This window comes from Mammaliicoccus sp. L-M44, from assembly GCF_022386355.1.
GTDB lineage: Bacteria > Bacillota > Bacilli > Staphylococcales > Staphylococcaceae > Mammaliicoccus > Mammaliicoccus sciuri_A.
Window position 1 is genome coordinate 57,672 of sequence record NZ_JAJNIU010000003.1, and the last position, 57,671, is coordinate 115,342.

At 32.5% G+C, this 57,671-nt stretch carries 53 protein-coding genes, 1 other RNA gene and 3 other annotated features (2 of these 57 cut by a window edge); of the genes, 50 read left to right on the top strand and 4 right to left on the bottom strand.

Going from position 1 to position 57,671, the window contains the following annotated elements; genetic code table 11:
- From LQ611_RS02295 to LQ611_RS02320, 6 genes are all read left to right on the top strand, one after another.
- A protein-coding gene (locus LQ611_RS02295; protein ID WP_025904285.1) for a uroporphyrinogen-III synthase crosses the window boundary here: on the top strand, window positions 1-488 show its 3' portion. Its footprint begins 196 nt before the window's first position; the window shows 488 of its 684 coding nt (coding positions 197-684); its start codon lies beyond the left edge, outside the window; its stop codon occupies window positions 486-488.
- Window positions 485-1,468, top strand: a complete 984-nt coding sequence (hemB, locus tag LQ611_RS02300) for a porphobilinogen synthase (protein WP_025904284.1) — start codon at window positions 485-487, stop codon at window positions 1,466-1,468. The genes LQ611_RS02295 and hemB overlap by 4 nt, the downstream gene beginning before the upstream one ends.
- A gap of 1 nt (window position 1,469) precedes the next feature.
- The gene (hemL, locus tag LQ611_RS02305) at window positions 1,470-2,759 is read left to right on the top strand and encodes a glutamate-1-semialdehyde 2,1-aminomutase (RefSeq protein ID WP_025904283.1); all 1,290 of its coding nucleotides are present in this window, start codon (window positions 1,470-1,472) and stop codon (window positions 2,757-2,759) included.
- A gap of 55 nt (window positions 2,760-2,814) precedes the next feature.
- Entirely contained in the window at window positions 2,815-3,885 is a 1,071-nt protein-coding gene (locus LQ611_RS02310; protein WP_239709319.1) for an AbrB family transcriptional regulator, read from the top strand.
- A gap of 48 nt (window positions 3,886-3,933) precedes the next feature.
- Window positions 3,934-4,146, top strand: a binding site (T-box leader).
- Between the two features lie 40 nt (window positions 4,147-4,186).
- The gene (locus tag LQ611_RS02315) at window positions 4,187-6,817 is read left to right on the top strand and encodes a valine--tRNA ligase (RefSeq protein ID WP_103360776.1); all 2,631 of its coding nucleotides are present in this window, start codon (window positions 4,187-4,189) and stop codon (window positions 6,815-6,817) included.
- 8 nt (window positions 6,818-6,825) lie between these two features.
- Window positions 6,826-8,088 carry a bifunctional folylpolyglutamate synthase/dihydrofolate synthase gene (locus LQ611_RS02320; RefSeq protein WP_025904280.1) on the top strand — a complete coding sequence of 421 codons (1,263 nt, stop codon included), beginning with the start codon at window positions 6,826-6,828 and terminating at the stop codon, window positions 8,086-8,088.
- Between the two features lie 77 nt (window positions 8,089-8,165).
- On the opposite strand, the gene LQ611_RS14100 is transcribed toward LQ611_RS02320, so the two are convergent.
- Together LQ611_RS14100 and LQ611_RS14250 are read right to left on the bottom strand one after the other, a co-directional pair.
- Complete coding sequence (locus tag LQ611_RS14100; RefSeq protein ID WP_259341146.1) at window positions 8,166-8,354, bottom strand: hypothetical protein; 189 nt, start codon at window positions 8,352-8,354, stop codon at window positions 8,166-8,168.
- Between the two features lie 13 nt (window positions 8,355-8,367).
- Window positions 8,368-8,472 carry a DUF3969 family protein gene (locus tag LQ611_RS14250; protein WP_275590312.1) on the bottom strand — a complete coding sequence of 35 codons (105 nt, stop codon included), beginning with the start codon at window positions 8,470-8,472 and terminating at the stop codon, window positions 8,368-8,370.
- A 274-nt stretch (window positions 8,473-8,746) separates the two neighbouring features.
- On the opposite strand from LQ611_RS14250, the gene LQ611_RS02330 reads away from it, so the two are divergent.
- The 30 genes from LQ611_RS02330 to LQ611_RS02475 all read left to right on the top strand — a co-directional run bounded on the left by LQ611_RS02330 (window position 8,747) and on the right by LQ611_RS02475 (window position 39,610).
- Window positions 8,747-10,144 (top strand): YfcC family protein, encoded by a 1,398-nt coding sequence (locus LQ611_RS02330; protein WP_025904278.1) that lies wholly within the window; start codon window positions 8,747-8,749, stop codon window positions 10,142-10,144.
- 177 nt (window positions 10,145-10,321) lie between these two features.
- Window positions 10,322-11,047: a prepilin peptidase gene (locus tag LQ611_RS02335; protein WP_103360775.1), complete on the top strand. Its 726-nt coding sequence runs from the start codon at window positions 10,322-10,324 to the stop codon at window positions 11,045-11,047.
- Window positions 11,037-11,753 carry a RadC family protein gene (radC, locus tag LQ611_RS02340; RefSeq protein WP_103360774.1) on the top strand — a complete coding sequence of 239 codons (717 nt, stop codon included), beginning with the start codon at window positions 11,037-11,039 and terminating at the stop codon, window positions 11,751-11,753. The genes LQ611_RS02335 and radC overlap by 11 nt, the downstream gene beginning before the upstream one ends.
- A 44-nt stretch (window positions 11,754-11,797) precedes the next feature.
- Window positions 11,798-12,076: a hypothetical protein gene (locus LQ611_RS02345; protein ID WP_210142523.1), complete on the top strand. Its 279-nt coding sequence runs from the start codon at window positions 11,798-11,800 to the stop codon at window positions 12,074-12,076.
- Between the two features lie 273 nt (window positions 12,077-12,349).
- Window positions 12,350-14,089: an ABC transporter ATP-binding protein gene (locus LQ611_RS02350; protein WP_103360772.1), complete on the top strand. Its 1,740-nt coding sequence runs from the start codon at window positions 12,350-12,352 to the stop codon at window positions 14,087-14,089.
- Window positions 14,086-15,834, top strand: coding sequence for an ABC transporter ATP-binding protein (locus tag LQ611_RS02355; RefSeq protein ID WP_103360771.1), 1,749 nt, complete (start codon window positions 14,086-14,088; stop codon window positions 15,832-15,834). Before LQ611_RS02350 ends, LQ611_RS02355 begins: the two co-directional genes overlap by 4 nt.
- Window positions 15,835-16,204: 370 nt before the next feature.
- Window positions 16,205-16,648, top strand: coding sequence for a DUF4930 family protein (locus LQ611_RS02360; protein WP_025904271.1), 444 nt, complete (start codon window positions 16,205-16,207; stop codon window positions 16,646-16,648).
- A gap of 101 nt (window positions 16,649-16,749) precedes the next feature.
- Complete coding sequence (gene mreC / locus LQ611_RS02365) at window positions 16,750-17,607, top strand: rod shape-determining protein MreC (RefSeq protein ID WP_239709320.1); 858 nt, start codon at window positions 16,750-16,752, stop codon at window positions 17,605-17,607.
- Window positions 17,607-18,110 (top strand): rod shape-determining protein MreD, encoded by a 504-nt coding sequence (gene mreD, locus LQ611_RS02370; RefSeq protein ID WP_025904269.1) that lies wholly within the window; start codon window positions 17,607-17,609, stop codon window positions 18,108-18,110. The genes mreC and mreD overlap by 1 nt, the downstream gene beginning before the upstream one ends.
- Window positions 18,111-18,169: 59 nt before the next feature.
- Window positions 18,170-18,243 (top strand) — a sequence feature (ribosomal protein L21 leader region).
- A gap of 12 nt (window positions 18,244-18,255) precedes the next feature.
- Window positions 18,256-18,564, top strand: a complete 309-nt coding sequence (gene rplU / locus LQ611_RS02375) for a 50S ribosomal protein L21 (RefSeq protein ID WP_016911517.1) — start codon at window positions 18,256-18,258, stop codon at window positions 18,562-18,564.
- A 3-nt stretch (window positions 18,565-18,567) separates the two neighbouring features.
- On the top strand, window positions 18,568-18,888 hold the full coding sequence (locus LQ611_RS02380; RefSeq protein ID WP_037588433.1) for a ribosomal-processing cysteine protease Prp: 321 nt from the start codon (window positions 18,568-18,570) through the stop codon (window positions 18,886-18,888).
- 10 nt (window positions 18,889-18,898) lie between these two features.
- The gene (gene rpmA, locus LQ611_RS02385; protein WP_025904267.1) at window positions 18,899-19,183 is read left to right on the top strand and encodes a 50S ribosomal protein L27; all 285 of its coding nucleotides are present in this window, start codon (window positions 18,899-18,901) and stop codon (window positions 19,181-19,183) included.
- A gap of 193 nt (window positions 19,184-19,376) precedes the next feature.
- Window positions 19,377-19,907: a Spo0B domain-containing protein gene (locus LQ611_RS02390; RefSeq protein ID WP_025904266.1), complete on the top strand. Its 531-nt coding sequence runs from the start codon at window positions 19,377-19,379 to the stop codon at window positions 19,905-19,907.
- Between the two features lie 2 nt (window positions 19,908-19,909).
- Window positions 19,910-21,199, top strand: coding sequence for a GTPase ObgE (gene obgE, locus LQ611_RS02395; RefSeq protein ID WP_025904265.1), 1,290 nt, complete (start codon window positions 19,910-19,912; stop codon window positions 21,197-21,199).
- A 12-nt stretch (window positions 21,200-21,211) separates the two neighbouring features.
- Window positions 21,212-21,673 (top strand): ACT domain-containing protein, encoded by a 462-nt coding sequence (locus LQ611_RS02400; RefSeq protein WP_025904264.1) that lies wholly within the window; start codon window positions 21,212-21,214, stop codon window positions 21,671-21,673.
- A gap of 14 nt (window positions 21,674-21,687) precedes the next feature.
- Window positions 21,688-22,278 (top strand): Holliday junction branch migration protein RuvA, encoded by a 591-nt coding sequence (gene ruvA / locus LQ611_RS02405; RefSeq protein WP_239709321.1) that lies wholly within the window; start codon window positions 21,688-21,690, stop codon window positions 22,276-22,278.
- Window positions 22,279-22,306: 28 nt separating this feature from the next.
- The gene (gene ruvB / locus LQ611_RS02410; protein WP_373364821.1) at window positions 22,307-23,287 is read left to right on the top strand and encodes a Holliday junction branch migration DNA helicase RuvB; all 981 of its coding nucleotides are present in this window, start codon (window positions 22,307-22,309) and stop codon (window positions 23,285-23,287) included.
- A gap of 16 nt (window positions 23,288-23,303) precedes the next feature.
- Complete coding sequence (gene queA, locus LQ611_RS02415) at window positions 23,304-24,329, top strand: tRNA preQ1(34) S-adenosylmethionine ribosyltransferase-isomerase QueA (RefSeq protein ID WP_025904261.1); 1,026 nt, start codon at window positions 23,304-23,306, stop codon at window positions 24,327-24,329.
- 15 nt (window positions 24,330-24,344) lie between these two features.
- Window positions 24,345-25,484 carry a tRNA guanosine(34) transglycosylase Tgt gene (tgt, locus tag LQ611_RS02420; RefSeq protein ID WP_025904260.1) on the top strand — a complete coding sequence of 380 codons (1,140 nt, stop codon included), beginning with the start codon at window positions 24,345-24,347 and terminating at the stop codon, window positions 25,482-25,484.
- A 12-nt stretch (window positions 25,485-25,496) separates the two neighbouring features.
- Window positions 25,497-25,760 carry a preprotein translocase subunit YajC gene (gene yajC / locus LQ611_RS02425; protein WP_025904259.1) on the top strand — a complete coding sequence of 88 codons (264 nt, stop codon included), beginning with the start codon at window positions 25,497-25,499 and terminating at the stop codon, window positions 25,758-25,760.
- Window positions 25,761-25,929: 169 nt separating this feature from the next.
- Window positions 25,930-28,221 (top strand): protein translocase subunit SecDF, encoded by a 2,292-nt coding sequence (gene secDF, locus LQ611_RS02430; protein ID WP_107596613.1) that lies wholly within the window; start codon window positions 25,930-25,932, stop codon window positions 28,219-28,221.
- Between the two features lie 501 nt (window positions 28,222-28,722).
- The gene (gene recJ / locus LQ611_RS02435) at window positions 28,723-31,017 is read left to right on the top strand and encodes a single-stranded-DNA-specific exonuclease RecJ (RefSeq protein WP_025904257.1); all 2,295 of its coding nucleotides are present in this window, start codon (window positions 28,723-28,725) and stop codon (window positions 31,015-31,017) included.
- Window positions 31,017-31,535 (top strand): adenine phosphoribosyltransferase, encoded by a 519-nt coding sequence (locus tag LQ611_RS02440; RefSeq protein ID WP_025904256.1) that lies wholly within the window; start codon window positions 31,017-31,019, stop codon window positions 31,533-31,535. Before recJ ends, LQ611_RS02440 begins: the two co-directional genes overlap by 1 nt.
- A 119-nt stretch (window positions 31,536-31,654) precedes the next feature.
- Window positions 31,655-33,844 (top strand): RelA/SpoT family protein, encoded by a 2,190-nt coding sequence (locus LQ611_RS02445; RefSeq protein WP_025904255.1) that lies wholly within the window; start codon window positions 31,655-31,657, stop codon window positions 33,842-33,844.
- Between the two features lie 13 nt (window positions 33,845-33,857).
- Window positions 33,858-34,310 (top strand): D-aminoacyl-tRNA deacylase, encoded by a 453-nt coding sequence (dtd, locus tag LQ611_RS02450; protein ID WP_025904254.1) that lies wholly within the window; start codon window positions 33,858-33,860, stop codon window positions 34,308-34,310.
- Window positions 34,307-35,179: an N-acetylmuramoyl-L-alanine amidase family protein gene (locus tag LQ611_RS02455; protein WP_025904253.1), complete on the top strand. Its 873-nt coding sequence runs from the start codon at window positions 34,307-34,309 to the stop codon at window positions 35,177-35,179. The genes dtd and LQ611_RS02455 overlap by 4 nt, the downstream gene beginning before the upstream one ends.
- Window positions 35,180-35,501: 322 nt before the next feature.
- Window positions 35,502-36,767, top strand: a complete 1,266-nt coding sequence (hisS, locus tag LQ611_RS02460; protein WP_025904252.1) for a histidine--tRNA ligase — start codon at window positions 35,502-35,504, stop codon at window positions 36,765-36,767.
- Window positions 36,767-38,539, top strand: a complete 1,773-nt coding sequence (gene aspS / locus LQ611_RS02465; RefSeq protein WP_025904251.1) for an aspartate--tRNA ligase — start codon at window positions 36,767-36,769, stop codon at window positions 38,537-38,539. The genes hisS and aspS overlap by 1 nt, the downstream gene beginning before the upstream one ends.
- A 57-nt stretch (window positions 38,540-38,596) precedes the next feature.
- A non-coding RNA gene (ssrS, locus tag LQ611_RS02470) (6S RNA) lies at window positions 38,597-38,789 on the top strand.
- Between the two features lie 53 nt (window positions 38,790-38,842).
- Window positions 38,843-39,610 (top strand): tRNA threonylcarbamoyladenosine dehydratase, encoded by a 768-nt coding sequence (locus LQ611_RS02475; protein WP_025904250.1) that lies wholly within the window; start codon window positions 38,843-38,845, stop codon window positions 39,608-39,610.
- Between the two features lie 43 nt (window positions 39,611-39,653).
- Here the strand turns inward: LQ611_RS02475 and LQ611_RS02480 are convergent, their stop codons facing one another.
- Complete coding sequence (locus LQ611_RS02480) at window positions 39,654-40,916, bottom strand: replication-associated recombination protein A (protein WP_025904249.1); 1,263 nt, start codon at window positions 40,914-40,916, stop codon at window positions 39,654-39,656.
- Window positions 40,917-41,005: 89 nt separating this feature from the next.
- On the opposite strand from LQ611_RS02480, the gene cymR reads away from it, so the two are divergent.
- The gene (gene cymR / locus LQ611_RS02485) at window positions 41,006-41,425 is read left to right on the top strand and encodes a cysteine metabolism transcriptional regulator CymR (protein ID WP_025904248.1); all 420 of its coding nucleotides are present in this window, start codon (window positions 41,006-41,008) and stop codon (window positions 41,423-41,425) included.
- 215 nt (window positions 41,426-41,640) lie between these two features.
- Complete coding sequence (locus LQ611_RS02490) at window positions 41,641-42,375, top strand: trypsin-like serine peptidase (protein ID WP_107565631.1); 735 nt, start codon at window positions 41,641-41,643, stop codon at window positions 42,373-42,375.
- A gap of 45 nt (window positions 42,376-42,420) precedes the next feature.
- On the opposite strand, the gene LQ611_RS02495 is transcribed toward LQ611_RS02490, so the two are convergent.
- The gene (locus LQ611_RS02495; RefSeq protein ID WP_129407296.1) at window positions 42,421-43,431 is read right to left on the bottom strand and encodes an LLM class flavin-dependent oxidoreductase; all 1,011 of its coding nucleotides are present in this window, start codon (window positions 43,429-43,431) and stop codon (window positions 42,421-42,423) included.
- A gap of 316 nt (window positions 43,432-43,747) precedes the next feature.
- On the opposite strand from LQ611_RS02495, the gene sal(A) reads away from it, so the two are divergent.
- The 12 genes from sal(A) to LQ611_RS02555 all read left to right on the top strand — a co-directional run.
- Window positions 43,748-45,373, top strand: a complete 1,626-nt coding sequence (gene sal(A) / locus LQ611_RS02500) for an ABC-F type ribosomal protection protein Sal(A) (protein ID WP_103360768.1) — start codon at window positions 43,748-43,750, stop codon at window positions 45,371-45,373.
- A gap of 59 nt (window positions 45,374-45,432) precedes the next feature.
- Window positions 45,433-46,581 (top strand): cysteine desulfurase family protein, encoded by a 1,149-nt coding sequence (locus LQ611_RS02505; RefSeq protein WP_103360767.1) that lies wholly within the window; start codon window positions 45,433-45,435, stop codon window positions 46,579-46,581.
- A complete protein-coding gene (gene mnmA, locus LQ611_RS02510) occupies window positions 46,574-47,683 on the top strand; it encodes a tRNA 2-thiouridine(34) synthase MnmA (RefSeq protein WP_103360766.1) in 1,110 nt (369 codons plus the stop codon). The genes LQ611_RS02505 and mnmA overlap by 8 nt, the downstream gene beginning before the upstream one ends.
- Window positions 47,684-47,769: 86 nt before the next feature.
- On the top strand, window positions 47,770-48,438 hold the full coding sequence (locus LQ611_RS02515) for a tetratricopeptide repeat protein (RefSeq protein ID WP_103360765.1): 669 nt from the start codon (window positions 47,770-47,772) through the stop codon (window positions 48,436-48,438).
- A 2-nt stretch (window positions 48,439-48,440) separates the two neighbouring features.
- Window positions 48,441-50,831 carry an SF1B family DNA helicase RecD2 gene (recD2, locus tag LQ611_RS02520; RefSeq protein ID WP_025904241.1) on the top strand — a complete coding sequence of 797 codons (2,391 nt, stop codon included), beginning with the start codon at window positions 48,441-48,443 and terminating at the stop codon, window positions 50,829-50,831.
- Window positions 50,832-50,870: 39 nt separating this feature from the next.
- Window positions 50,871-51,036: a binding site (T-box leader), on the top strand.
- A gap of 45 nt (window positions 51,037-51,081) precedes the next feature.
- Window positions 51,082-53,712: an alanine--tRNA ligase gene (alaS, locus tag LQ611_RS02525; RefSeq protein ID WP_239709322.1), complete on the top strand. Its 2,631-nt coding sequence runs from the start codon at window positions 51,082-51,084 to the stop codon at window positions 53,710-53,712.
- Between the two features lie 67 nt (window positions 53,713-53,779).
- On the top strand, window positions 53,780-54,049 hold the full coding sequence (locus LQ611_RS02530) for an IreB family regulatory phosphoprotein (RefSeq protein ID WP_037588397.1): 270 nt from the start codon (window positions 53,780-53,782) through the stop codon (window positions 54,047-54,049).
- Window positions 54,042-54,470, top strand: coding sequence for a Holliday junction resolvase RuvX (ruvX, locus tag LQ611_RS02535; protein ID WP_025904238.1), 429 nt, complete (start codon window positions 54,042-54,044; stop codon window positions 54,468-54,470). The genes LQ611_RS02530 and ruvX overlap by 8 nt, the downstream gene beginning before the upstream one ends.
- A 19-nt stretch (window positions 54,471-54,489) precedes the next feature.
- On the top strand, window positions 54,490-54,795 hold the full coding sequence (locus LQ611_RS02540) for a DUF1292 domain-containing protein (RefSeq protein ID WP_025904237.1): 306 nt from the start codon (window positions 54,490-54,492) through the stop codon (window positions 54,793-54,795).
- Between the two features lie 79 nt (window positions 54,796-54,874).
- Entirely contained in the window at window positions 54,875-55,990 is a 1,116-nt protein-coding gene (gene mltG / locus LQ611_RS02545; RefSeq protein WP_103360763.1) for an endolytic transglycosylase MltG, read from the top strand.
- Between the two features lie 185 nt (window positions 55,991-56,175).
- Window positions 56,176-56,817 carry an O-methyltransferase gene (locus LQ611_RS02550; protein WP_103360762.1) on the top strand — a complete coding sequence of 214 codons (642 nt, stop codon included), beginning with the start codon at window positions 56,176-56,178 and terminating at the stop codon, window positions 56,815-56,817.
- Window positions 56,817-57,671, top strand: the 5' portion of a protein-coding gene (locus LQ611_RS02555) for a peptidase U32 family protein (RefSeq protein ID WP_048539665.1). The gene runs 69 nt beyond the window's last position; only the first 855 of its 924 coding nucleotides appear in the window; it begins with the start codon at window positions 56,817-56,819; the stop codon falls past the right edge of the window. The genes LQ611_RS02550 and LQ611_RS02555 overlap by 1 nt, the downstream gene beginning before the upstream one ends.

Genomic DNA, 57,671 nt, shown 5'->3' on the forward strand with positions numbered 1-57,671 from the left:
ATCGTATAGCAGTTATCGGTACAAAAACAAAAAAAGTAGCAGATCAGTACAACATCCCAGTGGATTTAATGCCAGATTCATTTACTCAAGAAGGTTTATTACATGAATTTAAAGATCAGTTCACAAATCAATCTATATTAATCCCGTGTAGTAAACAAGCTAGAGATAAACTGGCGAAAGAACTTATGAAATGGGATAATCAAGTACAAGTTCTGCATCTTTATGAGCCTGTTACAAATATAGAAAATGTTAGAAAAGTACATGAACTGATACAACAGCAAGAAATAACGCATGTTACTTTTTCAAGTTCATCAGCTGTTTCTAGTTATTTTGATAACTATAATCGAATTCCGGGCTCAGTTGAAGTTTATGTAATTGGTGCGATAACAGAGCGAAAGTTAAATACATATCATCAACCTTCTAAAGTAGCAGAAGAATACACATTAGAAGGCATGATAAATACAATTTTGAAAGAGGTAAAATCATGAAATTTGATAGACATAGAAGACTTAGATCATCTCAAGTAATGAGAAATATGGTGAAAGAAACGTATGTTCATAAATCAGATTTAATATATCCGATTTTTGTAATTGAAGAAGATAATATTAAAAACGAAATATCTTCAATGCCAGGTATTTATCAATTAAGTTTAAACTTATTAGAACAAGAGCTTAAAGAAGCTTATGATTTAGGCATTAGAGGTGTTATGTTCTTTGGTATACCAAATGAGAAAGATGCTTGTGGAACAGGTGCTTTTATTGATGATGGTATTATACAAAAAGCAACACGATTATCTAAAAGTAAATTCCCAGATATGTTAGTTGTTGCGGATACGTGTTTATGTGAATATACAGACCACGGACATTGCGGTGTAATAAACGAAGAAACAAAAGATGTAGATAACGATCAATCATTAGAATTACTTGTAAAAACAGCTGTATCACAAGCTAAAGCTGGGGCAGATATTATTGCGCCAAGTAATATGATGGACGGATTTGTCGCTGAAATTAGAGAGGGCTTAGATCAAGCCGGATTTATAAATATTCCTATTATGAGTTATGGTATTAAATACGCATCTAGTTTCTATGGTCCATTCAGAGAAGCAGCAGAAGGGGCACCTTCATTTGGTGATCGTAAGACTTATCAAATGGATCCAAGTAATCGATTAGAAGCATTCAGAGAATTAGAAAGTGATATTAAAGAAGGTTGCGACATGATGATTGTTAAACCAGCACTTAGCTATTTAGATATCATTAGAGATGTTCGTAATCGATCAGACTTACCAATTGTTGCATACAATGTAAGTGGAGAATACAGTATGACAAAAGCAGCTGCATTAAATGGCTGGATTGATGAAGAAAAAATCGTGATGGAACAAATGACGTCAATGAAACGTGCTGGAGCTGACATGATTATTACTTATTTTGCTAAAGATATTTGTAAATATTTAGACGGAGGAGACTACTAATATGAGATATGAACGTTCAATAAATGCCTATGGTGAAGCCGTAAATTTAATGCCAGGAGGCGTAAATAGTCCAGTACGTGCTTTTAAATCAGTAGATACACCACCGATTTTTATGGACCACGGACAAGGATCTAAAATTTATGATGTAGATGGTAATGAATACATTGATTATGTGTTAAGTTGGGGACCATTAATTCTAGGTCATACACATGAAAAAGTAAAAGCTGCATTACATGAAGCAGTTGATAAAGGAACTTCATTCGGTGCATCAACTGAACTTGAAAATAAAATGGCTAAACTTGTTATTGAACGTGTGCCATCTATTGAAATGGTAAGAATGGTTTCTTCAGGTACAGAAGCGACATTAGCTGCTTTACGTCTTGCTAGAGGATATACTGGCAGAAATAAGATATTGAAATTTGAAGGATGCTATCACGGTCATAGTGATTCATTATTGATTAAAGCAGGTTCTGGTGTTGCAACTTTAGGTTTACCAGATTCTCCTGGTGTACCAGAAGGCACAGCTAAAAATACTGTAACTGTACCATATAATGATATTGAAGCTGTAAAAGTTGCGTTTGAACACTTTGGTGAAGATATTGCAGGCGTTATAGTTGAACCAGTTGCTGGTAACATGGGCGTCGTGCCACCAGTTGAAGGCTTCTTAGAAGGTTTACGCGATATTACGAAAGAATATGGCTCATTACTTATTTTCGATGAAGTCATGACTGGATTTAGAGTTGGCTATAATTGTGCGCAAGGTTACTTTGGTGTAACACCTGATTTAACATGTTTAGGTAAAGTTATAGGTGGCGGACTACCAGTTGGAGCATTCGGTGGTAAGAGAGAAATTATGGAAGAAATAGCACCAGTCGGTAATGTATATCAAGCAGGTACACTTTCAGGTAACCCGTTAGCAATGACAAGTGGTTACGCAACACTAAGTGAATTAACTGAAGAAAGCTATCAATACTTTAATGAACTTGGAGATTTACTTGAAAAAGGTCTAAAAGAAGTGTTTGCGAAACATTCTGTTCCGATTACGGTTAATCGTGCAGGTTCAATGATCGGTTATTTCTTAAATGAAGGACCTGTAACTAACTTTGATGAAGCGAACTCATCAGATTTAGAACTATTCAGCAAAATGTATAGAGAAATGGCTCAAGAGGGCGTATTCTTACCACCTTCACAATTTGAAGGTACATTCCTATCTACTGCGCATACTAAAGAAGATATTGAAAAAACAATTCAAGCTTTTGATACAGCATTAGAAAGAATTACAAACGAATAAAACTTACCTCAAAATATAGAAACATAAATGATATAATCTTTTTGAGGTGTTAATCATGAATAGAAATAAATGGAACATTGTATTTGTATGCTTGTTAGCCATTATACTCGGTTTTGTGTTACAAAGTATTCACATGATATTACCTTGGATGTTTGGACCTATATTTGCGAGTTTAATATTGATTAAAGTATTAAAACGCACGATTAAATGGCCAGTATGGTTAGGTAATATCGGGTTATTGATATTAGGGATACAAATGGGCTCAACATTTACGCCTACTGTCCTTCATGATATTAAATATGAATGGCTACAAATTATATTAATGTCAGTATTTATCTTAATACTTGCGTTAATTGTATCAATAGCGTTTAGAAAAATTGCAAATGTGACTTTCGAAACGGCATTGTTAAGTGCAATTCCAGGTGCTTTAAGTCAGATGGTTATTATGGCTGAAGAAAATAAAAAAGCAGATTTGTTAATTGTTACACTGACACAAACATCTCGAATCATGTTTGTCGTAATATTAGTTCCAATTATTTCATCCATTTATGGTAATGATGGTACCGCGTCAGGACAAATTGAAAAGGCACCATCTATATTCACAGCGTTAGATTTCACAGGTCTATTTGTGCTACTAATCGGTATCATCGCTTTATATTTTATATTCTATAAATTGAAAGTGCCTGTGCCACAATTACTTGCACCGATATTTGTATTATTAGTATGGAATTTATATACGGGACAAATCTTTTCATTGGATTATCCAATCATTGTCGTTGCACAAGTATTATTTGGTATAAGAATTGGTGTTCAAATATCAGATTTAATCAATAATTTAACGAGAAAAACGATATTTGCTATCGCATTTCAAAATGTATCACTGATTATTGGTGCATTTGTACTAGTTTTTGTATTTGAGTTATTTATAGACGACAATATAAACGACTTATTCTTAAGTGCAGCACCTGGTGGTATGGCTCAAATTATCGTTGTAGCATTAGAAACTGGTGGAGATGTTGCGATGATATCAAGTTATCATATATTTAGGATATTCTTTATTCTGTTGATCGTTGCACCGTTAATTAAAATATTCTTAACAGCTCGAGCTAGAAAATATGGAAATTAAATTGAATCAATATTGACTTATATGGATTCTGCTTATATTATTAAAGTAATCGAATATTTATCAAGGAAGAGTAAATCATTGATTAATGATAGAGAGTGCATGGTTGGTGTAAATGCATATTAATGATGATTGAAGGTAGCCTTAAATTGAACGTTAATTGAAACTAAGTAGGTTAATGCGTGTGCGAGCGATAATCGTTAGAGTGCAATATAAGTGATTATATTGAATTTAGGTGGTACCACGGTTTAACCCGTCCTATTTATTAGGACGGGTTTTTTATATTATAAAGGGAGTGATTTTAATGGAAATGGAACCTAAGTATAACCCTAAAAAGGTTGAAGAAGGCCGTTATCAATTTTGGTTAGATCATAATTATTTCAAGCCAGGTGAAAATAAAGAAAAGGAAACATATACAATTGTTATTCCACCACCAAACGTAACAGGGAAGTTGCATTTAGGTCATGCATGGGATACGACTTTGCAAGATATTTTAACAAGAATGAAGAGAATGCAAGGCTATGACACATTGTATTTACCAGGTATGGACCATGCAGGTATTGCGACTCAAGCTAAAGTTGAAGGTAAGTTAAGAGAACAAGGTTTAACAAGACATGATTTAGGAAGAGAAAAATTCCTTGAGCATGCTTGGTCATGGAAAGAAGAATATGCTGACTTTATTAGAGCTCAATGGGCTAAATTAGGTTTAGGATTAGACTATAGCCGTGAACGTTTTACGTTAGATGAAGGCTTATCTCAAGCAGTTAAGAAAGTATTTGTTGATATGTATAACAAAGGTCTTATCTATCGTGGTGAAAGAATTATTAACTGGGATCCACAAACTAAAACAGCTATTTCTGATATTGAAGTTATTCACGAAGATATTACAGGTCATTTCTATCATATTAAATATCCTTTTAAAGACGGAGAAGGCGCAATTGAAATTGCAACGACACGTCCTGAAACGATGTTAGGTGATACAGCAATCGTTGTTAACCCAAATGATGATCGTTACAAACATTTAATTGGTAAATCCGTTATATTACCGATTATTGGCCGTGAATTACCGATTATTGGTGATGACTATGTTGATATTGAATTCGGTAGTGGTGCAATGAAAGTTACACCAGCTCATGACCCTAATGACTTCGAAATTGGTGAAAGACATCAACTTGAAAAAATCAATGTTATGAATGAAGACGGTACAATGAATGAGCTTGCTGGTAAATATAATGGTTTAGATCGTTTTGAATGCCGTAAACAATTAATCGAAGACCTAAAAGAAACTGGCGAATTAATCAAAATAGAAGAACATGTTCATTCTGTTGGTCACTCAGAAAGAAGTGGCGCAGTAGTAGAACCTTATTTATCTACACAATGGTTTGTTAAAATGGAACCATTAGCTAAACAAGCATTAGACAATCAAGATACAGATGGTCGTATTAATTTTGTACCAGAACGTTTTGAAGGAACATTCAATAGATGGATGGAAAACATTCGTGACTGGACAATTTCAAGACAATTATGGTGGGGTCATCAAATCCCAGCATGGTACCATAATGAAACAGGCGAAACTTACGTTGGTGAAGAACCTCCAGCAGATATCGAGAACTGGACTCAAGATGAAGATGTTCTAGATACATGGTTTAGTTCTGCATTATGGCCATTCTCAACATTAGGTTGGCCAGATGAAAACAATGAAGATTTCAAACGTTACTATCCAACTAATACGTTAGTAACAGGATATGATATTATATTCTTCTGGGTATCAAGAATGATTTTCCAAGGTCTAGAATTTACTGGTAAAAAGCCATTCAATGACGTTTTATTACATGGTTTAGTAAGAGCTGAAGATGGCCGTAAAATGAGTAAATCACTTGGTAACGGTGTTGACCCAATGGATGTAATTGATGAATATGGTGCAGATAGTTTAAGATACTTCTTAGCTACTGGTTCATCTCCAGGTCATGACTTACGCTATTCTACTGAAAAAGTTGAAGCGGTATGGAACTTTATCAATAAAATTTGGAATGCGTCTCGTTTCAGCATTATGAATATCGGTGAAGATTTCAAATTTGAAGATATAGATTTATCTGGTGAAAAATCAGTTGCAGATGAATGGATTCTTACACGTTTAAATGAAACAATTGCGAACGTTACGGATTTAAGTGATAAATATGAATTCGGTGAAGTTGGTCGTGTATTATATAACTTCATTTGGGATGAATTCTGTGATTGGTATATCGAAATGAGTAAAATACCAATGAATGGTGATGACGAAGCTAAAAAGCAAATGACACGTTCAGTATTGGCTTATACGTTAGATCAAACAATGCGTATGCTTCATCCATTAATGCCATTCGTAACAGAACATATTTGGCAAGCATTACCACATGAAGGTGAAACAATTATTCAAGCTTCATGGCCAGAAGTAAGACCAGAATTATCAAATGAAAATAGTAAAGTATCTATGCAACTATTAGTTGAAATCATTAAATCTGTAAGACAAGCACGTCGTGAAGTGAATACGCCAATGTCTAAAGAAGTACCAATTCACATTGAAGCTAAAGATGAAACAGTGAAAAAACAACTTTTAGACAATAAAGATTATTTAATGCGTTTCTGTAATCCAAGTGAGTTAGTAATTGATACGAAAGTTGATATACCAGAAAAAGCAATGACTGAAGTTGTATTTGGTGCGACAGTTGTATTACCTTTAGAAGGTTTAATTGACATGGATAAAGAAATAGAAAGACTTGAACAAGAACTTCAAAAATGGCAAAAAGAATTAGATCGTGTTAATAAAAAATTAAGCAATGAAAAATTCGTTGCAAATGCACCTGAAAAGATTATTAACGAAGAAAAAGATAAAAAAGTTAATTATCAAGAAAAATATGATGGTGTATTAGCAAGAATTGAACAACTGAAAGGCTAGGAAATCTTATGAATTATTTAGATAGTTTACACTGGATACATGAACGCACGAAGTTCGGTATTAAACCAGGCGTTAAAAGAATGAAGTGGATGCTCGACAAATTAGGTAATCCTGAAGAAAAGATTCAAGCAGTTCACGTAGTCGGTACAAATGGTAAAGGTTCAACTGTCAGTTATTTAAGAGAAGCCCTAGTAGCTAATAACTATGAAATCGGTACTTTCACATCGCCATTTATTGTCACTTTCAATGAAAGAATCAGTATTAATGGAACACCAATCACAGATGATGAATTGGTTGAGTTAGTTCAGATTGTTAAACCAATCTCTGAACGACTTGAATCTGAAACTGATTTAGGTCCAGCTACTGAATTTGAAATCATTACATTAATGATGTTTGTATATTTTGGTACAGTACATCCTGTAGACTTTGTTATCATCGAAGCGGGATTAGGTGCTTTAAATGATTCAACGAATGTATTTCAACCAATAATGACGGTGTTAACAAGTATTGGTTTAGATCATACGAATATTTTAGGCGATACGTATATGGATATTGCAAGAGAAAAAGCTGGTGTCATTAAACCAAGTGTTCCGCTTGTATATGCCATTAAGCCTAAAGATGCTTTACATTTCGTTAGAGAAGTAGTTGAGAAAAATTACAATAAAGGTCTAGAACTAGATCGCGATTTTCATGTACTGTCAGATGATACTGAATTTACGTATCGATATGGTAGTTATGAATTAGAAAACATTCAACTCAAAATGATAGGTCAACATCAGCATGAAAATGCTGCACTAGCGATTACAACGCTTATTGAAATGTATCAAAGAGGTATGATTCAATTAAACTTTAATACAATGATTGATGCGATAGAACATACAACATGGTCAGGTCGAATTGAAAAAGTTCAAGAAGAACCACTCATTTTAATAGACGGTGCCCATAATAGAGAAAGTATTGATGCGTTAGTAGATACATTAAAACAATACTATTCAGACAAAAAAATCGATGTATTATTTGCAGCAATAGATGGTAAGCCAATAGGGAAAATGATGAATAGCATAGAAGAAATAGCCAATAGATTTTATGTAACAACATTTGATTTTCCAAAAGCATTACCAATAGATGCAGTATACGATTATTTAGAGCACCACCATATTGAAAAAGTTCAAGACTATCCTCAATTTATTGAACAATACGACGGAGAATTACTCGTTGTAACAGGAAGTTTATACTTTATTAGTGAAGTAAGAAAATTATTTAAAGATTAATAAAAATGCCGGCAAATTCATCGACTTTGCCGGCATTTTTTTATGCATAGGTATGTTCTAATATTTTTTATGAAGAATTAATTATTGGATGTACTATCCTTATCTATTACAAAATTGTTATATATTTTATCATTAAATTCAATATCATGATAATTTTTTAATAAACGTTCTGTTTCATTAATTAATCGTGATAGTTCTTCATCAGATAATATATTTAAAGATTTTAGGTCTTCAAGTTCGGTACCTTCATGTACTAAACTTAAAATTTCTTCCGAAACATTATTTTTTTTTCAACTTATTCATTATGTAAGGTGTAAATAAAATATGCTCTGCATTTTCGATAGTTATGAGATTTAATCTAATTTGGTTAAATAGTCCATGCATTAGTCAATCTATATTTTAAATCATCTATCATATATCTCAATAACTTATATTTTTTAGGGTATTAAAACTTTATAAGAATTTTTAAAGTTAAACGATAGTATTAATAACGATTTTGTGACGTGCTGACGCCTGAGGGAATTGTATGAGTGAGAGACTACAGGCTCGAACCATACCCTAGGCAAGCATGCACGAACAAAATCGAAGATTTTTATATAATATTCAATATTTTCTGATAATAGTGTATGATGGTACTTATAAATAGGGGGGGATTAATTTGAAAGATATAGTTGGAAAATTTATAAGGTTCAAGAATCCTCATACATATGCTATATTGCTTTTCATTATTGCTATGAGTTGTTTACTGACTTATGTTATACCTTCTGGGGAATTTGACAGGAAGTCTGTTAATGACCGGGAAGAGGTTGTTTCGGGTACATATCATTTAGTAGATAGTGAACCTTCTGGCTTTTTAGAAATATTTAGATCAATACCTGAAGGATTAATCAGTGGTGCTGATATTATCTTTTACATATTTTTAGTTGGTGGTGCATTTGGCATTATTCATAAGACAGGTGCCATTACCAATGGCGTTAATGCCGCGATGAATAAGCTTGGTAAAAACGGTAAGTTAATGATTCCACTAACGATGTTCATTTTTTCATTGCTTGGTTTCTCTATAGGTTTAGCTGAAGAGACGATTATTTTTGTTCCAATCGGTATAGCGATTGCTAGAGCGGTCGGATATGATGCAATGACAGGTGCTGCAATGATTATCATGGGTGCTGCTGCTGGCTTTCTAGGCGGAATGCTCAACCCATTTACAGTTGGTGTTGCTCAACAGATTGCAGAAATTCCACTTTTTTCTGGATGGGAATTTAGAACAATTATTTATATTTGTGTATTAATTGTAGGTATTGCATACGTTATGTTTTACGCTCGAAAAGTTAAAAAGAATCCAAAGAAAAGTTTAGTATACGAGTTAGAGCAACAAGAAAAAGATCAAATCAAACCACAAGAAGAAATTGGTAGATTTACAAAGCGACAAATGTTTTGTTTAATTTTATTAGTCAGTGCAATATGTTTTAACGTATTTGGCATTTTTACATTTGGTTGGTCATTTAATGAAATGAGTGCCAATTTCTTACTAGTCGGATTATTGGCAGGTTTTATTGCTGGTCTAGGTTTTAACGGTACTTTCGATGCATTAATCGAGGGTATGCAGTCTATTTTATTTGGAGCATTAATTGTTGGCTTCGCTAAAGCAATCGTCGTTGTATTAGAAAATGGTAAAATTATCGACACAATTGTTTATTATTTAACAAATACAATTCAAGATTTACCAGCAAGTATTACGGTAGGGATGATGTTTATCATACAAATGGTCCTGAACTTCTTTATCCCATCTGGTTCTGGTCAAGCAATGACAACAATGCCGTTAATGGTGCCAATTTCTGATTTATTGAATATCAATAGACAAATGGCTGTACTTGCCTTCCAATATGGTGATGCAGTAAGTAATAGTATTTTCCCAACATCAGCTTCGTTAATGGGTGGATTAGCTGTAGCAGGTATTTCTTATACAACTTGGGTTAAATTTATTTGGAAGTTATTATTACTTTGGGTAGTTATATGTTTAGTTGGTATTTTTATCGCGTTAGCCCTAGGTTATTAAAATTTTAAAAATTATACAAAACTTGAAAAACACATGCTATCTTTAGATGTTTTTCAAGTTTTTTTAATGGATTTATAAAGCGTTTAAAAGTATTAGAACTATTTACTAACAAAATGCGATTATAAATATTGAGGTGTTATTTGGTATATTAATTAATATCAAAAAGGAGTTAAAAACATGTTCAAAATGTTTATATTCGGTGCAATCATTGCAAGTTATATGTATCAACTTACGGGTGTGAAGAAAGTGAACTTTCATTTGTTAACGAAGCGTTCTGTTTGTGAATCCTGTTTTACATCACTTAAACCGATAGATTTAATACCCATTGTAAGTTATGTAGCATTACGCGGTAAATGTCGTTATTGTAAGAAGGATATTCCAATAAGTTTATTAATTTGTGAAGTCCTTTTAGGCATACTATTTCTTATTCCCATTCTTTCAACAGTTCAACTAAATCCTCTTTTGTATTACTTCTTAATTATCTTTTTAATACCTTTATCTATTTATGATTTTCATCATTTTGTCATTCCGAATCATATGCTCATTATTATATTAGTATGTAGCATTTATTTATTTGAAATAACGCGAGAACAAATTTTTTACGCACTGTTTATCATATTAATTTTGCATACATTATATTTCATATCAAGGGGAGGGCTAGGTTATGGAGATATTAAATTATTTTCGTTACTAAGTTTAATTTTGACGATATCACATTTTATATTATGTTTTATGTTTACTTTTATATTTGCGGGTGTATTGATCACACTTTATGTATGTATCACACGAAATAAAATTCAAAAAGTACCACTCGTTCCTTTTATGACACTTGCAGTTATATTTGTACAATTATTCCAAATTCAACTTAATGATTATTTTTTAGGAGGCTACTATGGTTATTAAAATTAAAGATTTACAACATGAAGATAAACCGAGAGAAAGACTCAAATCATATGGTCCAGATAAATTAACAAATAGAGAACTATTGGCGATCATTATTAATTCAGGAAGCAAACAATACTCCAGTCTAGAATGTGCGAATAAAGTATTAAATTTAGTTGAAAATACTAGAGAGCTAAGACATTTAACGTTATCTGAATTGCTAAGTGTTAATGGCATTGGGGAATCTAGGGCAATTACAATTCTAGCAGTTATTGAATTAGCTAAAAGAATGCATAGCAATACTGTTCTCGACAAAGTAGAAATCAATGAACCACAAGATGTTGCAGATTATTTAATGGAAAAATTAAGATATTTAAAGCAAGAACACTTTGTCGCTTTATTATTAAATACAAAGAATCAAATTATACATGAACAATCGATTTTTATTGGATCGTTAAATATGGCAGTTGTTCATCCGAGAGATTTATTAAGAGAGGCAGTTAAGCATTCTGCCGCTTCAATTGTCATTGCACATAATCATCCAAGTGGTGATCCGACGCCATCATTAGAAGATATTAAAACAACAAAGCGAATTTTATATTGTTGTGATTTAATGGGTATCGATTTATTAGATCATATTATCATTGGTGATGGAGAATTTATTAGCATATTTGAAAATGACTATATCATGCGTGAAGACTTAGAAATTAATAATATAACTGAATGATTCAATGTTATAATGTAATTAAAAATGAGTAAGGAGTTTTTATTTTGCAAATCATAACGTTCATATTTGTCGTATTACCGTTACTATTTATCATTTCTTTATTTCAACGTAAGAAAAAGCGACCAATTGTTAGAAAAGACTATGGCATCACGTTGGTGTTAGGCATCATTGGTGTTTTCTTAGCATCCATTATTATTACTTTAACAAAAGATGGTTCTGCACTTTCAATGAATTTAATACTTGGTTCAATTGTGGCAGGAATTGCTTGGGGTATTCTCGTTTCAATTACATTATTCATTTTAAACAAAATATTAAACAAATAAATAAAATTGTAAATTTTCGGATATTATATTGACAATAATTTTTGAAAAGGCTATCATTAATTTAAATTTATGAGAGAGGAGGTAGTGACTTATGAGAAACATCAGAAGAAGATTTTATAAACAAACAACATCATACATCACTACCCCTACGTTAAATATGAAGCATTAGGGAGTAGTATATTCACTTCCTTTAGAATGTATTTTAAGCACACGCTTTCTTTAAGGATGCGTGTGCTTTTTTGTGTTTAATGTTAGGGGTTAAGGGGGGACAACATGTTTCAAGCAATTAAAAAGTTAATGTGGTTTTTTAAAGATCATTGGAAGAGATATTCGATTGCAATTATTCTATTGCTAATTGCGAACGTTGTAGAAGTATTGCCACCATGGATAGTAGGGCAGACTATAGATAAGATAAGTGACCATTCTTTGACTGAACAAATATATCATCAATTAGTAATTATATTTATAATTGTATTAATTTTAGCTTATATCGTGAATTATATTTGGAGAACTCTAATCTTTTCAGGTTCTCAAATACTTGAATCAATTATGAGACGTAAACTGATGCAAAAATTTTTATCTATGAGTCCAACATTTTTTGAGAAAAATCGAACTGGAGATTTAATGGCGAAGTCTACAAACGATTTGAATCAAATTAGAAATACTGCAGGGATAGGGATTTTAACTTTAATCGATTCTACGACATTTATGGGAACGATTATATTAACGATGGGTATTACAGTGTCATGGAAACTTACTTTATGTGCACTGATTCCATTACCTTTACTAGCCATATTAGAAATTGAATTAGGTAAAAGAATCCATAAACGATATTTAATATCACAAAAATCATTTGGTGATATGAATGATAGTGTACTTGAATCTATTGAAGGTGTACGTGTCACAAGAGCGTATGTTCAAGAAGATAAACTCAACAAAGATTTTAAAAATATGACTGAAAGTGTCGTAGAAAAATTTATGAATGTTGAAAAGATGGATGCATTTTTTCAACCAATAACGATTATTATAACGGCTATGAGTCAAGTTATCGGAATAGGTTATGGAGCCTTTCTCGTTAACAGTGGAGAAATGACAATCGGTGGTCTGATTTCATTTACCGTATATTTAAATATGCTCGTATGGCCAATGTTTTCAGTTGGTATTTTGATAAATATTATGCAAAGAGGAAATGCGTCTATAGATCGTGTTGAAGAAACTTTAAATGAAGTGGAAACAGTAATTGATTTAGAAAATAAAGGCATACCTTCACATGATATAGGTATGAATTCCGTTGTATTTAAATATCCATCGAGCGAATCCATTAACTTAAACAACATCAATATCATACTAGGTAAAGGTGAAACTTTAGGTATTGTTGGTGCAACTGGTTCTGGTAAAACAACGTTAATCAAACAAATTTTGAAAGAATATCCTACTGGTGATGGAGAAATCGTACTTGGAGATACTAATATTAATCAAATTTCAAAAAGTGATTTAAGAAGTTTAATTGGTTATGTATCACAAGAAAATATATTATTCTCTAGATCTATTAGAGATAACATTAGATTTGGTAAATCGGATGCTACTGATAATGAAATCGAAGAAGCGATCAAATTAGCATATTTTGAAAAAGATATCGAACGTTTACCTCAAGGATTAGAAACATTAGTAGGAGAAAAAGGTATAGCTATTTCTGGAGGTCAAAAACAAAGAATAGCGATTGCTAGAGCATTGATTATGGATCCTAAAATATTAATTTTAGATGATGCACTATCGGCTGTTGATGCAAAAACTGAAAAGAAAATTATACAAAACATACAAAAGTATAGACAAGGTAAAACAACCATTATTGCGACACATCGATTATCTGGTGTTAAACATGCAAATCAAATTGTTGTAATGGACCATGGTGAAATCACAGAGTCAGGAACGCATGACCAATTACTCCAATTGAATGGTTGGTATAAATCTCAATTTGAAAGACAACGGTTGAAGGAGGTGTATAGCAAGTGAGTATTATAAATCAACTCTTTCCATTTGTTAGCAAATATAAGAAAAGATTCATCATTGGAATTGTTATTTTAATTGGAGCAGTGGGGTTTGAATTATTAGGTCCATTGGTCGCGATGTATATTATTGATCATTATGTTAAAACATCTGCTTCACAAATTATACAATTACGACCAGTGCTACTATTATTGAGTTTGTTCTTTGTAGTGTCACTTATTCATGCAATATTAAGTTATTTTCAAACACTCGTTCTTCAACGTGCTGGCTCAGATGTTATTAAAGAGTTAAGAATTAAGCTCTTTGAACACGTTCAAAAGTTGCCGATAAAATACTTTGATAATTTACCAGCTGGAAAAGTAGTAGCTAGAATAACGAATGATACACAAATGATACTCGAACTATTCACTGTTATATTACCAAACTTTATTTCGGCTTTTATCACGATGATAGGTGTCATTATTGCGATATTCTTTATTAATATTAAAATTGGATTTGTCGCACTTATAACAATACCTTTCGTTATACTTTGGTTATTGTGGTACAAAAAAGTAACAGGTAAATACAACTATGTCATTCGAGAAAAAAACAGTGATATGAATGCACTTATCAATGAATCTATAAATGGTATGAATATCATTCAAGCATTTAAACAAGAAAAACAAATTATGAATGATTTCGATGAAATGAATCAAGCGTATTTAAACAATTATAAGAAAATTATACAATTTGATTCACTGACAGAACATAATTTGTTAAGTACGATTAGAAGTATTGTGTTTTTAATGTTGATTGTCGTATTTGGAACACAATTTCTAAATTCTTCAGTCGCAATTTCAGTCGGTACGTTATATATACTTGTAAATTATATAACAAGATTGTTTGATCCATTGTTTGGTGTATTAAATGTATTGGGGCAATTAGAACAAGCAAGAGTTTCTTGCGTAAGAGTATTTGAAATGATGAATGTATCTGAAGAAAAGATGCCAGAACTTAAAATTCAGCTGCCTGAAAAAATAGAAGGTCATGTTCATTTTAAGGATGTATCGTTTGCTTATAATGAAGGTGAATATGTATTGGAAAATATCAATTTAGAAGTCGAAAAAGGACAGACAATTGCGTTAGTTGGACATACAGGATCAGGGAAAAGTTCTATCATGAATTTACTATTCAGATTCTATGATCCTACTGATGGAACAATTGAAATTGATGATGTACCGACCATTAAGACTGATAAAAGAGATATGCGTAAACATATGGGCATTGTATTACAAGACCCATACTTATATACAGGGACTATTTTATCCAACATTACATTAGATGATCCTAAAGTAACACGAGAGAAAGGTGTTGAAAGTTTAAATGCAGTAGGTGGAGATAGAGTGTTAGAACACTTTAAAAAAGGTATTGATGAACCAGTTATTGAAAGAGGTCGTACATTAAGTTCTGGACAACGACAAATTATATCATTTGCGAGAGCACTTGCATTTGATCCGGAAATTTTGATTTTAGATGAAGCGACATCAAGTATTGATTCTGAAACGGAAGAAATTATACAAAAAGCAATGACTGTGTTGTCTAAAGGGCGAACATCATTTATTATTGCACACCGACTTTCAACAATTAAGAATGCTGATCAAATTATTGTTCTTGATAAAGGTCGCATCATTGAAAAAGGCAATCATGATGAGTTAATCAAGTTAGAAGGACAATATTACAAAATGTATCAAATGCAGTCTTTATCAGATTAATCATGCTAAACAAAAACAATGGCCTGGGATACATTATCCCAGGCCATTGTTTTATATTTTTTAAACTCATCATTGCGGTCACATAAAGTAAAGTACGCCTTGATATATGAAGTAAATAACTAAAGCGATGATTGCTAATTTTATTACTACTCTTAATAATCCAACGAAAAATCTAAAAAAGATAATTAAAAACAAGATAGCTAAAAATATATATATTAATTCCAAATTTATCACCTCTTGAATTCATTATAAAGAATAAACTCATTAAATACATCAGACTACAGAATGATTAAAGGTTTAGGTCTAAAGCCCGATGATGTTATTTGAGCAATTTTCGTATAATATAAATGAATGAGAGGTGTCTATAATTTTGAGATGGTTATTTAGATTAATTAGAAATTTATTAGCGTTATTAGCAATTGTCATTATCATTGTTATTGTATATAGAAACGTACCAGCATTGAGTGATTTAAACCCATTTGATAATAGTAATGAACAAACAACTGAAGAAATGGCTCCACAACATGCAAATGCAACTTATAAAATTGAAGATAATCCATTGTTACAAAATGTGCCATTAGGTCAAACTAAACAAGCATTTAATTGGATCAATAAAAGTGAATTCATGGATGTTTCAGGACTAGAACGTATGGGATATGACGACAACTATGTTGCTGGGCAAAGAGGAACAGAGTATATCTTGTATAAATTTGGTGAACCAAAGATGTATGTTTATCAAACAGAGCAAGATTTAATGAATGATTTAAGTGCTATGCACTCAAATATAGAATTATTACCTAAAACTGCATATTAAATTTTTATTTCGGCAGTCTCTTACTTTATTTAAAGTGCTGTGTAGGCTAAAATAGTAATATCATTGTTAATGAGTCATTTGAAGATTAAGAGGTGTTTGGATTGTCGAATTTTTTAAAAAATAATAAAATAATGATTTTTCTAATTTCTATGGTTTTATTAATTGTAATTGTTGGTTATTCAGTGAGAGCACAATCTGCATCGCTTAGTGAACAATATGCGAGTGATACATCATCGTTTGGTGGAAGAATCGTATCTTATCCAGTTACTTTTGTTTCTGATTTCTTCTCTGGAATTTTCACTTCAGACGAAGACGTTGATAAACTAAAAGAAGAAGTAAAAAGTACAGATCAAATTAAAGCTGATAAAGCAAGATTAGAAAAAGAAAACAAAGCCTTAAAAAAAGAATTGGATATGAAGGATATTTCGCAATTCAATCCAATATCAGCTACTGTAATCGGTAGAAGTCCGGATCAATGGATGAATACAATCATTATTGATAAAGGGAAAAAGAGCGGCATGAAAGAAAATATGGCTGTCATTACGAGTGAAGGTCTAGTAGGTAGAATTAAAAAAGCAAACCAATTTTCTTCACAAGTTGAGTTAATATCTACAAGTGTTAAAACAAGTAAGCTTTCAGTAGATATACAGCAAGATGATGATAATATCTTTGGTATGATTAATCGATATGATGAAGATAAAGATTTACTAGTTATTAGTGATATCGATAATAAATACAGTATCAAAAAAGGCTCTAAAGTTGTAACGAATGGTTTAGGTGACCAACTTCCTAAAGGTATATTAGTAGGTAAAGTTGAGAAAGTAGAAAATGATGAATATGGATTATCTAAAGTCGCATATATTAAGACATCTACAAATATTAAAGATTTAAACCATGTATACGTTGCTAAACGTGATCCAGAAACGATACCTTCATCTGATGAAAGTGGTGAGGAATAATGAGATTTTACGTTATTCCTTTAATTGGTGTCTTATTATTTTACTTAGATTCATTATTAACACGTTTATCACCTTTAACTTTATTTAATGAGACATTTATAATCGTACCTCGATTAACATTTTTGTACTTACTCATAATTGCTGTATACAAAAATCCTAAAGTTGCTATTATTTTAGCAATCGTTACAGGTATTTTTACAGATATATATTATGGCGGTATTTACGGTGTCTATACATTTGGATATGCAATTTTTGTCATTATGATGGATAAATTATTTAAAGTATTTTATAGAGATATTTTGATGATGGTTATACTCTTAATATCTTCAGTTGTATTACTAGAAATATGGGTAATGGTTTTTTATGGATTTTTAGGCATTGCTTCTATCAATATAGGCAGTATTATTCTATTCAGATTAATTCCAACTGTCGTATTTAATTTGATATGTTTAATTATCATTTTCCCATTTGTATTAAAATTATTAGAAAGAAATACTAATTAATGAAAGATTATTGACATCAATAGCTGTAGGTGGTAATCTATTGAAGTTGAGTAGTTTTTAGCTACATACAACCGCTCGATCATAGGTCTTAAAGTACGTATGTCACCTATGAATGGCGTGACTTAAAAAATTAGGAGGTGCAAGTATGTTTGCTATAATTGAAACTGGCGGAAAGCAAGTTAAAGTAGAAGAAGGTCAAACAATTTGGGTTGAGAAATTAGACGTAAATGAAGGTGATTCATTCACATTTGACCAAGTATTATTTGTAGGTGGAGATTCAGTTAAAGTTGGATCACCTGTTGTTGAAGGTGCTTCAGTTACTGCTAAAGTTGAAAAACAAGGACGCGGTAAAAAAATCACTGTATTCAAATACAAAGCTAAGAAAAACTACAAACGTAAACAAGGTCATCGTCAACCTTACACTAAATTAACAATCGAAAAAATCAACGCATAATTTATGATTAATGTAGATGTTAGTTTGAATCAAGAAGGGCAAGTTACAGATATTGAAATGTCTGGACATGCTGATTCAGGTGAATACGGTAAAGACTTAGTCTGTGCCGGTGCTTCAGCAGTTGTCTTTGGTACAACAAATGCTATCATTGGATTAACTGATGAGTCGCCTGATATAGATTACAGTGACGACGGTGGATATTTTCATATACGTAGTGTAAACTTAGAAAATGAACAAGCGCAAATATTATTACAAGGCCTTATCGTTTCTTTGAAAACAATCGAAGAAGAATATGGGCAATATATTAAACTAAATTACAAGTGAGGTGTAACTCATGTTAAAATTAAACTTACAATTTTTCGCATCGAAAAAAGGGGTAGGTTCTACAAAGAACGGTCGTGACTCTGAATCAAAACGTTTAGGTGCTAAACGTGCTGACGGTCAATTCGTTACTGGTGGTTCTATTCTTTATCGTCAACGTGGAACTAAAGTTTTCGCTGGTGAAAACGTAGGTCGCGGTGGAGACGATACATTATTCGCTAAAATCGACGGCGTTGTTAAATTCGAACGTTTTGGTCGTGACAAAAAGAAAGTATCTGTATACGCAGCTGCTGAATAATCTTTATATTTAGATGAGGCTGGGACATGTATAATTGTCCCAGCCTCAATCATTATGTTGGCAGTTATTTATATAAGCATGAATATTGTGATTTATATATAAAGAAGGTATTCAGAAATGCAGTTTCTTTTTTTATTCATAATATTAAAATGTTATAATGAGTGTTATGAATAACGATAATAAAGGTGATGGAATGAATAATTTAGATGTGTATTTAAAGTCTAGACATGATTTTGTGAATCAGTTCCAATTGTTATATACATATAAACAGTTAGGAAAACATGAAGAGGTTGATTTATTAATTGATGAATTGTACAAAAATCTCAAGCAAGAACAGTTGTTTTTAAATGCACCGTGTAGAAAATTTGTTCATAATGTATTTGAATACAAACTATCTTTGTCAGGCTCTAAATGGACATTTGAAATTGACAACTCAAATATCGATTATTATCAAAAAAACTTAGAAAGAACAGATAATACTTTAACAAATATATTTAATGATTTGAAGTATGTTGTGATTAACGATATGGATGAAAAAAATATTCACATTAGTCTTACAGTAGAAGAAGAATTTGTCACAATGCTTGTTTGGTTAAGTGCGACTAATCAGGATCTTAATCAAATTGAACAATCATTTTCTAAATATAACGTTGAAGTTTTATCAGAAAGTCAAAATCATATAGAATTAGAATTTTTTATTAACATAAAAGAAATAGAGGTGTAAACATGTTTATAGATCAGGTCAAAATATCGTTAAAAGCCGGTGATGGCGGTAACGGTTTAGTAGCTTTTCGTCGTGAAAAGTATGTTCCATTTGGTGGACCAGCAGGTGGCGACGGTGGTAAAGGTGCGTCAGTCGTATTTGAGGTAGATGAAGGTTTACGTACTTTATTAGACTTTAGATTCCAACGAAAATTTAAAGCTGATAAAGGTGAAAATGGACAAAGTAGTAATATGCACGGTCGTGGAGCAGACGACTTAGTATTAAAAGTACCACCTGGTACAATTATTAAAAATGCTGAAAATGAAGAGATTTTAGCTGACCTTGTTGAACATGGTCAACGCGCTACAGTTGCTAAAGGTGGCCGTGGTGGAAGAGGTAACTCAAGATTTGCTTCAGCAAGTAATCCGGCACCAGATTTCTGTGAAAATGGTGAACCTGGTGAAGAACTTGAAGTCATGTTAGAACTTAAACTTATGGCAGATGTAGGTTTAGTTGGTTATCCAAGCGTTGGTAAATCAACATTATTATCTATCGTTTCCAAAGCAAAACCAAAAATCGGTGCTTATCACTTTACGACAATTAAACCTAATTTAGGTGTTGTCCAAACAAATGATGGTAGAGGATTTGTAATGGCGGATTTACCAGGATTAATAGAAGGAGCTTCTGAAGGTGTTGGTTTAGGCCATCAATTCTTAAGACATATTGAACGTACAAGAGTAATTGTTCATATAATTGATATGAGTGGTATGGAAGGCAGAGACCCATATGAAGATTATGTTACAATTAATCAAGAATTAAAATCATATAATGAAAATCTTTCTAGAAGACCACAAATTGTTGTTGCGAATAAAATGGATTTACCAGATTCAGAAACACAATTAGAAATGTTTAAAGAACAACTTCAAGAAGATGTTAATATTATTCCCATTAGTACAGTTACACGTCATAATGTAGATAAACTACTATATCAAATTGCTGATTTATTAGATGAAACTGAAGGAATGGACTTCGATTCAGTCGAGGAAGAAACTGGCGTACATCGTGTTGTCTATAAACACGAGAAATCACGAGATCATTTTGTTATTACAAGAGATGACGATGGTGCCTATGTTGTATCAGGTAATTCGATTGAAAGATTATTCAAAATGACGGACTTTAATCGTGATGCAGCAGTTAGAAGATTTGCAAGACAAATGCGTTCAATGGGTATTGATGATGCCTTAAGAGAACGCGGTGCTTCAAATGGTGATATTGTAAGAATTTTAGGTGGAGAATTTGAATTTGTCGAATAGGGCGTGTTCCAATTGAAAAAATCAAATGAATCAACAAAAAGGTTTTATTTAATCAGAGAAGATGTTTTGCCAGAGTCAGTGCAAAAGACAATCAAAGTTAAAAATGCATTATTAAAAAATAATAATTTAACGATTTATGATGCAGTTAAAGAATTTAATTTATCTAGAAGTGCTTTTTATAAATATAAAGATACAATATTTCCAATTGATAGATTAGAAGAACAGACCAAAAATTTAACGTTAATTTTATATGTACAAGATGAAGTGGGGATGCTCGCAACTGTCTTGAATAAAATTGCTGAAGTTAAAGGTTCTGTACTTACCATACATCAAAGTCTACCAATAAAGGATAGAGCAACGATTACAATTTCTCTTAATGCTGCAAATATTGAGTTATCATTAGAAGAGTTAATGGATGCAATTAAAGAAAGTCCATATGTTGATGAAGTAGAAATTATTGGAATGAGTATGTAAAGGAAGTTGTCTAAATGTATGCATATATAAAAGGAATCGTTACACAATTATATCCTTCTCATATTGTAGTTGAGGCAAATGGTATAGGTTATGAAATTCAAACACCTAACTCATATCGTTTTCAATCTCAATTAGATAAAGAAACGCAAGTATATACACAATTAATTGTGCGTGAAGATGCCCAATTATTATATGGATTTGTGAATCTTGAAGAAAAGGATATGTTTTTAAGCTTAATTAAAGTGACAGGTATTGGACCGAAGTCAGCTTTAGCAATTTTAGCGACAAGCACGCCTAATGAAGTAGCAATTGCTATAGAAAATGAAAATGAATCATATTTAACAAAGTTTCCAGGTATCGGTAAAAAAACAGCAAGACAAATTATTCTTGATTTAAAAGGGAAATTAATCATCACAGAAGAATCTGAGTTATTCCCAGAAAGTAAAGATGCCGGTAAAGATGTATTAGAAGAAGCATTGTTAGCTTTAGAAGCATTAGGTTACTCTAAACGAGAAATTACAAAAGTTAAGAAGAACCTAGAAAAAGAATCATTTGATTCAGTAGATGCTTGTGTTAAAAGAGGTTTAGCATTACTTATTCAGTAAATGAGGTGATTTTTTGGATGAGCGATTAATGGATGAACATGGGCACGAAGATGATATCCAAAGTGAACTTTCATTAAGACCAGATACTTTAAATCAATATATTGGTCAAAACAATATAAAATCAAACTTAGATATATTTATTAAAGCTGCTAAGTTAAGAGAAGAACCTTTAGATCATTGTTTACTTTACGGTCCACCTGGTCTAGGTAAGACAACTTTAGCGCATATTATATCTAATGAGATGAATGTTAATTTACGAACTGCAAGCGGACCTTCTATTGAAAGACCCGGTGATTTAGCAGCCATACTTTCTGCGCTACAACCTGGAGATGTACTTTTCATAGATGAGATACACCGATTAAGCAGAGTTGTTGAAGAAGTGTTATACCCTGCTATGGAAGATTTCTTTTTAGATATCGTTGTTGGGAAAGGTGAAGAAGCTAGAAGTATTAGAATCGATTTGCCACCATTTACGCTAGTAGGTGCTACAACGCGTGTAGGGAGTCTTTCAGCACCTTTGAGAGATCGTTTCGGTGTGCATCTTAGATTAGAATATTATGATGATAATAGTTTACAAGAAATTATAAAGCGTACTGCTGAAGTATTTGAAGTAGACATTGATCAAAATAGCACGGTTGAATTATCTAAACGAAGTAGAGGGACACCTCGTATAGCAAATCGTTTGTTACGTAGAGTGCGTGATTTTGCTCAAGTAGAAGGTGACGAAGCTATTTCTATGGATATTACAAAGCATGCTTTAGACTTGTTGCAAGTAGATGAAGAAGGACTTGACCATATAGATTATAAAATTATGCACTGTATCCTGAATAATTATAAAGGTGGTCCAGTTGGATTAGATGCAATAGCAGCTACGATAGGTGAAGAACGTATAACACTTGAAGACGTTTATGAACCTTATCTTATCCAAAAAGGATTTATAGAAAGAACGCCAAGAGGTCGTCGTGCAACTGCATTAAGTTACGATCACTTCGACATTAAAAAGGATTAGGAAAGAGGCAAAGTTTGTGAATATTGAAGATTTCGATTTTGATTTACCTGAATCATTAATTGCACAAACACCACTGTTAGATAGAGAAAGCAGTAGGTTATTAAAATGTAATAAAGCAACAGGTGAATTGGAAGATTTAACGTTTAAAGAAGTTGTCAATCAACTTTCACCAGGTGACTGTTTAGTATTAAATGATACGAAAGTGATGCCAGCAAGATTGTTTGGTATCAAAGAAGAAACTGGTGCAAAAGTAGAAATGCTGATGTTAACGCAACAAGAAGATAACGAATGGGAAGTATTAATTAAACCAGCTAAACGTATTAGAGTTGGTCAATCTGTTTCATTTGGAGAAGGTAAAATCATTGCGACTTGTGTCAAAGAACTTGAACAAGGTGGACGCATTATGAAACTTTCATACGAAGGTATCTTACAAGAAAGATTAGATGAACTTGGTGAAATGCCTTTACCTCCATATATTAAAGAACGATTGGATGACCAAGATAGATATCAAACAGTTTATGCTAAAGCAGTTGGATCTGCAGCTGCGCCTACAGCAGGTTTACACTTCACTGAACATTTATTACAAGAAATTGCTGATAAAGGTGTACACATTGCTTTTATTACATTACACGTTGGTTTAGGTACATTTAGACCAGTCAGTGTAGATAATATAGATGATCATGAAATGCATTCAGAATATTACCAAATGACTGCTGAAACAGCTGATTTATTAAACCGTGTAAAAGCAAGTGGTCATAAAATAATATCTGTAGGTACAACGTCTACAAGAACACTAGAAACAATTCGTTCCAAAAATGACCAATTTGTTGAAGCAAGTGGTTGGACAGATATATTTATTTATCCGGGATATGAATTTAAAGCGATAGATGGATTGATTACTAATTTCCATTTACCAAAATCAACACTTATTATGTTGGTATCTGCATTATCAACTAGAGAACATATTTTAAATGCATATAAACATGCAGTTGAAGAAAAGTATAGATTCTTTAGTTTTGGCGATGCGATGATTTTAATATAGAAAAGGAGTAACAATATGCCTGCAGTAACATATGAGCACATTAAGACTTGTAAGCAATCAGGTGCAAGACTCGGGATTGTGCATACACCTCATGGTTCATTTGAGACGCCAATGTTCATGCCTGTTGGAACTAAAGCAACCGTTAAGACAATGAGCCCTGAAGAGCTTAAACAAATGGAAGCAAAAATTATACTTAGTAATACCTATCATTTGTGGTTACAACCTGGAAGTGATATCATTTCTAAAGTGGGTGGATTACATAAGTTTATGAATTGGGATGGACCTATACTTACCGATTCTGGTGGTTTTCAAGTATTCAGCTTAAGTGATATGAGAAAAATCGAAGAAGAAGGTGTACATTTTAGACATCATTTAAATGGTTCTAAATTGTTCTTAAGTCCTGAAAAAGCGATGCATATTCAAAATGATCTTGGTTCAGATATTATGATGGCGTTTGATGAATGTCCTCCAATGCCATCTGAATATGAATATGTAAAAAATTCAATTGAGAGAACATCAAGATGGGCGGAAAGATGTCTAGAAGCTCATCGTCGCCCTGAAGATCAAGCTTTATTTGGTATTATCCAAGGTGGAGAATATAAGGATCTTAGAGAGCAAAGTGCTAAAGACCTCGTTTCACTTGATTTTCCTGGCTATGCTATTGGTGGTTTGTCTGTTGGTGAACCTAAACCTGTCATGTACAGAATGGTTGAACATACAACACCATTAATGCCATTTAATAAACCAAGATATTTAATGGGAGTTGGTTCTCCAGACGCATTAATCGAATGTTCTATTAGGGGCATCGATATGTTTGATTGCGTATTACCTACACGTATAGCTAGAAATGGTACATGTATGACATCTCAAGGTAGAGTCGTTATAAAAAATGCTAAATATCAGCAAGATTTATCACCACTTGATCCAGAGTGTGATTGTTATACATGTAGAAACTATACTAAAGCATATTTGCGTCATCTGATTAAAGCAGATGAAACATTTGGAATTCGTCTTACTACATATCATAATTTGTATTTCTTATTAAAACTTATGGAGAACATTCGCCAAGCAATAAGAGAAGATCGATTACTTGATTTCAAAGATGAATTTTTCGAGCAGTATGGACTAAATGTAGATAACCCCAAAAACTTTTAAAGGAGATTGAATATGGAAGTATTAGTACAATTATTACCTATTATTTTAATTTTTGCGCTTGTTTGGTTCTTAATGATCAGACCACAACAAAAGCGTGCTAAAGAACATCGTGAATTATTAAACCGTTTAGAAGTTGGTCAAAAAGTAACTTCAATCGGCGGTATCAAAGGTACAGTTAGAGCAGTTGATGAGTCTATCGTTGTTGTTTCTGTAAACGATAAAGGACACGAAATTACATTTGAAAAACCAGCTATCAAACAAGTAGACCCTTCATAAAATAGTTTGCTTTTTTAGGAAATTGGTTTATTATTATGTATCATATTTGATGTTAAAAGACATGGTTATCCATGTCTTTTTTTCATTCATGAATGTTATGGCTATTCAACTATAGTTGATGTATGCTATAACATATATAGTGAATTAAATATATGTAAGAGGTGTTATCGTGAAAAAGCGGAGTAGAATTATAGCCTTTTTACTTCTTGCAGTGTTGGTTTTTAGTTTAATAGGATCAACAACAAAAGATATAACAAAGAATGTAAATTTAGGTCTAGACTTACAAGGTGGTTTTGAAGTATTATATCAAGTTAATCCTTTAGACAAAGGTGATAAGATTGATAATGATGCGGTTAAATCTACTGCAAAGACTTTAGAGTCACGTGTAAACGTATTGGGTGTTTCTGAGCCGAAAATTCAAGTTGAGGAAGGTAATCGTATTCGAGTTCAATTAGCTGGTATTAAAGACCAGAATGAAGCTCGAGAAGTGCTTTCTACACAAGCGAATTTAACAATCAGAGATGCAAAGGATAGAGTTTTACTATCTGGTAAAGATTTAGTTCAAGGTGGCGCTAAGCAAGGCTTTAAAGACAATACAAACGAAGTAGCCGTTACACTTAAGCTTAAAGATGCCAAAAAGTTCAAAGAAGTAACTGAAAAAGTTTCTAAAATGAATCCTAACTTAATGGTCATTTGGATGGACTATGAAAAAGGGGACAGTTACGAGAAAGAAGCTAAGAAAGAACAAGAAGGTAAAGAGCCGAAATATATTTCTGCAGCAACTGTAAGCCAACCAATCAACTCAGAAAATGTTGAAATCTCTGGTGGATTCAATGGTGAACAAGGTGTTAAAGAAGCAAAACAAATAGCAGATTTATTAAATTCAGGTTCACTACCTGTTAAATTAGATGAAGTGTATTCTACATCAGTAGGTGCGCAATTCGGTAAAGATGCATTAGATGAAACAGTACTTGCTTCTACAATAGGTGTAGGTATTATATTCTTATTCATGTTGATTTATTACCGATTACCTGGTGTTGTAGCTGTTATTACATTAAGTGCTTATGTTTACTTAACATTATTAGCATTTAACTTTATTTCAGGGGTATTAACATTGCCTGGACTTGCAGCCTTAGTTTTAGGTGTAGGTATGGCCGTTGATGCTAACATCATCATGTACGAACGGATAAAAGATGAATTGCGGATCGGAAGGACTTTACAACAAGCCTTCAAAAAAGGTTCAGGTTCTTCATTTATTACGATATTAGATGCTAACTTAACAACAATTTTAGCAGCGCTCGTATTATTTGTATTTGGTGAAAGTTCAGTAAAAGGTTTCGCAACAATGTTATTACTTGCGATTCTAATGAGTTTCGTAACGTCAGTATTCTTCACAAGAATATTATTAGGTTTATTAGTAAACTCAAATTACTTCAAGAAAAAATACAATTGGTTTGGTGTTTCTAAGAAAGATAGACATGATATTAGTGAAAGATTAGATGTTCATGATTTAAGAACAGTCTATGACAAAATTAATTTCGTAAAACTTGCTAAACCATTATTAACATTTAGTATTATTACAATTATCGTTGGTGCCATTATCGTATCGATATTCAGATTGAATTTAGGTATTGATTTCACAAGTGGTACACGTGTTGACTTACAATCTGATCAAGCTATCAAGACTGAACAAGTTTCTAAACAGTTTAAAGATATGGGATTAGATCCGTCACAAGTTACAACAAGTGGAACTGGAAACAAAATGGCAACTGTACAATTTAAAGATGCATTAAACAAATCTGAAATACAAAAAGTTAAATCTGACTTTGGTAAATCATTGGGTCATGATCCAAACGTAAGTACGGTTTCACCAGTTGTTGGTCAAGAGTTAGCTGGAAACGCATTAAAAGCAATGCTTTATGCAGCATTAGGAATTGTTTTATACGTATCCTTTAGATTTGAGTGGAGAATGGGTACTACCGCTGTACTTGCGTTATTACATGACGTATTTATGATTGTAGCAGTATTCAGTTTATTCAGACTCGAAGTGGATATTACATTCATTGCAGCAGTTCTAACGATAATTGGTTATTCAATTAATGACACAATCGTTACATTTGACCGCGTAAGGGAAAATTTACGTAAAGTGAAAGTGATAACGAAACCAGAAACAATTGATATGATCATTAACTCATCTATTAGACAAACGATGACAAGATCAATCAATACCGTATTAACAGTTGTTATAGTAGTTGTCGCATTATTAATACTTGGTTCATCAAGTATCTTCAACTTCTCATTAGCACTATTAATCGGTTTATTATCCGGTGTGTTCTCATCAGTATTCGTCGCAGTACCTTTATGGGGTATCTTGAAAAAACGACAACTTAAAAAATCAGAAAATGGTAAATTAGTTGTATATACTGAGAAGAAATCTAACGATGAAAAAATATTAGTTTAATAAATCGCGTACCTGTCCTTATTAAAAGGGCAGGTACTTTTTTTGTTTTATTGTAAATGATAAAGATTTAGCTTAGCGGCATAGTAACAAAAGTCGGGGGAAGTGTAACTAAGGCAGCCCATAGTAACAAAAGTCGGGGGAAGTGTAACTAAGGCAGCCCATAGTAACAAAAAGTCGGAGGAAGTGTAACTAAGGCGGCCCATAGTAACAAAAGTCTGGAGAATTGTAACTAAGGAGTGCCATAGTAACAAAAGTCGGAGGAATTGTAACTAAGGAGGGCCATAGTAACAAAAGTCGTTGGAATTGTAAGTAAGGGGGCCTATAGTAACAAAAGTCCATAGAATTGTAACTATGGAACCCTATAATTACAAAATCCTGTCAAATTGTAACTAACAGCTGCCTTTTTATTCATACATACTCTTTAATTATGTTTTATTTGTTTAGTAGAGAAAGTATGATATTTCATGTATAATGTTTTGAGTAGAAATGAGGAGATTTGATATGACTAAAGCTTGTTATCAATGGAAAAAATCAGAGCTCAATCAAAATATTGATCCGCAAATCATAAAAAAATATAAAATTTCGCCACTTTTAGAAAAAACTTTAATTTCAAAAGCCTATACGTCTGAAGAACAAATTGAAAGTTTATTATCTAATGAAGTGTTATTCCACGATCCTATGTCATTAAGCGATATGGAAAAGGCAACTTCGAGAATACATAAAGCTATTGAAAATGATGAAAGAATATTAGTATATGGTGATTATGATGCAGATGGTGTTACATCTACAACGATTCTCGTCAAGACTTTAGAATCAATGGGCGCTATAGTAGGTTGGTATATTCCGAATAGATTTACTGAAGGATATGGACCGAGTGAGGCGGCGTTTAGAAATGCACATGATGAAGGTGTTTCTCTTATCATTACAGTGGATAATGGTATTCAAGGTCATCACGAAATTGATATTGCCAATGAACTTGGTATTGATGTGATTGTGACAGACCATCATGAATTTGGCGAAACAAAGCCTAATGCATATGCGATTGTTCACCCTATGCATCCTGATTTTAATTATCCGTTTAAATATTTAGCTGGTGTAGGTGTTTCATATAAACTTTCTAAAGCACTTAAAGCAGATATACCAGATGCGTTCTTAGGTTTAGTTGCTATCGGTACGATTGCCGACTTAGTGAGCTTAACGGATGAAAATAGATATATGGTTAAACAAGGGTTGCGTATATTAAATGAACAACCTTTACCAGGGATAAAAAGTTTATTATCCGTAGCTGATTTTACGGATGAAGTGAGTGAACAAACAGTTGGATTTATTATTGGACCTCGACTGAACGCAGTTGGTAGATTGGATGATGCTCGATTAGCTGGAGAATTGCTTATGAGCGATGATGACGATGAAGCGATGTTCTTAGCTGAGGAAGTCGACCAATTTAATACAGAACGTAAAGCAATTGTTGAAAATATTACGAATGAAGCTATGGAGCTAGCTGAAATTGAAATGCAACAAAATGCCCAATTTCTAATACTTGCAAAAGAAGATTGGAATGAAGGTGTATTAGGTATTGTGGCTTCAAGAATAGTCGAGAAGTATCATTTACCGACAATTGTATTAAATGTTGATATTGAGCAAAACCACGCTAAAGGTTCAGCAAGAAGCATTGAACAAGTTTCAATGTTTGAATTTCTAACAAACCATAGTGACTTGATTCGTAAATTTGGTGGTCACCATATGGCGGCTGGTATGACATTAGATATTGACGCGATTGAACCATTGAAGAAAGCTTTGAATGAAGATATGCACAACATAACAGAAGGTAAAAAATTATTACCACAGTTAATCGTTGATGCAGAAATAGAAACTTCAGATATTACGGTTGATAACATATTTGATTTAGAAAGATTAAGACCTTTTGGTACAGATTTATTAGCACCACTATTTTCAATTAGTAATGTTCCGGTTAAATCTGTTAAAGGTATCGGTCAAGGTAATAAACACCTTAAATTAACATTAACAGACAAAAATATTGCAGCTTTACATTGGAATGCTGGACATCTCATTCATGATATTTCTAATGACACGACAATCAATGTTGCAGGTAGTTTAAATGTTAATGAATGGAATGGACATCAATCACCACAAATTATTCTTAAAGATTTAGCGTTGAGTAATGACCATGCTATTTTTGATTATAGAAGTAAAAATAAACATGACTTGTTAAAAATTGATCAAGAAAATGCATTGTTTGTCATTAACCCATCATCAGAGAAAATAAATGAGCAATATATACATTATGGTGATGCGTATCCAAATGAAGTCGAAACGTGTGTGTTGAGAGATTTACCACAAGATTTAGAATCATTCAAACAAACTTTATCTAATATTACAGCCGAAAAATATTATTTAGTATTTAAAGGGCAAACAAATTCATACTTTGAGGGTATTCCTAGTGATGAAAAATTCAAGCAAGCTTATAAAGCTTTATATATGAATCAATCAACAAATATTCAAAATGATGGTATGAAATTATGTGAAGCATTAAAAATTAAACCTGATCAATTGAAATTCATTTTAAATTGCTTTTATGAGTTAAACTTTATTACAATGAATCGTGGTATAATTGAAATAAATAAAGATGCGGGAAAAAATGACATTCAAAACGCACCGTTATATCAAGCAAGAAAACAACAAATAGAAATAGAAAAGACATTGTTGTACAATGATAGCCAATCATTAATTAAGTGGATGCATTCATTGTTAAGTGATGTTGAGGAGGAAGTATAATGGATTTAAAACAATACGTTTCGGAAGTACAAGATTGGCCAAAACAAGGTGTTAACTTTAAAGATATTACGACAATTATGGATAATGGTGAAGCATACAAGTATGCCACTGACCAAATCGTACAATATGCTCAAGACAAACAAGTTGATGTTGTAGTAGGACCAGAAGCAAGAGGGTTTATTATTGGTTGTCCTGTGTCATATGCAATGGGTATTGGCTTTGCACCAGTACGTAAAGAAGGGAAATTACCACGTGAAGTAATTCGTTATGAATATGACCTTGAATATGGATCAAATGTGTTAACGATGCACAAAGATGCAATCAAACCAGGTCAACGTGTATTGATTACAGATGATTTATTAGCAACAGGTGGTACAATTGAAGCGGCAATTCACTTAGTAGAATCATTAGGTGGAATCGTAGTGGGTATCGCATTTTTAATTGAACTTAAATATTTAAACGGCATTGAAAAATTAAAAGGTTACGATGTTGTTTCGTTAATTTCATACGATGAATAAAATAGTCACTTTGTGGCTATTTTATTTTTAATTATTATAATTAACGGTGGCATATTACTATTGAAAATTGCTATAATAGTAATATTCAAGAGAATTTTATTTGATGAGGTGGTGTCCCTATGAATAAAGAATATCCATACAGTGCTGATGATGTTTTATATAAAGCTAAAAGTTACTTATCTGAAGACGCATATCGTTTAGTAGAAAAGAGTTATGATTTGGCTTTTAAAGCACATCAAGGACAAATTAGAAAAAATAATTTGCCATATATCATGCATCCTATTCAGGTAGCGGGTATTTTAACCGAAATGAAATTGGATGGTCCAACTATAGTTGCTGGATTCCTTCATGATGTAATTGAGGATACACCTTATACGTATGATGATTTGGTAGAAATGTTTAATGAAGAAGTAGCCATAATTGTAGATGGTGTTACAAAATTAAAAAAAGTTAAATATAAATCTAAAGAAACGCAACAAGCTGAAAATCATAGAAAATTATTTATAGCAATTGCCAAAGATGTCCGAGTTATATTAGTTAAATTAGCAGATAGATTACATAATGTTCGTACTTTAAAAGCGATGCCTAAAGAAAAACAAAAACGTATTGCTAAAGAAACGTTAGAAATCTATGCACCACTTGCGCATAGATTAGGTATCAATACAATTAAGTGGGAACTTGAAGACATCTCATTAAGATATATTGATAGTGTTCAATATTTTAGAATTGTTAATTTGATGAAAAAGAAAAGAAGCGAACGAGAAACGTATATCGCAAATGCTATTAAAGATATAGAGTCTGAAATGGAAGTTATGAATATTTCTGGCGATATAAGCGGTAGACCTAAACATATCTATAGTATTTATAGAAAAATGGTCAAACAGAAAAAGCAATTCGAACAAATTTTCGACTTACTTGCAATAAGAGTAATCGTCCCGTCAATCAAAGATTGTTATGCTGTGCTAGGTCTTGTCCATACATTATGGAAACCAATGCCTGGTCGATTTAAAGACTATATTGCTATGCCTAAACAGAATATGTATCAATCGTTGCATACTACAGTCGTTGGTCCAAATGGAGATCCGTTAGAGATACAGATCAGAACATTTGAAATGCATGAAATTGCAGAACATGGGGTTGCTGCACACTGGGCATATAAAGAAGGCAAAAATTTAAGCAATAAATCAGAAGAATATTTACAAAAAATGAGTTGGCTACAAGAAATAGCTGAAACTGACAATACTTCACCTGATGCAGAAGAATTTATGGAATCATTAAAATATGACCTTCAAAGTGATAAAGTGTATGTCTTTACACCTGAAAGTGATGTAGTTGAATTACCATATGGCGCAGTTCCAATTGATTTTGCTTACGCTGTTCACAGTGAAGTAGGTAATAAAATGATAGGTGCGAAAGTTAATGGCAAAATCGTTCCTATTGATTATAAGTTATCTACTGGTGATATTGTCGAGATTAGAACGAGTAAACATTCATATGGGCCAAGTCGAGACTGGTTAAAAATCGTTCGATCTTCAAGTGCGAAAAGTAAAATCCGCAGTTTTTTCAAGAAACAAGACCGCTCTGCCAATATTGAAAAAGGTAAATTCATGATTGAAGCGGAAATTAAAGAGCATGGCTACAATGTAGATGAAGTATTAAATGCTGAAAACATTAAACTTGTTAACGAAAAATATAATTTTTCAAATGAAGATGATTTATATGCTGCAGTTGGTTTTGGTGGTATAACTGCCTTACAAGCTGTTAACAGACTTACAGAAAAGCTTAGACTTGAACGTAAGAAACAATCGCTTAACCAAGTGCAAGAAGTCAATAAATCCATTCCTATTAAACAAGATATTAGAACAGATACTGGTGTCTATGTCGAAGGTTTAGATAACATGCTTATTAAACTTTCTAAATGTTGTAATCCAATACCTGGTGATGAAATCATTGGCTATATTACAAAAGGTCATGGCGTTAAAGTTCATCGTAAAGATTGCCCGAACATCGTTAACGAAAACGAACGATTAATCGATGTTGAATGGGTTAAAAATACAAATGAACAAAAAAATTATCAAGTAGACTTAGAAATTACGGGTTACGACAGAAATGGATTATTAAACGAAGTACTTCAAGTTGTGAATGCAATAAAAGTACAATTAGTAAAAGTTTCAGGTAAAGCTGATATAGATAAAAATGCTGTTATTAACATTAGCGTAATGGTTAAAAATGTGAATGACGTATATAGAATTGTTGATCGAATTAAACAATTAGGCGATATTTATACAGTAAGTCGTGTATGGAATTAAGAGGTGAAATTTTTTGAAAGTTGTTCTACAAAAAGTAAGCCAAGCTAAAGTGACATCTGAAAATACTCAAAATGAAATTAAACAAGGATTCTTATTATTAGTCGGTGTTGGACAAGAATCTACTTACGCAGATGCAGATGTTATCGCTAAGAAAATAGCAAAGACAAGAATTTTTGAAGATCAAGAAGGTAAAATGAATTTAGATATACACCAAGTCGGTGGTGAAATCTTGTCGATATCACAATTTACAATATATGCTTCAGTAAAAAAGGGGAATAGACCTGGATTTACGAATGCTAAAAGCCCAGATGAAGCATTGAAGATATATGAATATTTTAATGAACAGTTAGCTTCTTATAATATTAACGTGAAAACAGGAGAGTTTGGCGCACATATGGATGTGTCATTAATTAATGATGGACCAATTACGATTATATTCGAAAGTAAGGATGGTAACATTCAATGAACCGAATTAATTTATGGTTTAAAAAGAGGAGAATAAAGCCTGTTCCTGTCATCAGTGTTGCCATTTTACTGATTGTTTTGTTAATCATTATTATTTATTTATTGATTCCTAAAGAGGACGAACCTAAAACATTATCTATGAAAGAAGATGGTGAGTTAAGAACTGGACCTGCCGCTTATTATCCAATTATCTTTGATGTAAAAAAGGGAGATAATTTTGATATAACAGATAGAGAAGGAAAATGGTTCGAAGTTAAAAATGATCAAAATGAAAAAGGCTGGATTGCTGGTTGGCATACAAATCTTGATATTAAAGAAGATGTTAATCCAGTATTAAAACCATTAAAAGGAAAAGTGATTATTTTAGATCCTGGTCATGGTGGAAGTGACCAAGGAGCATCGAGTTCAAAACATAAAGATGTAACTGAAAAAGTCATTACATTAAAAACTGCAAAAGAACTTAAAGAAATGCTTGAAGCTGAAGGCGCTAAAGTAAAAATGACGAGAACAAAAGATGAATATGTTAAATTAAAAGATAGACAAGGTGATGGAGATGTCTTTATTAGTATCCATAATGATGCATTAGATTCATCAGCACCACATGGTTTAACAGTTTATTACCATCATGATTCTCAAAAAGAATTTGCAGATACGTTACAAACTTCAATCAATCAAAAATCTATACTATCTGATAGAGGTGTACGAAACGAAAACTTCCAAGTGATTCGTCAAACTAAAATGCCTGCCGTATTGCTAGAGTTAGGTTATATTAGTAATCCTACAGATGAAGATTTAATTGTTGATAGAAAATATAGACACATTGTAGAAACAGGTATTGTTGACGGTTTGAAAGTTTACTTTTCAAATTAGATATTGACTACTACAGATTATGGGTTTAATATTAATATAAATTATGAAATAGATTATATACCGTTTATTCTTGAATAGTATACCGTTATAGTAGGAAACAGAGAGTATAACATTTGCTGAAAGTTATATGAATACTGCGTATACTTTTGAACACAAGAAGAGGGAATCTTACGAAAATAAGATCGGTTAACATCCGTTATAATGTTGTTAAGTGAGTATTTAATGAATCATTAAATACTAATTAGGGTGGCAACACGGATAATTCGTCCCTTGTATGTATATGCATACAAGGGACTTTTTATATTTTAAAGGAGGAAATATTATGATTAATATACCACGCGGTACACAAGATTTATTACCAAAAGATACTTATAAATGGCAACACATTGAGAACAAATTACATGAGTTAATGAAAATATATAATTATAAAGAAATTAGAACACCAATATTTGAAAGTACTGAACTTTTTAGTAGAGGTGTTGGTGATTCAACAGATGTTGTACAAAAAGAAATGTACACATTTAAAGATAAGGGTGATAGAAGCATTACATTAAGACCTGAAGGCACAGCAGGTGTTGTTAGAAGTTACATCGAAAACAAAATGCAAGGTGAACCGAATCAACCTGTTAAGCTTTATTACAATGGTCCAATGTTCCGATATGAAAGAAAACAAAAAGGGCGTTATCGTCAATTTGTTCAATTCGGTGTAGAAGCGATAGGATCAGAAAATCCTGCAATTGATGTTGAAATCATTTCAATGCTCGTACACATTTACAAATCTTTCGGATTAAAAGACTTAAAACTAGTCATCAATAGTATTGGTGATGCAGAATCAAGAGCTGATTACACGAAGGCATTACAAGCGCACTTTGAACCAGTAATTGATACTTTCTGTAGCGATTGTCAAAGTCGATTACACACAAATCCAATGCGTATATTGGATTGTAAAGTAGACCGTGATAAAGAAGCAGTTAAAAATGCACCTAAAATTACGGAATATTTAAATGATTATTCTAAACAATATTTCGAAGAGGTAAAAAGTTTATTAGACGAACTAGGTATCGAATATGAAATAGATACGAATTTAGTGCGTGGTTTAGATTATTATACACACACAGCATTCGAAGTAATGAGTAACGCTGAAGGATTTGGTGCTATTACAACTTTATGTGGTGGCGGTAGATATAACGGCTTACTAGAATTACTTGATGGTCCTAAAGAAACAGGTATAGGTTTTGCATTAAGTATTGAACGTTTGTTACTAGCGCTTGAAGCTGAAGGTATTGAAATCGAAGAAGAAGATACTATCGACTTATTTATTGCGACAATGGGTGAAGAAGCGGATAGATTGTCAGTTCAATTAATCAATCAATTAAGAATGGCTGGTATTAGTTGTGATAAAGACTATTTACAACGTAAATTAAAAGGTCAAATGAAACAAGCCGATAGATTAAATGCGAGATACACGATTGTATTAGGTGAAAATGAATTAGAAAAACAAGAAGTGGAAGTTAAGAATATGGAAACTGGTGACAAGACACTTGTTTCATTATCAGAATTAGAGAATTATTTAAAGGTGGAATCATAATGGAAAAAAGAACAACATATGCTGGTAAAATAACTGAAGAATATATTGGTCAAACCGTTACTTTAAATGGTTGGGTACAAAAAAGACGTGACTTAGGTGGTTTAATATTTGTTGATTTACGTGACCGCGAAGGCGTTGTACAAATTGTCTTTAACCCAGACTTCTCTCAAGAAGCTTTAAGTGTTGCTGAGAAAATCCGTTCTGAATATGTCATTCAAGTTAAAGGTTTAGTAACAAAAAGAGATGAAAAATCAATTAATGACAAAATCAAGACTGGTAAAGTAGAAGTACAAGTTTCTGAAATTACAATCTTAAATGAATCTGAAACACCACCATTTTCTATTACAGATATGAATGATATTGATGAAAATGTAAGATTAAAATATCGTTATATTGACTTAAGAAGAGAAAGTTTAGCTCAAACATTCAAAATGAGACATCAAATTACACGTGCAGTAAGAAATTACTTAGATGAAGGTGAGTTTTACGAAGTAGAAACACCTGTACTAACTAAATCTACGCCAGAAGGTGCGAGAGACTATTTAGTACCATCTCGTGTACATGATGGAGAGTTCTATGCTTTACCTCAATCTCCACAAATATTTAAACAATTATTAATGATTGGTGGATTTGATAAATACTATCAAATCGTTAAATGTTTTAGAGACGAAGATTTAAGAGCGGATAGACAACCTGAATTTACGCAAATCGATATCGAGATGAGCTTTGTAGATCAAGAAGACGTTATCAAAATGAACGAAGGTCTTATGAAACGTATCATGAAAGATGTAAAAGGTATTGATATTACAACACCATTCCCACGTATGACATACGCTGAAGCAATGGAAAGATACGGAATTGACAAGCCAGATACAAGATTTGGTATGGAACTGATTAACTTATCAGAACTTGCTTCAAAAATGGACTTTAAAGTGTTTAAATCTGCAGTTGAAAATGGTGGAGAAGTTAAAGCAATCGTTGTTGAAGATGGTGCAGCCGACTACTCTAGAAAAGATATCGACCAATTACAATCATTTGCAAGTATTTATGGTGCTAAAGGTTTAGCTTGGGTTAAAGTAACAGAAGAAGGCTTAAACGGTCCAATTAGCAAATTCTTTGATGAAGACATTACAGCTGAATTATTAAACCAAACTGAAGCTAAAGCAGGAGACTTAGTATTATTTGTAGCAGACAAAAAAGATGTCGTAGCAGCAAGTTTAGCGCAGTTAAGAAATAAACTTGGTAAAGATCGTGGTTTAATTGATCCAAACAAATATAATTTCTTATGGGTAACAGATTGGCCATTATTTGAATACGATGAAGAATCAGAACGTTATGTTGCAGCGCACCATCCATTTACTGCACCTAAAAAAGAGCATGAAGAAATGCTTGAAACTGATCCAACAAATGTTGAAGCGAATGCATACGATATCGTTTTAAATGGTTTTGAATTAGGTGGAGGATCTATTAGAATTCATAAATCAGAACTACAAGAAAAAATGTTTAAAGCGCTTGGCTTCACTGAAGAGCAAGCACAAGAACAATTTGGATTCTTAATTGAAGCGTTCAAATATGGTGCACCACCACATGGCGGAATTGCTTTAGGTTTAGATAGATTAGTTATGTTATTGTCAGGAAGAACAAACTTAAGAGATACAATCGCATTCCCTAAAACAGCAAGTGCTTCTTGTCTATTAACGGATGCACCAAGTGAAGTGTCTAAAAGTCAGTTACATGAATTACATTTGCAACTTGATTTAGATGAAAAATAATTAAAAGTATAAATACTTGTTATTTAGAAGAATTATGATAAAATAAATTTATAAGGTAGTCATCTGAAGTGTTCGTAATAAGCTTTTTATATTTTGACCTAACACTTTTGATCAAGGGAGCCTAATTGGTTTTCTTAATAGCGCATACGCCTCGTAAGGAGGACATGCAAAATAAGAAACAGGGCACCCACCTGTATATAGCAGGCCAAAATGATCTAGCATTTAATATTACGGCACAATTGGATTCTATCGGTACGCAAGACTTTATGTCTTGCGTATTTTTGTGTAAAGGAGTAAATAATGATGAAGCATCAATTTTCAAGAAATGAATTAGCGATTGGTAAAGAAGGCTTAGATTTATTAAAAAGTAAAACTGTAGTTGTCCTTGGCGTAGGCGGTGTAGGTTCATTTGCTGCTGAAGCACTCGCGAGAACTAATATTGGTCATATCATATTAATAGATAAAGATGATGTAGATATCACAAATGTAAATAGACAATTACATGCATTAACAACAACAATTGGTCAATCTAAAGTAGATTTAATGGAAGAGCGTATTAAATTAATTAATCCAGATTGTAAAGTCACTTCATTGCATATGTTCTATACTGAAGAAACTTACGAAGCTTTATTTAATGAATACGACATTGATTACTTTGTAGATGCTAGTGATACAATTATGTATAAAGTTCACCTTATGAAAGAGTGTTTGGAAAGAGGTATTAACGTTATTTCAAGTATGGGTGCTGCAAACAAAACAGACCCTACTAAATTTGAAATAGCTGATATTTCTAAAACACATACAGATCCTATGGCGAAAATTATACGTCTAAAATTAAGAAAAATGGGCATTCATAAAGGTATTAATGTTGTATTTAGTGATGAAAGTCCTATTATGATAAGAGAAGATGTAAAAGAAGTTGTAGGCGATAAAAACGCGAAAGTTAGAAAGGCGCAAATGCCACCATCATCAAATGCTTTTGTACCAAGTGTTGTTGGTTTAATTTGTGCGAGCTATGTTGTGAATGATATTTTGAAAGATATCCCAGTAAAAAGAATCAAAGATAAATAAAAAGCAGCTTTGATAATAAAAATGAGACTGGATACGTCCAGCCTCATTTTTTTAAGTTGCGATATATTTCTGCTAATTTTTGTTCAGATTTAGATGTGAGTTTAGGTTGATAATATTGTTTGCCTTTTAAAGTATCAGGTAAATATTGTTGTTGTACATATCCATTTTCATAGTTATGAGGGTATTTATAACCAATTGCATTGCCTAATTCTTTTGCACCTTGATAGTGTCCATCTTTCAAATGTTTCGGAACTAACCCAGCTTTACCTTTTCTGATGTCTGATAGAGCTTCATCAATAGATACAATAGCTGAATTAGATTTAGGTGATAAGCATAGCTCGATGACCGCTTGACTTAATGGTATACGTGCTTCTGGAAAGCCGAGGCGTTCACTCGCTTCAATAGCTGATAATGTTCTAGCTGCAGCACCCGGAGAAGCTAAACCGATATCTTCATAGCTAATCACAAGAAGGCGTCTAGCAATAGTTGGTAAATCTCCCGCTTCAATTAATCTAGCTAAATAATGAAGCGCTGCGTCGACATCACTACCTCTAATGGATTTTTGGAATGCACTCATAACATCATAATGTTGATCGCCATCTTTATCGTGTTGGAAAGCATTCTTTTGAATACAAACTTTCGCATCTTCAATAGTGACATGACGTTTATCATCTTGAACATCAGCACTGAGTACAGCGAGTTCTAGCCCATTTAATGCACTTCTCACATCACCGTAACTTGCTTTTGCGAAATATTCTAAAGCGCCTTTGTCTACAATAGGAGTGTATGATGCTAAGCCATTTTCTTCATCTTCAATCGCTCTTTTTAAAGCAATTATGATATCATCTTCATTAAGAGGGTAAAGTTCAAAGATTTGCGTTCTACTTCGTATAGCTGGATTGATAGCATGGTATGGGTTTGACGTCGTTGCACCAATAAGTACAATTTTGCCTGATTCTAAATGAGGTAATAAGAAATCTTGTTTTGCTTTATCTAAGCGATGAATTTCGTCTAGTAAAAGTATAACTTGTCCAGACATTTTAGCTTCTTCAACGACAAGTTGCATATCTTTTTTAGTGTTAGTGACGGCATTAAGTTGTCTAAATTTATATTGAGTACTTCCGGCAATAGCTTGGGCGATACTCGTTTTTCCAATTCCCGGAGGTCCATAAAAAATCATAGAAGTTAACTTTTTAGTGTTAACCATTCTTCTAATAATGGCTTTTGGACCTACTAAATGTTCTTGGCTTATCACATCGTCGATTGTTTGAGGACGCATTCTATAAGCTAATGGTTCGTTTTTCATTTGGAATCAACCTTTCTAATTACTCAAAGTGTACAAAAAATGATAAAATGAATTAATAATATTTTTTTAGAAAATAAGAGGTGTAGTACATGAAGATTTCTACTAAAGGACGATATGGCTTAACACTTATGATATCGTTGACTAAGCGTTATGGTCAAGGATGTACATCTTTAAAGTCAATCGCTGAAGAAAACAATTTAAGTGATTTATATTTAGAACAATTAGTCGGACCGCTACGTAATGCTGGTCTTATTAAAAGTGTAAGAGGTGCCAAAGGGGGCTATCAATTACAAAAAGCACCATCAGAAATTACAGCTGGTGATGTGATTAGATTGTTAGAAGGGCCAATTACACCTGTTGAAGGTATAGAAGACGAGCCACCTGCACAACAACAATTGTGGATTCGTATTAGAGACGCTGTAAAAGAAGTTCTAGATAATACAACACTAGAATACTTAGCAAATTATACAAATGAAGATGAACTAGAAGGCTATATGTTCTATATCTAGTTTACAAATTAAATAGGATAGCAATCTTCAAGACGAATATTGAAGATTGCTATCTTATTTTTTATTTCTTAACTGTATGGATTTTATGCCTAACTGCAAAAAATATTTCGTTATTTTAACAGTTAAGCATGAATATGTGTTAAGTAGTGTAATATTCTCCTTTAAGATTACTTTCATATTAAGATAGTTGTACACTACAACAAAGGGGAGAGTATATGAAAAATTTAAAACGATACATATTAAGTGTAGTAGCAGTTTTATTATTAAGTTTCATTACATTACCGTTTGAAGTTAACGCAAAGACAGATGGTCCATCATCTAGAGTTATATTACCGAAAAATGATCGTACACAAATTACGAATACAACGTCTGCACATTATCAATCGATTGCATTCGCTGATATCGGAGGTACATCAATTGCATCAGGTGTAGTTGTCGGTAAAAATACCGTTCTTACAAATAAACACGTTGTAGATGCAACTAATGGTGATGCTTCTGTACTAAAATTCTCACCAGCAGCAAATGGCGATGGAAATTTCCCAGCAGGAACATTTACAGCAACTGATTATAAAGTAGCGCCAGGCGGTGAAGATTTGGCAGTTGTTACAGTCGGTAAAAATAGTGAAGGTCAATCTATTGGTGACGCTGTTCAAGCAGCGACAATCGCAGATACATCTTCAGTTAAAAAAGGTGATAACATCACAGTAACAGGTTATCCAGGAGATAAACCTATCGCGACATTATGGGAAAGTAAAGGTAATGTGTTATCTGCTTCAGGTAGTGATGTATCTTACGACTTAAGTACTTATGGTGGTAATTCAGGTTCACCAATCTTTAATGCAAATAACCAAGTTATTGGTTTACATTATGGTGGCGTACCAGATAGCCATAATAGTGGCGTGCTCTTTAACAGCAACGTTCAACAATTTATACAAAGTAATTTAAAATAAAAAAATGATCATAAAGTGATGAATCATCACTTTATGATCGTTTTTTTATGCTTCACCGTAAACATCATCTACAATTTTCTTGAATGATTCATAAGATTGGTATTGTTTATCTAAATCATAAATATAGCTAACTGCCATAATTTCATCTACATTGTATTTGTTTTGGAAATCTATCAATTGTTGTTTTACAGTTTCTTCACTACCAATGAAAGATGTGTTTGTTTTAGATTGTGCCATATATTTTTCTTGTGGTGACCAAATGTTTTCAAGTTGATCAGTAGGTGGTTGTAATGGCATGCGCGCATTTCTTACTATGCTTAAGAACATTAAGTGCATAGTTGAAGATAAATAAGTCGCTTCTTCATCTGTTTCACCGACAATGACATTTAAACAAACGGTCATGTATGGTTCATCCAAATATTCAGATGGCTCAAATAAGTCTCTATATATTTCGATTGCTTGAGCCATTTGATCTGGTGCAAAGTGTGCTGCAAAGACGTAAGGTAAACCTAATCGAGCAGCTAAATGTGCAGAGTCCGTTGAAGATCCTAACACATAAATCGGAATGTTTGTATCTACACCTGGATATGGTCTTACATATGATTGTTGTTCTTCAGGACCAAAATATTGTAGTAATTGTTTAATATCGTCACCAAATGTATATACACCTTTATGTGTATCTCTTCTTAGTGCAGAAGCGGTCATCATATCTGTACCTGGTGCTCGTCCTAAGCCAAGATTCAATCTATTAGGAAACATTGTAGCCATTGTTCCAAATTGTTCAGCAACAATAAGTGGCGCATGATTAGGTAACATGATACCGCCAGAACCTACTTGAATAGACTCTGTATGTTCAAGTGTATGTTGAATGAGTAAAGCAGTTGCAGAACTTACTAAATTTGGTGCATTATGATGTTCTGCAATCCAGTAACGTTCATAGCCTAATTTTTCTACATTTTGTGCAAGTGATACCATATTCTTAATGGCATCTTGTTCCGTTTCACCTTTTCTAAGTGGAACTAGATTTAATGCAGAAACTGGGAATTTTGATTTCATTTTGTGACGCTCCTTACATAATTATATATTGGAAGTATATCAACTGTATTTATGTTGTACTATTTAATTGCTCAACAACATTTGACTAATATGTAACTAAAAGTTATAATTAATGCAAATTTACAGAGAGGTGGCATCAACAATAGGCATGGATATCCAATAATTTTTTGCGCTAATAGTAAATAACGTAAAAAACCATTGTGTTACGCAATGATGATTGGATAAGTATGTCTATAATATGATGTTGCCGTTACAAACTGAGAATAGTGTAATGGTGCGTCTTCATGTGTAATACATGGGTAGAGGAGGCTACATTATGCTATTTTTATTTGAAGAAAAGGCATTAGAAGTTGAACATAAAGTATTAATACCCAAGTTGACTTTTTCAATAGAGGACCATGAACATCTAGCAATCGTTGGTGTTAATGGTGTTGGAAAATCAACATTATTAAAAGTGATTCACCAAGATCAAACGGTTGATTCAGCGATGATGGAACAAGATTTAACACCTTATTATGATTGGACTGTTATGGATTATATAATTGAATCTTATCCTGAAATCGCAAAGGTTAGGTTGCAACTTAATCATACAGATATGATTAATAAATATATTGAATTAGATGGATACCTTATTGAAGGTGAAATCGTAACAGAAGCAAAAAAGCTCGGAATAAAAGAGGAACAACTAGAACAGAAAATTGCTACTTTAAGTGGTGGAGAACAGACAAAAGTATCATTTTTAAAAGTGAAAATGTCTAAGGCATCATTATTATTAATAGATGAACCAACAAATCATATGGATTTAGAAATGAAGGAATGGTTGACGAAGGCTTTTAAACAAGAACAACGAGCTATATTATTTGTCTCTCATGACCGAACATTCTTAAATGAAACGCCAGATGCTATTTTAGAATTGAGTCGTGATGGTGTTAAGAAATATATCGGTAAATACGACAAATACAAACAACAAAAAGATATTGAGCATGAAAGTTTAAAGCAACAGTATGAAAAGCAACAAAAAGAACAAGCAGCTATTGAAGAAACAATCAAAAAATATAAAGCATGGTATCAAAAAGCAGAACAAAGTGCTTCTGTGAGAAGTCCATATCAACAAAAACAATTAAGTAAGTTAGCGAAACGGTTTAAATCAAAAGAACAACAATTAAATCGTAAACTTGATCAAGAGCATATCGCTAATCCAAATAAAAAAGAGAAAGCTTTCTCAATACAACATCATGATTTTAAATCAAATTATTTAGTTCAATTTAATCATGTTTCGTTTGCTTATGAGAATAGAAAGATATTTGATGATGTTTCATTCTATATTAAGCGAAATCAAAATGTGATTATAGAAGGCAGAAATGGTACAGGTAAATCAACTTTAATCAAATTGATACTCGGCGAACTCGAGCCGACTAAAGGTGATATAACTGTTCATCCAGAATTAGAAATTGGATATTTCTCTCAAGATTTTGAGAACTTAAATATGCACCATACTGTTTTAGATGAAATATTAGAAATCCCTGAAATGAAAGAAGCTGATGCAAGAACCATATTAGCAAGCTTTTATTTTGATAAAGATAGAATAAATGATGTCGTTGAAACACTGTCGATGGGTGAAAAATGTAGGTTACAATTTGTGAAATTATATTTTTCAAATCCTCATATTATGATTTTAGATGAGCCGACAAATTATTTTGATATTGGCATGCAAGAAAAAATCATTCAATTAATACAATCATTTCAAGGTTCGGTCCTTATTGTATCTCATGATGATTATTTTAAATCACAAATTAAAGATCAAATATGGACGATAAAAAATTATCAAATGACGCATGAAAATGTTCAAGTTAAAGATCCAATTAATACAGAATCTATGAAACATCAATTAAAAGAATTAGAACAATACACAGATGAAAGAAATCGTGAAACAGAGTTCTAGTCTTTTCATAAAAATGGTGCTAGAATAGGTACATTGAAAACTAAGAAAGGACGTTCAACATGAAAGTATATGCAGATTATGCAGCAACTACTCCAGTTAAGCCCGTTGTAACTGAAAAAATAACAGAAATATTATCTGAACACTTTGGAAACCCGTCATCTATTCATTCAATAGGGAGAGACGGCAGAAAGTATTTAGATCAATCAAGACGAGAGATTGCTACATTATTAGGTGCAAAGCCTCAAGAAGTTATTTTTACAAGTGGGGCAACGGAGTCTAATAATACAGCAATAAAAGGTATAGCACGAAAACGAAAACATATAGGTCAACATATTATAACGAGTAGATTAGAGCATCATTCTGTACTGCATGTCTTTGAAGAACTTGAACGTGAAGGTTTCGATGTTTCGTATATAGATGTAAATTCAGAAGGTATTGTCGATATAGATGCTTTGAGACAAGCAATCCGACCTGATACAACATTAGTGTCAATTATGTTAGTGAATAATGAAGTCGGCACAGTTCAACCTATGTATGATATTGCAGAAGTCATAGAGAATACGGATATCGTATTTCATGTTGATGCTGTTCAAGCTATCGGTCATATGCCAATTGAATTTGATGAAATGCCAGTTGATATGTTAAGCATAACTGCGCATAAATTTGGCGGACCAAAAGGAATAGGTGCATTGTTGGTAAAACAGGGTGTTCAGTTCGAAACGTTTATACAAGGTGGCGAACAAGAAGTAAAGCGAAGAGCAGGTACAGAGAATGTTCCATATATATGTGGTATGGCAACAGCGCTGAAAGACGCTTATGAACATATGGATGAAAGTAATATCCATTTAATGAACTTAAAAGAAAAGCTCATTGTAGGTTTACAACAACGTGCAATTCCGTTTGAATTGAATGGTAGTATGACAGATACAACTGGTCATATCACAAATTTATATTTCCCATTTATTGAAGTTGAAACGATGTTAACGTTACTAGATATGGCAAATATATATGTTTCGAGTGGATCTGCATGCACAGCCGGTTCAACATTACCATCTCACGTTCTAGAAGCGATGTTCGGTGAAGATAATAGAGTGAAACAATCAGTAAGATTTAGTTTCAGTTCATTAACAACTGAAGAAGAAATTAATTATATCGTAAGTACGATAATGAAAATATATCAACAATTTAAGGAGGAAGAAAATGAATAATCAATCTACCCGCGTTGTCGTTGGGATGAGCGGGGGCGTAGATAGCTCGGTAACTGCACATATACTAAAAGAACAAGGTTATGATGTAGTTGGTATTTTTATGAAAAATTGGGATGACACAGACGAAAATGGTGTATGTACAGCTACTGAAGACTATAATGATGTCATTGAAGTATGTAACCAATTAGATATACCTTATTATGCAGTTAACTTTGAACAAGAATATTGGGACAAAGTATTTACGTATTTCTTAGACGAATATAAAAAAGGTAGAACGCCTAACCCAGATGTAATGTGTAATAAAGAAATTAAATTTAAAGCATTTTTAAATCATGCGCTTAAACTTGGTGCGGACTATGTTGCTACAGGTCATTACGCACGTGTTAATCGTGATGGTGATAAAGTAGAAATGCTACGTGGTGTAGATAACAACAAAGATCAAACTTATTTCTTAAATCAACTTACAAAAGATCAATTATCTAAAGTGATGTTCCCAATTGGTGAATTAGAAAAAAGTGAAGTAAGAAAAATTGCTGAAGAACAAAACTTAGCAACTGCTAAAAAGAAAGACTCTACTGGTATCTGTTTTATTGGTGAGAAAAACTTTAAAACATTCTTATCTCAATATTTACCTGCACAAAACGGTAAAATGCAAACATTAGACGGTGTTGACATGGGTGAACATAGTGGCTTAATGTATTACACTATTGGCCAAAGACACGGTCTTGGTATAGGTGGAGACGGAGATCCTTGGTTTGTAGTCGGTAAAAATTTAAAAGAAAACATTCTATATGTTGAACAAGGTTTCCATCATGAAGCATTATATAGTGACTATTTAATCGCTTCTGATATTTCATTTGTGAATGATCTTGATTTTTCACAACCGGTTAAATGTTCAGCAAAATTCAGATATAGACAAAAAGATACACAAGTAACTGTAGAAAAAATTTCTGACAATCAAATTAAAGTGATATTTGACGAACCAGTGCGTGCAATTACACCTGGTCAAGCTGTCGTATTATATGACGGTGATGTTTGTTTAGGTGGCGCAACAATCGATGAAGTTTATAAAACAGAAAAGCAATTAGATTATATGGTATAAAATATATAGACTGAGATAAATTTATGTCTCAGTCTATTTTTATTTTTGTTATAATAGCAAGTAATGATATTTAAAGGAGTCACAACATGCATAGTGAAGAACAAATTGTTAAATTAATTCAAAATAAAAAATTCGACGAAGCATTGTCGCATTTATTTGAAAATATAGAAGAAGATCCAAAAGAAGTAACCAATTATATCAATGCAGGGACAATATTAGCAGAAGCAAATGATATTGAAAGAGCTGAAAAATTCTTTCAAAAAGCTATCACTGTAAACGAAAGTCACGGTGGTGCTTATTATAGTCTTGCAAATTTATACTACAACCAGCAGCGATTTGAAGAAGCGATTAAGTTATATCAACATGCGATTAAAAGAGGGCTTAATGATGCAGATACTAACTTTATGTTAGGAATGAGTTTCAACGAATTAGGTGCACATACTGAAGCTATGCCGTATGTAATGAGAGCTCACGAGCTAAATGAAGATGATGTAGAAATTGGTTTCCAATACGGATTAACTTTATGCCAATTAGAAATGTTCGATGAGGCCATAGTGCAACTAGAAAAAGTATTAGAAAAAGATTCTGAACATGTAGATGCATTATACAATTTAGGTTTGGCTAAATATATGAAAAACGAAAACGCTGAAGAAGCACTTGTTTATTTTAGAAAAGCAGTCGACATCCAACCAGATCATTTATTAAGTGGTCATGCTATTAACATGTTTGAACAATTATTAGAAGAGGAGGACTAACATTGGAAAACTTATCTTTATTTGATCTTTCACATGTAAAAGGTGAAGTTATTAGAATTCTTTTTCAAAACAGTGATAACTATTATACCGTTATTAAAGTCGATGTGATGGATTCAAATGAAGATTTTGATCAAGAAGTCACAATTGTTGGTTACTTACCTCAAATAGTTGAAGGAGAAACGTACCTTTTCAAAGGTAAAGTAACAAACCATCCGAAATACGGTAAACAACTACAAGCTGAAACATTTGAAAAAGAATTACCACAAACAAAACAAGGTGTTATTCATTACTTATCAAGTGATTTATTTAAAGGTATTGGTAAGAAAACAGCAGAAACTATTGTGGACAAACTAGGTGAAGATGCACTTCAGAAAATAATAGATGACCCCGATGTTCTTAAAGAAATACCTAAACTCAACAAACAAAAAAGAGATACGATTGCAGAATCCATACGTGAGAATCAAGCCATTGAACGCATTATGATTAAACTTAATGAACTTGGGTTCGGACCTAAACTCGCGATGGCTATTTATCAATTTTATAAAGAAGAAACACTTAATATTATTAAACAATCTCCTTATCGTTTAGTGATGGATATAAATGGTATCGGGTTTCAAAGAGCTGATCAAATAGCTGAACAAGTTGGGATTTCTAAAGATCATCATGATCGACTTGTAGCGGGTGTAAGTTACTTTTTAGACCAGCAATCATTACAGAATGGTCACACATTTTTACCTGTTGATATTTTGGTTAACGGGGCGTATGAATTGTTAAATCATAATCAACCTGAAGTTGTAACTAAAGATCAAATAAATGGTGTCATTATCGAAATGAGTGAAGAAAATAAACTTATTATCGAAAATGATAATTGTTTTTTACCTTCACTTTATTATTCAGAAGCAAAAAGTGTGCAAATTATTCATAGACTTTATCAACATCAAGATGAACTTAAAGAAATTGAGAAAAGTGATCTTCAATTACACATTGGTCAAATTGAAGATATGAATGATGTTTCATATGCAGATGGTCAAAAATTAGCGTTAGAAACAGCCATTAATCATAAAATGATGCTTTTAACAGGTGGACCCGGAACAGGTAAGACAACAGTTATTCGAGGCATTTGTGAGTTGTATTCTGAAATACATGGTGTAAGTTTGAATTATGATGATTATCAAGAGGGAACAGACTTTCCAATTGTGTTAGCAGCACCGACTGGCCGTGCCGCTAAACGATTAAGTGAATCAACTGGACTAGAAGCGATGACAATTCATAGATTAATTGGATGGAGTAAAGATACGCAACCAGATGATGTGTTAGATAATGATATTCACGCCCATTTAATTATTCTAGATGAAATGTCTATGGTAGATACATGGTTAATGTACCAATTTTTAAGAGCAGTCCCTGATTATGCCCAAATCATATTTGTAGGTGATGAAGATCAATTACCATCAGTTGGTCCGGGTCAGATTTTTAAAGATTTAATTGATTCTAAAGTCATACCGAGAGTGAACTTAACAGAAGTTTATAGACAACAAGAAGGATCATCCATCATAGACTTGGCGCATAAAATAAAAAATGGATTGCCTGTTTCAATTAATGAAAAACATCACGACCGTTCATTTATTCCGTGCAGTAGTAATCAAATTGCGACAGTTGTAGAAAAGGTCGTTCAAGGTGCTGTTAATAAAGGATATAATATGCAAGATATTCAAGTGCTAGCCCCAATATACCGTGGACCAGCTGGTATTAATAAATTAAATGAATTATTGCAAGATATATTAAATCCGAAAGATGAAGATACAAGATTCCTTCAATATGGTGATATTGAATATCGTGAAAATGATAAAGTACTACAACTTATTAATCGACCAGATGATAATGTATTTAATGGTGATATTGGTGTAGTGACGGGTGTTTATAAAGCAGAAGAAAATGCACTCGGTAAAGATGTCGTCATTGTGGATTATGAAGGGAATGACATAACATACACTAAACAAGATTTATCAGAAATTACACATGCTTATTGTTGTTCAATTCATAAATCCCAAGGGTCGGAATTCCCTATAGTCATTATGCCTATCGTCAGACAATACTTTAGAATGTTACAAAAAAACATTCTATATACTGGACTTACACGTGCGAAACAGTCGCTTGTTGTGTGTGGTGAAGAGCAAGCCTTTAATCAAGGTATTCAAACGCTAGGTCATGAGAGAATGACTTCGTTTGATACGAAATTAAAAATGTATTTCGATACTGATGTTGAAGAAGATACGGAGTCTGAAACAGAATCTATTCAAACGAAACATATTATTTTAACTGAAGATAATATGTTTGAAATAGATCCGATGATTAATATGAATGATAAAACACCATATGATTTTATGAAATAATTGACATCTAAAAATCGAGTGATTATAATCAAATAGAATACAAAAAAGAAATCGAGTAAATAATTGATTGTTTAAGAGACATGTTGGTTGGTGAGAAACATGACAATGATTATTGAACGCTACTTCTTTTATAAAAGTTTAATAAACTTAAAGTGATGACTTATAGTCATAACTAGGGTGGTACCGCGATACGTTCGTCCCTTTTTTAGGGGATGGACGTTTTTTTTATTTTAATTGAGGAGTGAAGACAATGAAAAAATTAAAAGCTAGTGAAATCAGACAAATGTATATTGACTTTTTTGTTGAAAAAGGACATATGGTAGAACCATCTGCACCTTTAGTGCCTATTGATGACGATACTTTATTATGGATAAACTCAGGTGTTGCGACATTAAAAAAATATTTTGATGGTCGAGAAATCCCTAAAAATCCTAAAATTGTAAATGCTCAAAAAGCAATTAGAACAAATGATATTGAAAATGTTGGTTTTACTGCAAGACACCATACATTCTTTGAAATGTTAGGAAACTTTTCAATTGGTGATTACTTTAAACGTGAAGCAATTGAATATGCTTGGGAATTTTTAACGAGTGATAAATGGATGGCAATGGATCCAGAAAAATTATATGTAACGATTCATCCGGAAGATACAGAAGCATATGATTTATGGCATGATTTAATTGGACTTGAAGAAAGTAGAATTATTAGAATTGAAGGTAACTTCTGGGACATCGGTGAAGGACCATCTGGACCTAACACTGAAATATTCTATGACAGAGGCGACACATACGGGAAAGAAGATCCAGCTGAAGAAATGTATCCAGGTGGAGAAAATGAACGTTATTTAGAAGTTTGGAATTTAGTGTTTAGTGAATTTAATCATAATGCTGACCATACTTATACGCCACTTCCAAATCAAAATATTGATACAGGTATGGGTCTTGAGCGTATGACATCTATTTCTCAAGATGTACCAACGAACTATGATACAGACTTATTTATTCCAATTATTGAACAAGTCGAAGCGGTTAGTGGATTAAAATACTTAGAGAATAAAGAACAAGATATCGCATTTAAAGTTATTTCAGACCATATTAGAACGATCAGTTTTGCGATTGGTGACGGTGCGTTACCTGCAAATGAAGGTAGAGGATACGTATTAAGAAGATTACTAAGAAGAGCTGTTCGTTTCAGTCAATCACTTAATATTAACGAGCCATTCTTATATAAATTAGTTGATATCGTAGCAGATATTATGGAAGCGTATTATCCAAATGTTAAAGCGCAAAGTGACTTCATTAAAAAAGTTGTGAAATCTGAAGAAGAACGTTTCCATGAAACACTTGAAGAAGGTTTAGCAATTTTAAACACAATGATGGCATCAGCTAAGCAACAAGGTAATGTATTATCAGGATCAGATGCATTTAAATTATATGATACGTATGGTTTCCCAATCGAGTTAACTGAAGAAATCACTGCACAAGAAGGCATTTCAATAGACAATGAAGGTTTTGAAAATGAGATGCATCAACAACGTGAAAGAGCGAGAGCTGCACGTCAAAAGACGCAATCAATGCAAGTTCAAAATGAAGTACTTGGTAGCATCAACACGCCAAGTAAATTCGTTGGATATGACGTAACAGAAACACAAACAGAAATTACAGATATTATATTTAATGGGGAATTAGTTGATGAAGTAGAAAGTGGAGAAAACATCCAATTTATTTTAAGAGAAACACCATTTTATGCAGTATCAGGTGGTCAAGTAGCGGATAAAGGTATTATTCGTCATAATCAATTTGAAATTGAAGTGACAGAAGTTATAAAAGCACCTAATGGTCAAAATTTACATGCAGGACATGTAACATTTGGACAAGTTCATGTTGGTGAAACTGTAGAAGCTATTGTTAATAAAGATGATCGTAAATCAATTATCAAAAACCACTCAGCAACTCACTTATTACATGCAGCTTTAAAAGAAGTTTTAGGTACGCATGTTAATCAAGCGGGTTCATTAGTTGAAAGTGATAGATTACGATTTGACTTCTCACACTTTGGCCAAGTTACACAAGAAGAATTAGAAACTATCGAAAAAATTGTTAACGAAAAAATTTGGCAAAATATTCCTGTAGTTATTGAAGAAATGCCAATAGAACAAGCTAAAGAAAAAGGCGCTATGGCACTATTCGGAGAAAAATATGGTGATGTTGTAAGAGTTGTTGAAATGTCATCATACTCAATTGAGTTATGTGGTGGTATACACGTACGTAACACAAGTGAAATTGGTATCTTCAAAATTGTTTCAGAATCAGGTACAGGTGCAGGTGTTCGAAGAATCGAAGCTGTAACAGGTAGAAAAGCATATGAAACATTAAAAGAAACAGAAACAATCCTTAAAGATGTTATGCAACATGTCAAAATTAAAGACCAAGCAAGAACAATTGAAAAAATCGAACAAATTCAACAACATAATAAAGACTTAGAAAAAGAAGTTCAACAAAAGAACAAAACAATTACAGAATTAAAATCAGGCAATATTGAAGACAGTGTTGAAGAAATTAATGGCATTAAAGTACTTTCACAATTAGTTGAAGCTGAAAATTCAAAAGTATTAAGATCAATCATGGATGATTATAAATCTAAAATGCAAGATACAGTTCTATTATTAGCAAGTGTCAATGGAGATAAAGTTTCACTTGTTTCTTCAGTACCAAAAGATTTAACGGATAAAGTTAAAGCTGGTGACATTATTAGAGAAGCTGCTCAAATTACAAACGGTAAAGGTGGCGGTCGCCCTGATATGGCTCAAGGTGGCGGAACAGATCCTTCTAAAGTAACAGAAGCATTACAGTTTGTTAAAGACTACATTAAAACGCTATAATTTTACGTGTAATTAGAATATGATATAATTAATATTAAGTTAATGGAGTTAGGGAGTGTAAATAAAGATGAATAATTTTGATAAAACTATGAAATTTAACTATGATGATTTTCCAAAAGAAAATGTCAAAACAGTACTACAAAATGTTTATCGAACTTTAGAAGAAAGAGGCTATAATCCAGTAAATCAAATAGTCGGTTATTTACTTTCTGGCGATCCAGCTTATATACCTAGACACAACGAAGCAAGAAATCAAATAAGACGTTTAGATAGAGATGATATTATGGAAGAGCTTGTATCACACTATTTAAAGCAAGAAAATGAATTCAATGCTTAAAAACAGGATAATAGGTTTAGACGTCGGTAGTAAAACAATAGGTGTAGCTGTAAGTGATGCGATGGGTTGGACAGCTCAAGGTATAGATACACTCCGCATTAACGAAGAAAACGAAGATTTTGGAATTGACCAACTTATAAAAATCATTGATGAATATGATGTTGATACTGTCATTATAGGATTGCCAAAAAATATGAACAATTCTATTGGTCCTCGCGGAGAGGCATCCATTCAATTCAAAGATTTACTTCAACAAGAAAGACCAGAATTAAAAATGGTAATGTGGGATGAAAGACTAAGCACAGTTGGTGCTGAACGCACATTATTAGAAGCAGATGTTTCTCGAAAGAAAAGAAAAAAAGTAATAGACAAAATGGCAGCTGTATTTATATTACAGGGTTACCTAGATTCTATTAAATAATTGATGAGGAGAATGAATAATGACTGAACATAATCACGAAGGACATTTAGAAATTAACAATGAGGAAGAATTATTAACATTAATAGACGAAAATAATAACGAAGTCTTATACCGTAAAGTATTAGAATTCTATCACCCAGAATTCAAGAAAGAATACATCATCTTAGCTGAAGAAGGTACAGCGGATGATGAAGAAATTGAATTAATCCCAATGATTAATGAAGCAAATGACGACGGTGAAGGTGGTAAATTATTACCAGTTGAAACTGACGAAGAGTGGGATATGATTGAAGAAATCGTTAATACTGAAATGGACGATGTTTAAAATTTAATATGTAATAGTACACTTTACCCCTAATGTGATATAATCATTAGGGGTATTTATTTTACATAAGGAGTTACATATGGAAAAAAATAGTATATATAAAGATGCGAGATTATTATCTAAGTATATTAGTTTAACAATCATAAGCATCCTCTTTTTATTACTTATATTAATTACTATAATAGGCTTAATTGTAGTAGGTATTAATGTTAAACCTGTTAACGCCGACAGCAATGAGCAAGTTATTGTAAATGTTAATCCAAACACAAATACTGAAATGTTAAGCCAAGAGTTATCCGATAAAAAAATAATTAGAAATGCTACTATTTTCAAATATTATTTGAAACTCAATAATATTTCTAGCTTTCAAGCAGGGGAATATAAGTTTTCTCCTTCAATGTCACCTAGAGATATTGCGAAAAGTTTAGAAACTGGAAAAGTGTATTTAAAAACAGCGATCCAATATGATGTAAAAGAAGGTTCGAATATAGAATTAATTGCAGGCATTTTAGAAGAAAATACTTCTATTAGTCGCGAAAGCTTTTTGAAGAAAATGAGAGATCAAGATTTTGTGAAAAAATATCAAAAAAAATATACCGATATGTTAACGGACGAAGTATTAAATAAAAACTTAAGATACCCATTAGAAGGCTATTTAGCACCAAGTACGTATCAGTTTTCAAAAAAAGATGTAACGATTGATGACGTTACAAATGAAATGTTGAATGAAACATACCGTACAACTTACAAAATATATAATGAAAATGGCGGCTTTAAATACACGAGTAACTATGAAGAAAAGATGATTACTTTCCATGAGTATTTAACGTTATCTTCAATTGTAGAATCGGAAATGAAAAACGTTACAGATAAATCGAGATATATTTCGGTACTGTTAAACAGAATTGAAAACAATCCACAAATTGCTTTGAATTCAGATGCGACAGTAAGATATGCAAATAAAAAAGAAACAACTGAAGCATTATCAGATAAAGATTATAAAAATGATTCAAAATATAACACATATGCACATAAAGGGCTACCAATAGGTCCAATATGTAATATATCTGATGAAACAGCTAGAACAACGGTAAACCCTCCGGAAACAGATTATTTTTACTATACAACAACCAAAAAGGGAAAAGTATTATTTGCAGAGAATTTAAAAGAACAAGAAAAGAATAGAGAAAAATAATATAAACAAGAACGCTTTTAAATTTTAAAAGCGTTCTTGTTTGCATATATACTTACTTTTTATTCGAAAATATGGTAAAATATCTAATGTTTATGAAATCATATTGTAGATATGACTGATACATACTAACTAGTCAGGAGACTAGTTGGGTTTTTTATTATATTCGAGTGTAAGGAAGTAATGACATGGAAAAAGATATAGAATATATCGAACAATTGTTGTTTCAAAATTCATCAAATATCGATGAATTAAGGCATTATGCTGAACAATATAATGTTCCAATAATGGACAAAATCTCCACAGAGTTTGTTAAACAATTAATTAGAATTAAAGATGTGAAAAGTATTCTAGAGATTGGAACGGCAATTGGATATAGCGCGATGCATTTTGCTTCATGTGATCCGGGTATTAATGTGTGGACGATTGAAAGAAAAGAAGAAATGTATGAACAAGCTATTTCAAATATTAAAGACTTTGGTTATGAAAGCCAAATAAATGTTATCTTTTCTGATGCATTAGAAGCTTTTGAATTGTTACCTACCGACCAGTCATTTGATATGATTTTTATCGATGCTGCTAAAGCTCAATCACAAAAGTTTTTTGAACTATATGAACCACTGCTTAAAGATGATGGCATCATTATTACTGACAATATTTTATACCATGGTTTTGTCAGTAATATTGAAATTGTAAGAAACAGAAACGTTAAACAAATGGTAAAAAAAGTTCAAAAATATAATCATTGGTTAATGAATCATGAAAATTATAAAACGACATTGATTAATATTGGTGATGGTATGGCCATTTCTAAAAAGGAGAAGTTGTAATGACAGAATTACTAGTGACACCTAAGTCCGTTGAACATATTGAACAATTAATTAAATTAGGTGCTGATGCATTTGTCATTGGTGAAGAAAAATTTGGATTAAGACTTGCTGGTGAATTTAAAGAACCAGAACTTCGTGAAGCCATTAAGCTTATCCATGATCATGGTAAAAAAGCATACGTAGCGGTAAATGGTATTTTTCATAATGAACATATTGATGATTTGGAATCTTATATTGATTTGTTACATGAATTAAAAGCAGATAGAATCATTTTTGGCGATCCAGCAGTAGTTATGGCAATGAAAAATCGTGAGAATCCTATACCTTTAAATTGGAATGCTGAAACAATCGTGACAAATCATTTTCAATGTAATTATTGGGGTGATAGAGGTTCAGCTAGAGCAGTGTTGGCTCGTGAGTTAAGTATTGAAGAAGTACTAGAAATTAAAGAAAAAAGTAATGTCGAAATAGAAGTTCAAGTACACGGCATGACTTGTATGTTCCAGTCTAAAAGAAAATTACTTGGTAATTACTTTATGTATCAAGATAAAGTTATGAAAATTGAAAATCGTAAAGAAAATAAAGACATGCTTTTATATGATGAAGAAAGAAGTAATAAATATCCAATATATGAAGATTATAATGGTACACACATTATGAGTCCGAATGATATTTGCTTAATCGAAGACTTAGAGGATTTATTAGAAGCACAAATTGATGCGTTTAAGATTGACGGCGTACTTCAAACAGAAGAATATATTAATATCGCGACTGAGCAATATAGACAAGCGATTGACTTATATAACGAAGATCCAGAGTTATATGAAGATGAAAAATTTATGTTAGTTGAACCA

What these genes read in the sequence shown, in the direction of transcription:
- hemB (WP_025904284.1), top strand. Translation starts at nt 485, where the DNA reads ATGAAATTTGATAGACATAGAAGACTTAGATCATCTCAAGTAATGAGA.
- hemL (WP_025904283.1), top strand. Translation starts at nt 1,470, where the DNA reads ATGAGATATGAACGTTCAATAAATGCCTATGGTGAAGCCGTAAATTTA.
- LQ611_RS02310 (WP_239709319.1), top strand. Translation starts at nt 2,815, where the DNA reads ATGAATAGAAATAAATGGAACATTGTATTTGTATGCTTGTTAGCCATT.
- LQ611_RS02315 (WP_103360776.1), top strand. Translation starts at nt 4,187, where the DNA reads ATGGAAATGGAACCTAAGTATAACCCTAAAAAGGTTGAAGAAGGCCGT.
- LQ611_RS02320 (WP_025904280.1), top strand. Translation starts at nt 6,826, where the DNA reads ATGAATTATTTAGATAGTTTACACTGGATACATGAACGCACGAAGTTC.
- LQ611_RS14250 (WP_275590312.1), bottom strand. Translation starts at nt 8,472, where the DNA reads ATGCATGGACTATTTAACCAAATTAGATTAAATCTCATAACTATCGAA.
- LQ611_RS02335 (WP_103360775.1), top strand. Translation starts at nt 10,322, where the DNA reads ATGTTCAAAATGTTTATATTCGGTGCAATCATTGCAAGTTATATGTAT.
- radC (WP_103360774.1), top strand. Translation starts at nt 11,037, where the DNA reads ATGGTTATTAAAATTAAAGATTTACAACATGAAGATAAACCGAGAGAA.
- LQ611_RS02350 (WP_103360772.1), top strand. Translation starts at nt 12,350, where the DNA reads ATGTTTCAAGCAATTAAAAAGTTAATGTGGTTTTTTAAAGATCATTGG.
- mreD (WP_025904269.1), top strand. Translation starts at nt 17,607, where the DNA reads ATGAGATTTTACGTTATTCCTTTAATTGGTGTCTTATTATTTTACTTA.
- rplU (WP_016911517.1), top strand. Translation starts at nt 18,256, where the DNA reads ATGTTTGCTATAATTGAAACTGGCGGAAAGCAAGTTAAAGTAGAAGAA.
- LQ611_RS02380 (WP_037588433.1), top strand. Translation starts at nt 18,568, where the DNA reads ATGATTAATGTAGATGTTAGTTTGAATCAAGAAGGGCAAGTTACAGAT.
- rpmA (WP_025904267.1), top strand. Translation starts at nt 18,899, where the DNA reads ATGTTAAAATTAAACTTACAATTTTTCGCATCGAAAAAAGGGGTAGGT.
- LQ611_RS02390 (WP_025904266.1), top strand. Translation starts at nt 19,377, where the DNA reads ATGAATAATTTAGATGTGTATTTAAAGTCTAGACATGATTTTGTGAAT.
- obgE (WP_025904265.1), top strand. Translation starts at nt 19,910, where the DNA reads ATGTTTATAGATCAGGTCAAAATATCGTTAAAAGCCGGTGATGGCGGT.
- ruvA (WP_239709321.1), top strand. Translation starts at nt 21,688, where the DNA reads ATGTATGCATATATAAAAGGAATCGTTACACAATTATATCCTTCTCAT.
- ruvB (WP_373364821.1), top strand. Translation starts at nt 22,307, where the DNA reads ATGGATGAACATGGGCACGAAGATGATATCCAAAGTGAACTTTCATTA.
- tgt (WP_025904260.1), top strand. Translation starts at nt 24,345, where the DNA reads ATGCCTGCAGTAACATATGAGCACATTAAGACTTGTAAGCAATCAGGT.
- yajC (WP_025904259.1), top strand. Translation starts at nt 25,497, where the DNA reads ATGGAAGTATTAGTACAATTATTACCTATTATTTTAATTTTTGCGCTT.
- recJ (WP_025904257.1), top strand. Translation starts at nt 28,723, where the DNA reads ATGACTAAAGCTTGTTATCAATGGAAAAAATCAGAGCTCAATCAAAAT.
- LQ611_RS02440 (WP_025904256.1), top strand. Translation starts at nt 31,017, where the DNA reads ATGGATTTAAAACAATACGTTTCGGAAGTACAAGATTGGCCAAAACAA.
- LQ611_RS02445 (WP_025904255.1), top strand. Translation starts at nt 31,655, where the DNA reads ATGAATAAAGAATATCCATACAGTGCTGATGATGTTTTATATAAAGCT.
- LQ611_RS02455 (WP_025904253.1), top strand. Translation starts at nt 34,307, where the DNA reads ATGAACCGAATTAATTTATGGTTTAAAAAGAGGAGAATAAAGCCTGTT.
- hisS (WP_025904252.1), top strand. Translation starts at nt 35,502, where the DNA reads ATGATTAATATACCACGCGGTACACAAGATTTATTACCAAAAGATACT.
- aspS (WP_025904251.1), top strand. Translation starts at nt 36,767, where the DNA reads ATGGAAAAAAGAACAACATATGCTGGTAAAATAACTGAAGAATATATT.
- LQ611_RS02475 (WP_025904250.1), top strand. Translation starts at nt 38,843, where the DNA reads ATGAAGCATCAATTTTCAAGAAATGAATTAGCGATTGGTAAAGAAGGC.
- LQ611_RS02480 (WP_025904249.1), bottom strand. Translation starts at nt 40,916, where the DNA reads ATGAAAAACGAACCATTAGCTTATAGAATGCGTCCTCAAACAATCGAC.
- cymR (WP_025904248.1), top strand. Translation starts at nt 41,006, where the DNA reads ATGAAGATTTCTACTAAAGGACGATATGGCTTAACACTTATGATATCG.
- LQ611_RS02490 (WP_107565631.1), top strand. Translation starts at nt 41,641, where the DNA reads ATGAAAAATTTAAAACGATACATATTAAGTGTAGTAGCAGTTTTATTA.
- LQ611_RS02495 (WP_129407296.1), bottom strand. Translation starts at nt 43,431, where the DNA reads ATGAAATCAAAATTCCCAGTTTCTGCATTAAATCTAGTTCCACTTAGA.
- LQ611_RS02505 (WP_103360767.1), top strand. Translation starts at nt 45,433, where the DNA reads ATGAAAGTATATGCAGATTATGCAGCAACTACTCCAGTTAAGCCCGTT.
- mnmA (WP_103360766.1), top strand. Translation starts at nt 46,574, where the DNA reads ATGAATAATCAATCTACCCGCGTTGTCGTTGGGATGAGCGGGGGCGTA.
- LQ611_RS02515 (WP_103360765.1), top strand. Translation starts at nt 47,770, where the DNA reads ATGCATAGTGAAGAACAAATTGTTAAATTAATTCAAAATAAAAAATTC.
- alaS (WP_239709322.1), top strand. Translation starts at nt 51,082, where the DNA reads ATGAAAAAATTAAAAGCTAGTGAAATCAGACAAATGTATATTGACTTT.
- LQ611_RS02530 (WP_037588397.1), top strand. Translation starts at nt 53,780, where the DNA reads ATGAATAATTTTGATAAAACTATGAAATTTAACTATGATGATTTTCCA.
- ruvX (WP_025904238.1), top strand. Translation starts at nt 54,042, where the DNA reads ATGCTTAAAAACAGGATAATAGGTTTAGACGTCGGTAGTAAAACAATA.
- LQ611_RS02540 (WP_025904237.1), top strand. Translation starts at nt 54,490, where the DNA reads ATGACTGAACATAATCACGAAGGACATTTAGAAATTAACAATGAGGAA.
- mltG (WP_103360763.1), top strand. Translation starts at nt 54,875, where the DNA reads ATGGAAAAAAATAGTATATATAAAGATGCGAGATTATTATCTAAGTAT.
- LQ611_RS02550 (WP_103360762.1), top strand. Translation starts at nt 56,176, where the DNA reads ATGGAAAAAGATATAGAATATATCGAACAATTGTTGTTTCAAAATTCA.